This window comes from Shewanella canadensis, from assembly GCF_003966225.1.
Taxonomy (GTDB): Bacteria; Pseudomonadota; Gammaproteobacteria; order Enterobacterales; family Shewanellaceae; genus Shewanella; species Shewanella canadensis.
Genome location: NZ_RXNU01000003.1, coordinates 461,371 through 519,041 on the forward strand (window position 1 = coordinate 461,371; position 57,671 = coordinate 519,041).

Genomic DNA, 57,671 nt, shown 5'->3' on the forward strand with positions numbered 1-57,671 from the left:
GGCCTTTGGGCCCGCGGAGCTGAACGTGAACTCCCATGAACTCGGTGGTAGCCACAGTGGTAATCGAGTGATCGCTGGCCATAACGATACCCACTTTGCGATTTTAAATGGAGTAAATAAGGGGCGTTTAATTCAACTACAAGATGCAACCGGTAAGAAGGTTATCTACCGGGTGACGGGCAGGTCCATTGTTCATGAGTCAGATACCCGGGTACTTGCACCATCTGATGAAAGGCTACTCACCCTAATAACCTGTTACCCGTTTAACTCTGTTGAGGCGGGTGGAGAGCTGCGACTGGTTCTGAAAGCCGAGGCGGTTGCCGGATAGCTGGAAAATCAGCAGCCCTCATGTCTTAGAAGCCCCGGCTAGCAACGATTATAGAGCCGGGGTTAATTCGAGATGGGCATGACTCGATTTCGACCTAAACGTTTGGCTTCATAGAGGAGTTTATCTGCCTGTTCAATAAGCTGTGCATGAGTCATAGATGGCTGCCATTGAGCCACACCAAATGAGGCGGTGATATTATTTATTCTGGTATCTTTGCGCCTATCCTTAAGCGATACTTTTTCCAGACTTCGACGCATGGCTTCAGCGAGGTGTCTGGCGGTTCTAAGTTGATTGTTGGGTAGTAACACTGCAAATTCTTCACCGCCATAGCGATATATTTTTACACCGTCCCGACACGCTTCAGAGAGTCGTTTGGCCACGGCCTTGAGCACTTGATCTCCCAGCTGGTGTCCGTAATTGTCGTTAAATGCTTTGAAATGGTCGATATCTACCAATATTAAGCATGTTCCGTCAGGACTCTGATTGAGGATCCCTTTGAAGTCATCATCGAATGCCCGGCGATTGAGAATGCCGGTCAAGGCATCAAACAGTACATCTTTTTCGGATTGCTTAAGTTGTAACTTTAACGCTTCAATTTCTTGTTGAGCCTTGCTGAGCTGGCCTGTAAAAAACTCGGTGCTGGAACGGATATCATCAGATTCTTTAACCAGATTGCGGACAAGTCCAAGCACCTTCTCGAGACTCACGCCTTCCTCTTCGATTCGGTTTAGCTTGTCAAAGTTGCTGTCGATTCGGGTCTGAAATTGTGTGGCGTCGAGGTTAGTATCTTTCAATGATTGTGACAGTTCAGTTGCCATCGCCTCCAGGTTTTGGCGCATATCGATGACGTCGAGCTCCACCGGATCGGAAACAAACTCGCGGTAAAGCAGTTCAGAGTTTACTGGAGGGCAGGTTTGGTATTGTTCAACTATGATATCGAGCTGCTTGTTTAATGCGGGAGTTTGTTCACCAACATAGGCGTACCAGAGCGCGTAGTTTGTTGGAGTGGTCGGTATTTGATGTTTTAGCATCAATGGAACGGCTTTCTTTAGGTTCCGGGCCGCTTGCTGCATTAATTCTTTAGTCATATCGATACCTGAATTGAAAAAGCGAACCTTTTAATGGATTAGCTATTGGATCTATTTTAGAACATATACCTGCTGAGGACATATATCTAAACCTAAACCAGAACTGACGGTTCCGGTTTAGGTGTGGCACACGAAACTAAATCACGGAGCTGTCTGAATGGGGGCCCAAGATAACCATGCAGGGTTTAGTTTGTTATGCAAGGTAAATACAGCGTCAGCCGAAACTTGGTTGCCAGAGCTGGTTTGTGATTGTGTCGCAACACCGATGCCACCGGCCATGATGGTTTCCAGGGAGCCGGTTTCAACCTGAGCGCCGGAAAACCATCCGATATCGACTTTCACGCCAGAAAGATCCCAGAACTGACTGGTCTGATTTACCAAGTGGCGATACTTCTTCTCGATATGAGCCTGCATCCGGACACTATTGCCGGAATCTGATAGCTGGTAGCTATCCACTTCACCAATTTTGATCCCACGAAAGATGATGGGCGTGCCCGCCTTGACTGAGCCCAGGTTGATATCTTCTAAGGTAAATTGTAGCCAATCCTTCTTAGCTAGCACCGGAGCCGTCAGTTCTCCAAGAAACGTTTGACCTACTCGAGAACTCACTCCTGGCATCACACCGACATAGGGCCCTGTTAGCATCGTTTCCGGTGCCTTAATGCCCGATAGGGATATCTGAGCATCGACCAGATAATAAAGGGCATCCTCTTGGGTAAAATGTTTAGCGTAATCGCCATAAAGGTAAGCACTGGCTGTAACGCTGGTGAGATCTTTATTAAGTGAGACACTCTCAATCTCGCCGACTTGATGACCCTGGTAGCGAATAGGGGCCTTGGCGGATAATTTCACATCGGCCGGGAAGGTGAGGGTGATGGCTTTAGCCTGAGCTAAGGCCAATTTTCTGGATCCATAGAGATGGGTTTTACTACCCTTTGCATCGATATCGAGTAACCCTAAACTGATGCTGCCTTTCAATGCGCCTTGGATTGGAGCGACATCAATTTCGACCCCCGAAAGTGCAGCTTTTACCGACATGGCACTATTGCGCCAGAATACGCTGTTGGGCTTAATCAAGGTTTTAAATTGGTTCTGAATACTGACTCTGATAGAAAATTGTTCAGAACCAGAAAGCCAATCGATACTATCGACCCGACCGATCTGCATCTTCTTATAATAAACCGGAGAGCCTGGATTAAGGTCAGCCCCGTCCGGGCTCAGCAGGCTTAACTTAGTGAGGTTACGGTTGGCAAAGAATGCTGTCGCGTCTTGATTTGTGCCAAACAGGCGCAACTTGGCGTCGCTTTTAACTCGTTTCTTGCTGTTCCCCTGGACCAGACTAATAGCGCCCTTGGTCAGGGTGGTTAAATCCCGTGTTTGCACACTCACACCATCGAGTGATGCATCAATTGTCAGGGCAGACTCTGAGACAAAGTAACTGTTTGATGTGATCAGTTGTGAAAACTCCGGCCATATCTCAATCTGGTATTCAACACCTGTCAGCGCTTTATTAAGTTTGACGGCGTTAACTTTTCCGATAGGGATCTGCTTGTAGCGTACCTCAGCATCGGCACCTATACCCGGGTTCGTGTCAGCATTTAATGCCAAGGCAAGCTTGGTGAGCGCATCTTGATCCGGAGCCTGATCGAGCAGTGTGTATTGCTCGACGGCATCACCCGCACCCAGTGAAAACTTAATCACGCTACCGGTGATAAGCCTTTCAGGATGTTTGATACCCGATAGCGAAAGGTCAGCTCCCTCCAGCCAGAACTGAGATGAGGCAGAGAGAAGTTGTGCATACTCTTCATCCACTTTTGCCTTAAATCGAACACCAGTGTCGGTCAGATCCGATTGGGTTATACGTCCGACTTCTATGCCTCTGAAGACGATCTTAGAGCCTACACTGGCCGTTTCCGAATTATCTGCAATCAGTGTAAGTTCAACGCCTCCGAGGGCCAGCTCTTGATTATCATAGACTTGGAAACTTTGGCCATTAGTCGCTGCTTGTGCATCATCAGATGAACTGAAACTTAGCCCTCCGGCAAGAATTGCCGACAGGCTTTCAGACTTTACCTTAATACCTGAAAGAGAGGCGTCTATGCTGATTCCCGAGACATTCCAAAATTGCGAGTTAGTTTTAACCAAATGGGCATACTGTTTTTTGACAAACGCAGTCAATAATATGCGTTTAGAGCCTTCTAAGCGGTAACTGGTGATCTGACCGACTGGAATTTGGCGGTAAAAAAGCTGTGAACCAACATCCAACGAGCCTAAGTTGTCGCTGCTTAACTCAATGACCAGTCCGTCTGTGCCCGGTTGGACTGCAGGAGCGTTTATTTCAGCCTCAAAGAAGGATTGTGACTCTCCCTCACCGGGTTGAATAGCGATATAGTTTCCTGAAAAGAGTGCATCCAGTCCTTCAACACCCGTAATTGATGCTTTAGGGGCAACTAACCAGAACTTAGTACCATCGTTCAGAAACGGCCCTGCACGGTAATCCATCTTAAGGTCGACATTAACTCCCTTTAGATCATCATCAATACTGATATCGACAACTTTTCCGACGGTGAGACCTTGATAACGAACTAAGGTTTTTCCGATATCTATTCCGGTTGCGCTAGGGAAGTGTATCTGCACCTCAATTCCTGCTTCTTTTATGCTCTTGATACCCAGCCAGCCGCCGAGGGCTAGCGCAACCAGAGGTAAGAGCCAAATTGGCGAGAATAGCTTCTTTTTTACGACTTTAGGTGTTTCCATTTGCGTCATCTTTCGATTCCAATCGATCCCAGAGTAAACGAGTATCCAGCACTTTTGCTGCTAATTGGGTCAGTAATATGACCAAGGCAAAAGCAGTGGCTGCCGGTGCGGGTTTAGCATCTAACAACTGGCCCATATTAACCAGTGCGGCGGTTATTGATATAACGAAAAGGTCCAACATCGACCAACGTCCTATCCATTCAATGATATGAAATCCGATCATCAATTTCTGTTTAGATATTGGCAGTCGGAAACTGATAGCAATCAAATATGCAGTTAACCCGAAGATCTTTAGCATAGGGACCAGAATGCTGGCAGTAAATAGAATAACAGCGATAGGGAACATATCCGACTCGACCAAGTGGACGATCCCGGTAAAAATAGTATCGTGGCGGATCTGTCCTCTGTTGACCAACATAGTGATGGGGTATAGGTTGGCCGGAAACAATAAAATGGTCGCCGTGATCAGCAGGGCCCAACTTTTATGAAGACTCGAATGGTCTCTCATCACTAATGCTTCACCACACCGCTTACAGTGGATATCTGAATGAAGAGATAGTTTACCGCAAGAGGGACAGGGGGTTAGACCCATCGTTATGCCTTGCATCTTGTTATTGAGTTCACTCATCTAAAACACTCCACATATGTTCCAGATTGTACTCACGTTGAAGAAACAGAGTGACCAGAAATAACATTCCGAAGCAAAAAGTACCCATCCCTAAGAAAATATCTGCAAAATCTGAGAGTTGAAAGACCGAGACGAGAATACTGATCATATAAATTTCGAGCATGCTCAGTTGAGCCAACAGGCCTTGATAACTGAGTAGACGTTTCAGTATGGCACGAAAAAAGGGGGAGTTAAGACGATATTTGATGATTAAAATTTGACAGAGTACAGACAGAATAAGTAGTGCGGGAGCGATGACTGCTGACACTAAAACGGCGATACCTACAATCCAATAGCCTTGATTCGATACCGCCATAGCGCCTTCGATAATCGTCGTGGTTCTAATACTGCCTAAAAAGTGCAGCTCAAGCACTGGCAGCACATTGGCCGGAAGTAAAAAAAATAAAGCCGTTAAACACAAGGCTAACATACCGTCGACTGAACAGTATGGTGTGTCGTATAAGGTTGTATGACAGCGAGGACATAATGCACGGACGCCTGAAGGTAGTGCACGTTTTCTGATAACTAAGTCACAAGAGCGGCATAACACCACACTATTGTCAGCACATTCTTGTTCCATCGCCGATTTCAATCCGTTTTTTACACCCGTTATTGATACATGTCTTTTGCAGATGACTCACCGCTGTTGATTAAGCGTAGCACGCCTGAATCACATTCCATGGAAGATCTCTGTGTCGATAATCAGTCAGATACTATCAGATTTTCTAGAGTACTTGCATAAGAACTTGTTTTTATGAGACTCTGTAACTGTATATAAAAACAGTACGAGGGCAGTCATGGCAGTTATTACTAAATTTGTTGTGGTCAGAGAAGGGGTTGAGAAGATGACATTTACATCTAAAAAGGAGGCGGATGCCTACGATAAGATGCTTGATATCGCGGATCAACTCACTCCTTTCTTGACCGAGTCAGAGCTTGAGATAGATGAAAATACTTGTGAAAAGTTAAGTTTCTATCTGGCACAAAATAAAGAGCAACTAATGAATTTGTTGAAAGGTGTTGCGCCAAAAAAAGAATCTCCGCCTAAAAAAACGGCTAATAAAGCCGAATCGAAAAAATAAATTGTTAGGAAGTTTGTATGATAACGGAATTTTACTCATCACTGGATAGACAAGCCAAGGCACTACTCGATGGTGAAGATGACTTGATTGCTGCGATGGCAAACTTTTCGGCCTTGATAAATGACGCCTTAGATGATTTGAATTGGGTAGGATTTTACCTCTTAAAAAATAAACAGTTAGTATTAGGTCCATTTCAAGGTAAAGTGGCTTGCACGCGGATTCCACTAGGAAAAGGTGTGTGTGGAACGGCAGCTTCAGAAGGAACAACGAAGCGGATTGACGATGTGCATCAATTTGATGGGCATATTGCCTGCGATGCGGCCAGTAATTCAGAGATCGTGATCCCTATAATGCGTGATCACGAAGTGGTAGCCGTCCTTGATATTGACAGCCCAAGCCTGGCAAGATTCGTTGAAACTGACCAAGCGGGACTGGAAAAGTTGGTAAATAGCTTTGAAAAGGCGTTATTTGCTCAAACTACAACCAATTTATCATAATTGATGGTCGCAATCGTCAACGTCCCGTTTATAATAGGCGGTTCGAATGATAAGGGCGTCGAGATATTTCCATTCGTGGAATGAAAGCTTGGCGTTTGTTAATTGTAATTGCTAAGGTATGTTTGCTGTTTCAGTTCTGCGTATCGAGTTTCAGTATTGCTATTGGAGCTTGAACTTGGTCTAAGACAGACAAATATAAACGACTCTTGATGGCGTATCTTTTCGGTATGTTCAACTAGTGTCCCTTTTTTAACTGTGGAAGTAATGATGGAATCAACAGAGAAGTTGACCGACACCAACGCAATTCTTGCGTATTTATATGAAACATTTCCTTTGTGCTTTATCGCCGAGGGTGAAACTAAGCCATTAAAGATTGGATTGTTTCAGGATTTGGCTGAAAGGTTAGCTGATGATTCTAAAGTCAGTAAAACTCAATTGAGAATTGCCTTAAGACGCTATACTAGTAGTTGGCGTTACCTCAAGGGCGTTAAAGCCGGTGCACAACGTATCGACTTAGACGGAACCCCTTGTGGTGAGTTAGAGCAAGAGCACATAGACCATGCTCAGTCTACTCTCAAAGAGAGTCAAGAGAAGGCAAAAGCTAAGCGTGTAGCAAAAGCTGCCGCCGCTAAGAGCGAAGGTCAGGCTGCTAAGGCGAATAAAAAGCCAGCAAAGAAACCAGCTGCTAAACGTGCAAAACCTGCACCTAAGCCGGTTAAAGAGCAAGCTCCGGAAGTTATTTTAACACCTGCAGTGTTAAATGAGCTGAAACAAAATCAGCGTGTTAATGTCAAACTAGGTAAGACACCAGTTGCTGGCGTTATCTTAGACATTAAGAAAGAGGATGTTCAAGTACAGTTAGACTCAGGTTTAACCGTTAAAGTACGTATTGAACACATAATGCTGTAACTATCTCATAGTAAAGGAGTGACTTGTTGATGCGAAAAATTACCCTGGCTGCCTCAATCGCCAGTATTTTTGTAGGATTCTCGGCGTGGGCGTTAACCCCATCAATTCCATTCAGCGAGTTACCCGCACTATCGCAGGAACCGCAGCATAAAGTGGCCAGTAAGCGTGTTACTGGTCTCTTTACTCGTTCTCACTATCACAGGTTTGATCTTGATGATGTGTTTTCCGAGCAGGTATTCAAGCGTTACCTCAAGCAATTAGATTACCGTCGTAATGTATTGCTACAAACAGACCTTGATACTTTTGGTGTTTACTCCAAACAGTTTGATGACATGCTTAAAAGCGGTGATTTAACCCCTGCTTATAAGATGTTCGAACTTGTACAAAAGCGTCGTTATGACCGTTTCTCATATGCATTATCCCTCTTAGACAAAGAGATCGATTTTACTCTTGCTAATGATAAGTATCAGTTTGATCGTGCAGATGCCGCATGGCCGAAAGATGAAGCTGAGCTCAACGAGTTATGGCGTCAACGAGTCAAATATGATGCGTTAAACCTTAAATTAACCGGTAAAGAGTGGGATGAAATTGTTCCCGTTCTCGAGAAGCGCTATAACAATGCGATTAAGCGTCTTAGTCAGACTAAGAGTGAAGATGTTTTTCAGGGTGTGATGAATGCTTTTTCTCGCACCGTAGAACCTCACACCAGTTACCTCTCTCCCAGAAATGCTGAGCGTTTCCAGATGGAGATGAACTTAAGTCTTGAGGGGATTGGTGCCGTATTGCAGATGGATGATGATTATACTGTCATTAAGAGTCTGGTTGCTGGCGGACCCGCGGCAACGAGTGAAAAGTTATCACCCGAAGATAAGATTGTCGGTGTCGGTCAGGATGACAAAGAGGTTGTTGATGTCATTGGCTGGCGTCTCGATGATGTTGTCGAGCTGATTAAAGGCCCTAAGGGCAGTAAAGTCGTCCTACAGATTTTACCTAAAAAAGGTGGTTCTTCGGCTAAAACATTCGAAGTGACCATAGTAAGAGATAAGATAAGACTCGAAGATCGCGCTGCTACCTCAGAGGTGATAGAACCCGATGAAGGTCTCTATGCCAACCGTAAGGTTGGTGTCATCCAGATCCCAGGTTTTTATATGGATCTGTCTAAAGATGTATCTAAAGAGCTGATTAAGCTGAAAAAAGCCCAGGTCGAAGGTGTAATTATCGATCTGCGGGGCAACGGTGGTGGTGCATTAACAGAGGCTACACTCTTAACTGGCTTGTTTATCGAGCAAGGTCCGGTAGTACAAATAAGAGATGCCAATGGTAAGGTTTCGCAGAATCGTGATAATGACGGCCGTACCACTTATAGCGGACCATTAACTGTAATGGTTGATCGTTATAGTGCCTCTGCCTCTGAGATTTTCGCTGCAGCACTTCAGGATTATGACCGAGCACTGATTGTGGGTGAGTCGACTTTCGGTAAAGGTACGGTTCAGCAGCATAAGAGCCTCGGTCGTATCTATGATATGTATGAGAAGCCAATTGGTCACGTTCAGTACACTATAGCTAAGTTCTACCGTATCAATGGTGGCAGTACTCAGCTTAAAGGCGTTACACCGGATATTTCATTCCCGAGTGCTTTAGAGCCTGGTGAGTATGGTGAAGCTGAGGAAGAGAATGCATTGCCTTGGGATAAAGTGCCGGTTGCACAATATGGCACTCTGGGTGATGTTAGCCCTAACATGATCGGTAACTTGTCTGTTAAGCACGAGTCTCGTATTAAGCAAGATGTTGAGTTTAGCTATATTTACCAAGATATTGCCGAATTTAAGAAGCATCATGATGAAAAAACGGTCTCTCTTGTTGAGAGTGAACGTATTGCAGAGCGCGAAGCCAATGACAAGAAGCAGCTCGTTCGTCTTAATGAACGTCGTGTGAGCCAAGGCTTAGAGGTTGTTAAGTCGCTCGATTCAGAAGATACAGAAACTGAGTCGGATACAGACGAAGATGAACTGGTTACACCGGATGCTTTCCGTGATGAAACGGTTTATATCACTCTCGATATGGTCGATATCGAAAGAGTGGCGAAAAACGAATCAAAGTAAAACGAGTTAAATAATTAAAAACGCGCCTATGGCGCGTTTTTTCATATCTGTTACATCCGAAATTAGTTTATACCGATTGGTATTTTAATTTTATAAAAGGATCTAAGGCCTGTATATGACAACAATGAATGCGAAGTACCTGAAGGATTACCTGGCTCCCGCTTTTACCATCACCCATATCGATCTTGATTTCTATTTGGATGGGGCTGAGACATTTGTCACGGCGAAAAGTCAGGTTGTACGAAAAGATGACCAAGCGACGACCTTAGTATTAGACGGTGAAGGTATTGAGATTATTTCGCTAAAAGTGGCTGGTGTTGATACCGGCTATAGCCAGGAAGAGGCAAATCTCAGCATAGAGACACAGCTTGAAGAGTTTGAGTTAGAGATCGTGACAAAACTCGATCCTGAAGCAAATTCAAGCCTCGAGGGACTCTATATGTCTGATGGGGCTTACTGCACCCAGTGCGAGGCCGAAGGGTTCAGACGTATCACCTATTTCCTCGACAGACCCGACGTACTTGCTGTGTACAGCGTGAGAGTCGAGGCCGATGCCAAGGCATTTCCCTATCTTTTGAGCAACGGTAATCTACTTGAGCAGGGCGAGACTTCATCGGGACGTCATTTTGTTAAATGGCATGATCCGTTTCCAAAGCCTGCCTATCTGTTTGCCCTGGTCGCTGGTGATTTTGATCTGCTGGAAGATGAATTTGTTACATCAAGCCAACGGCCGATCAAATTACAGGTCTTTGTCGATAAAGGTAACCTTCATAAGGCTCACCATGCCATAGCATCGTTAAAGAAGTCGATGGCTTGGGATGAGTCCAGGTTCGATCTTGAATATGACCTGGATATTTACATGATTGTAGCTGTCGATTTCTTCAATATGGGCGCTATGGAGAACAAAGGGCTCAATGTTTTCAATACCAAATATGTGTTGGCCGATACGAGCTCGGCGACAGATGAGGACTATCATGGTATCGAGTCGGTGGTGGGGCATGAGTATTTCCACAACTGGACAGGAAACAGAGTGACCTGCAGAGATTGGTTTCAACTGAGCCTTAAAGAGGGGTTAACCGTGTTTAGAGATCAAGAGTTCAGCTCAGATCTCGGCTCTCGTGCTGTAAACCGTATACATGCCATTAAGGTGATAAAAAATCAGCAGTTCGCTGAAGATTCAGGACCCATGGCGCATCCAATACGCCCTGAGTCTGTGATCGAGATGAACAATTTCTATACGGTTACCGTCTATAACAAAGGTGCCGAAGTCATTCGTATGATGCATACCTTGCTGGGTGAAACGTTATTTCAAGCCGGTATGAAACTGTATTTTGAACGTCATGATGGACAGGCGGTTACCTGTGATGACTTTGCCGCGGCTATGACGGACGCCAGTGGCATAGATCTCTCACGATTTAAACGTTGGTATAGTCAATCCGGAACTCCGGTGGTCACTGTGACGGAGAACTATGATGCAGAAAAGGCAAGCTACTCTCTGGTTATTGAACAAGTCACTCAGCCAACGGCTGATCAAACCGAGAAGCTACCACTTCATATTCCGTTTGATCTGGAGCTTTTATCACCGAATGGCACCTCGATGTTGAGTCAGGTATTGAATGTTAAGGAGTCGCGTCAAGAGTTTATCTTTAATGATATTTCCGAGCAGCCAATATCTTCGCTACTACAAAACTTTTCGGCACCGGTTAAGCTTGATTTTTCCTATTCGGTCGAACAGTTGGTGCATCTGATGCGCTATGCCAGCAGTGAAGTGGCTCGTTGGGAAGCCTCTGTTGCACTTATCAGTCAATCTATTTGGGATAATGTTGCTAACTTGGGCCAGCAGCAATCGATGCACATCGATCCCCGAGTTACCGATGCCTACCGTGGTGTGCTTCTCAGTGAAGACCTCGATAATGCATTAGTGGCTGAAATTTTCACTCTGCCTTCGGTCTCTGCCTTAATAGAACAAACAGAGTCTGTCGATCTCGATGCGTTAGCGATTGCTAGGGCTTTTGTGGTTGAAGAGCTGGCAATGGCCTGTGAAGATGAACTACTTAGCCGTTACCGTGAACAGGCGAGTATCGATAATGCCGGTTCACGTGCGCTTAAAAATATTTGCTTGTTGTTACTGCAAAAAGTTTCTGAGGATCATCAGAGTTTTGCCAAAGTGCAGTATGACAAGGCAGAAAATATGACTGACAGTCTCGGTGCATTATTGGCGCTCAATGGTGAAGACTCCTCGCTACGCACCACCTTGATGTCTGATTATGAAACTAAGTGGAGTGAGACGCCATTGGTGATGGATAAGTGGCTCTCTTTACAGGCTACGTGTGCATCGGATACCTGTTTACAGCAGCTGAAAAGGTTAACAAAGCATCAATCATTTAGCTTCTCTAATCCTAACCGAGTGCGTTCGTTAATTGGCGCATTTGCGGCTGCAAACACGGTACAGTTCCATAAACTCGATGGCAGCGGTTATGAGTTTATAACCGACACTATCATCAAACTCAATACGTTAAACCCGCAAGTGGCGGCCAGGATAATTACGCCTCTTATTCAGTTTAAGAAGTTTGACCAAGCCAGACAGTTACTGATGAAAGCGTCGCTTAAACGGATATTAGGACTCGAAGACTTGTCAAAAGATCTGTTTGAGAAAGTGTCAAAAGCGCTCGATTGTAAGTAAAATACGCTTATCGATGATGACTCCCTGCAGTCCTAAGTGGGGAGTCATAATCTGTTGTGGTCTTCTGTGTTTTATTTAGTTAGTTTTGTTTCTCATTGTTTTAGTTTGAAAATATGACCTTTTATTTTTCTTTAAACGTAAGTTTTCACGAATTTCAACGCTATTATCAGGGGCATGTCGACAAAGTCGAAGTGCATGATAGCCATGGAAGGAAGCTTTGGATCAACGGCCGTCATTTTCGCCGGTTTTTAACTCGCTCCGGTGTTCATGGTAATTTTAAATTGGAGCTGACAGAAAAGGGAGAGCTGCTTTCTCTGCAAAAAATTTAGCTATAAGCATTAGAGTAATTACTTCAAACGAGTGATTAATTTCATATTGCCAATCACTCGTACTCCGCTTTACGTAATCCTTTGTTATCACACTACTTCTTCTTCCCTTTTTACTTGTAAGCCCATCTTCTTCCCTACTATTTAAATCAAGCGTTTAAATTATTGTTTTATTTTTAGCTAAGGTACTTAAATCTTTAGAAGATTTTCTCGAATTCCATCTTGCTCATCAGATGTAAATACTGTAACAATGGTGTTACCTGTAGGCTAACAAGATGTTGGTTGACATTCCTATAACAAGAATCCAGCAGGTTATGGAGAGAAGCTAAAATGAAAAAGGTTATAAACGGCTTTAACAAGTCGACGCTTACTTTGGGGATCGTAGCGGCACTCAGTATGGGAGTTACTTCCGGTGTCAACGCTGTATCATTTGATTGGGGAGAAGTTCAAGGAACATTCGATTCAACCTTCTCTGCCGGCGCGAGCTGGCGGGTAGAGGGACGTGACTGGGATAACAATATTGGTAAAGTGAATCATCCCAGGTTTGATTGGTCTAATTACTCTGCGTTCAATAATACTAAATATACCTCCGCCGAGATTTGGGCTCAACCTGGGTCATATTCCAGTAATGGCGACTTGGGTAATCTACTCTATTCCCAAGGCGATACAACGGCGGTTGTGTTCAAGGGTTTACACGAACTTTCACTGAAATACAAAAACTTCGGCATCTTCGCTCGTGGCATGTACTTCTATGATCAGAAAGCGAATAACGGCGACTATGGTTATAGCGATCCGTTAACGGGTAAAGAGTACGATCCTTGTATGGACTCGGAAGCATCGAAAGTACAATGTAAAGATGTGCGCTTGCTCGATGCTTTTGTTTACGGCGACTTCGATTTCAATGATGGGGCTAACCCGCTTACCATTCGTGTCGGTAACCAGGTGGTTTCTTGGGGTGAAAGTACCCTGATACCTCACGGCATCGGTGTGATTAACCCTGTCGATCTCAATATCCTTAATGCGCCGGGCGCCGAGCTTAAAGAAGCATTCAGACCTCAGGGAATGGTGTGGGCATCGTTTGGAATGACAGACGAGCTATCGGTCGAAGCCTTCTACCAATATGACTGGGAGCCTGTCTGGGTACCTACACCTGGTTCATACTTCTCGACCAATGATTTTGCCGGTTATGGTGGTTATGGCCAGAATGCTCAGTTAGGTTTTCAGGCGAACCCGGATATGAATCTGGAGTTCCTCGAAGCGGAATACAACAAACTTGCCCAGATGGTTATCTCAGGTGATTATGACTCGGCGACACTTGGCGCATTAGCCTTAGCCTATCCGATGAAGTCAACTCTGGTACAAGATCAAGCCAGTGCCAGTGATTCGGGTCAGTACGGTGTAAAACTGGGTTACTACTCTCCCGCTCTGGGTGAGACCGAGTTTGGCCTCTATTACATGAATTATCATAGCCGTAGACCTCTGATTAGCGGTACGACTGCCGACTTTGGTCAACAGGCGATCGCCAATGATCTAGGTACTCTCGGCGCGCTTGCGGCGACGGGCGGAACGGTTGACCGTGATGTGCTGCTTGGCTTAGAGACCTTCTCCAAGGCGCAGATCGAATATCCTGAAGATATTCAACTCTATGGCTTCAGTTTCAATACATTAATCGGTGATACTTCGGTTGCCGGTGAAATTGCTCACCGTCAGGATGAACCACTGCAGATTGATGATGTTGAACTGCTTTTCGCCGCTATGCCGCAGCAGCTGGCTAATGCGGGTATAGCCCCTGAGTTAGATGGTGTTTCACAATACACCTCTTATGTTAACGACGTGGGACCTGGTGAGTATGCAGAGGGCTTTATACGCCTGGATACCACTCAAGCCCAAGCGACCTTTACTCACCTGTTCGGTCCAACATTAGGCACGAGTAATTTGGTTATGTTAGCCGAGATTGGTGGCGTGTGGATCCATGATATGCCTGGTTTTGATGAGTTAAGACTCAATGGACCGGGGACTGCGCGTTCGGGTGGAAATCCGGATATGCCAGGCATCATCGAAGTTTTGCATAACGGTCCTGAGACCAACCCATTCCCAACTGATTTTGCCTGGGGTTATCGTTTAGTCGCTAAGGCTGATTACAACAACCTGTTTTCTGGTGTCAATATGTCTCCTCGTGTGATCTTCTCACATGATGTAGAGGGTATTACGCCCGATCCTATGTTTCTGTTCACCGAAGGAAAGAAATCAGTTTCTGTCGGCGTAAACTTCGATTATCAGAATCGTTGGGGTGCAGATTTCTCCTACAATAGCTTCTTTGGTGGCGTAGGAACGACTAACCAGATGTCAGACCGTGATTACGTATCATTTAACATCAAGTACTCAATCTAAATCACAAGGACAATAACAATGAATAAACTTGGGATATTGTCGGCGTCTGTGATGCTAGCACTCAGTGCGCCAGCCGCATTGGCTAAAGTTACAGATGCTGAAGCTGCAAAGCTTGGAACCGAATTAACGCCACTCGGTGGTGTTAAAGCCGGTAATGCCGATGGTTCGATTCCTGCCTGGGATGGTGGGATAACGTCCGCCATAGCAGGTTATGAGAAGGGGATGCATCATCCGGATCCTTTTCCTCAGGACAAGATTGAATTTACGATAACCAATGCCAATAAAGATAAATACAAGGCTCATCTGACCGATGGTCAGAGAAAGTTATTTGAACTTTATCCTGACACCTACAAGATGAATGTCTATCAGACCAGACGTACCGCTTCTGTGCCTCAGTTTGTCTATGATGCGACTAAAGCCAATGCGACCCGTGCTGAACTTGTATCTGAAGGTAACGGCGTTAAAGGTGCATCCATTGGTGTGCCATTCCCTATGCCTGAAAATGGTTTAGAGGTTATCTGGAACCATGTACTGCGTTTTCGTGGTGTGGATGTAGAAACTTCCCGTAGCCAAGCCGCGCCGACGGCGAGTGGTAGTTATACCTTAGTTGAAACCGCCGAGGAGATACGTTTTCAGTATTCTCGTCCGGAGATCACCTTAGATAAACTCAATGCTTCAAATACCTTGTTCTACTTTAAGCAGGTCGTGACACAACCGGCGCGTCTTGCGGGTACTGCACTACTGGTTAAAGAGACCATGGATCAAGAAGCATTACCTCGTCAGGCGTGGACCTATAACACAGGTCAACGCCGTGTCCGTAAGGCCCCTAATGTGGCCTTCGATACACCGGGTTCTGTATCTGACGGTCTTAGAACGACGGATGACTTTGACATGTTTAACGGCTCTCCTGTTCGTTATAACTGGGAGTTGATCGGTAAGCAGGAAGTCTACATTCCCTATAATGATTACAAGCTACATTCGGATAAACTCGAGTACGACCAGATTATTCATCCCGGTCATGTGAATCCTGAGCTTGTGCGTTGGGAAAAGCACCGTGTTTGGGTTGTCAAAGCTCAGCTTAAAGAGGGGATGCGTCATATTTATAAGACGCGTACTTTCTATATAGATGAGGATTCCTGGCAGGTATCGCTAGCCGATATCTATGATAATCGTGATGAGTTATATCGTGTTGCCTTTGCGCATGCTATTAACTATTACGAAGTACCGACACATTGGACTACGCTTGAGGTCTTCCATGATCTTCAATCCCGTCGTTATATCGCAATGGGACTCGATAATGAAGGCCGTATGTATAACTTTGATGCCAAGCTGAGTGAAGCTAACTTCACCCCTGCGGCGTTAAGACGTGCCGGTATTCGTTAATCCTCCGATACAAAAGGGGCATCGATAGGGTGCCCCTATATCTCTTAAGGAAGTCTGTATGTTGTTTAGCATGCTTCGATTTGTTTTTGTTTGTTTAATCGCTACCCTTTTTCTGTCACCTGTAGCTCAGGCGAGTGATGCAAACAGTTCAAGTAGTCAAATTCAGCCATTAGCCATCGAGTCGATCATCCTCGATATCGCGACTAAGGGCGCCACTACAGTTGCCGTCGGTGAACGCGGACACGTTTTCATTCTTAATGGTGAAAAAGAGGGGTTGTGGACGCAAGTTTTAACGCCGACGCAGGCCCACCTCACGAAAGTATTGTTTATCACTCCTGAACTTGGTTGGGCGGTTGGTCATGATGCGACCATTATTCATACCATCGATGCCGGCCTGACCTGGCAGTTACAGATGAGCTCGCCAGAGATCGAAAAACCTTTGATGGATATTCTCTTCTTTGATGAACTAAATGGTGTGGCTATAGGTGCTTATGGCTTGTTCTATAGAACGTCTGATGGCGGTCAAACATGGTTAGGCGAATACCATGAAGAGCTACTGTTTGAGGAAGATGTCAGCTATCTTGCCGAGTTAAAGGCAGAAGATGAGGCGCTCTATCTAAGTGAACGCAGTGCTTTGCTTCCGCACTTTAACCGCTTAAACGTGCTGTCTAACGGTCAACTCATTATGGTCGGAGAGCTTGGCTTAGTTGCCGTGTCAGACAATCAAGGCAAACAGTGGACCAAAGTTGACTTCATCTATGAAGGCTCCCTGTTCAATACCATTCAACTCAACAACACTATTTTCGTCATGGGGCTGCGAGGTCATATTTTCCAAACTGATCTCGATATGGGCAGCTGGAAAGAGGTGAAATTACCTGTCGAGTCTACGATTAACGGCGCTTTGCCGAACAATGATGGCGGGTTGGTTTTAGTGGGTAATGCCGGTGTGATAATTGATGTACCCGCTCAGGGAGAGAGTAAGATTATTCATCAGCGACAGGGAGAGAATCTCGTTGCTATTAATCAAGATCCACAGGGACATATTTGGGTGGCAGGAACAAAAGGCCTCTTCGAATTAAAATAATAATAGGATCCTTAAGATGTTAGATAAAATGGTTAATGGACTTGAATCCTATCTATTCAGGCATAGAGCATTTGTTATTCTTGTTTTTTTAGTCACGACAGTGTTCTTAGGCTTACAGGCAAGCAACCTTAAAATGGATGCTGCCTTTATTAAGAACATTCCGCTCAACCATACTTATATGCAGACCTACCTCAAGCATCAAAAACAGTTTGGTGGGGCTAATAGTATTATGGTTGCGGTTGAAGACAGGAGTGGTGATATCTTCAACGAGCGTTTCTTCGATGCGTTAAAGAATGTTCACGATCAGTTGTTCTTCATTCCTGGTGTCGACAGGGCACAGGTTAAGTCTCTGTTTTCGCCATCGACGCGTTTTACTGAGGTGGTCGAAGATGGCTTTGCGGGCGGCCCGGTTATACCGGCAGACTTCTCGACAACAACCGCCGGACTCTCCGTTGTAAGAAATAATATTGAAAAAGCCGGTATTGTAGGCAGACTCATTGCTGAAGATTATTCGGCGGCCATGGTGTCAGCTCAACTGATGGATTTTGACCCTCAAACGGGTGAGCCATTAGACACACTTGCATTTGCATCTCAGCTTGAAGAGGAGCTGCGAACTCAATACGAAAATGACGACATAAAAATTCACATTATCGGTTTTGCCAAGATGGCGGGTGATGTTGCCGATGGTGCCAAGGGAGTCGTGCTGTTTTTCCTGATAGCGATCATCGTGACCGCTATCATGGTCTATCTGTTTTCAAAATCGCTGATACTGACTTTTTTGCCACTCGCTTGTAGTTTAATCGCCGTGATCTGGCAATTGGGATTACTGACCGTGGTTGGGTTTGGTTTAGACCCGATGTCAATTTTGATCCCTTTCCTTGTCTTTGCCATTGGCGTGAGTCACAGCGTACAGATGATCAACGCGGTCAGGCGCAGGGTGGCCGATGGCAAGTCGACTAAATCAGCAGCAGCCTCGGCGTTCAGAAGTTTGTTGATCCCCGGTGGAATCGCGCTCTTGTCTGACACTGTGGGTTTTCTAACTTTGCTGGCGATTGATATCGGTATTATTCGGGAGTTGGCGATATCGGCTTCTTTAGGCGTTGGTGTCATCATTCTCACCAACTTGATTTTATTGCCCTTGGTTATCTCATACACCCAGGTTACTCCACCGAAAAGGTCTCACGATCCTTCCAATGATGGAATAAACCATATCTGGAAGAAGCTGTCTGCGTTTGCCACGACTAAATATGCCATCTGGGTGTTACTCATCACTACCGGGCTTTACGCTCTTGGCGCTCAGCAAGCTAGCCTGATGAAAGTGGGTGACCTGCAAGGCGGCGCGCCTGCACTTCATTTTGATTCTCGCTACAATCAGGATACTTTTTATATCACTGATAAGTTTTCAATTACTACCGATGTTATGACCGTGATTGTAGAAGCCTTTCCTGAAGCCTGTACTTATCATTCAGTTTTAACAGAAATTGATGAGTTTGAATGGCTGGTCCGTAACACGCCTGGTGTAGAGGCGACTGCAAGCCTAGCGTCTGTGGCTAAGCGCGTTAATGCCGGTTTCAACGAGGGAAATCCTAAGTGGCAAGTGTTACCACGTACTACGGCAAGCCTGGTACAAGCCGTTGGTCGAGTCCCGACCACATCGGGTTTGCTCAATGGTGATTGTTCTGTCATGCCTGTTTATCTGTTCCTAAAAGATCATAAGGCCGAAACCATTGAATTGGTGATCGATAAAGTTAAGACTCTGGCAGCTGAAATGGATTCGGAAAAGCTGAAGTTTAAGTTGGCTTCAGGTCCTGTCGGTGTCATGGCGGCAACGAATGAGGCGGTGGCAGAAGCGCAGTTACCTATGATGCTGTACGTGTATGGTGCGGTCTTTATTCTCTGTTTAATCAGCTTTAGATCGCTACGGGCTACCGTAGCTGTCGTACTACCACTTTACGTTGTATCAACATTAGCTCAGGCACTGATGACGCAGCTCGATATCGGTCTGGCTGTTAGTACTCTGCCTGTTATCGCATTAGGGGTGGGTATCGGCGTCGATTATGGCATCTATATTCTTTCTACTATGGCTGTGAGGCTTAGAGATGGGATGCCTGTTCAGGAAGCCTACTATGAGGCGTTGGTTGAAAGGGGAAGTGCGGTTATATTCACCGGCCTTACACTAGCGATTGGTGTGAGCACCTGGTTCTTCTCTGCACTTAAGTTTCAAATGGATATGGGGATTCTTCTAACATTTATGTTTTTAGTTAATATGTTAGGAGCCATAATTATTTTGCCGGCAATCGGCGCCTTCTTTTGGCGAAAACCCAGAGTAGAATAGGGATAGAGGGAGCTTCGGCTCCCTTTTTTATTACCCTGTTTTTTGCATAGTTACGCTCAAATGCCGATTGATTTTTCATCTTTAGCACAAAAATACCACTATTACTGGTTTCGCAGAGGATCTACCACTAAAATAACACTCGAAAAATGGCAAGTTTAGTAATAGACTTCGCGCATGACCTAGGTCACATTCTCCAGACCGGTCATTTGTACAAGCATCCCAAAAATTATAAAAGCGCTGCCATAGACCCTAAGGAAACAGCAACATGGCCTTGAAAGATGCAATGCCTTCAGTACTACTCGAAAATGTAGTTAACCTAATTCACTCTAAAGTTCCTCATGCACAATCAAAACAAGTAGAGCAGCTTGCTTCTTGTCTTTATGCCCATATGTCGAAAGACGATCTTAATGCCCGTAATGATAGTGACCTTTATGGTGCGGTATTAAGTTTATGGAATTCGGCAAATGTCACCCCTAAGGGGGAGTCCCATATTCGGGTATTTAACCCTAGCCAGTCTAAGCATGGTTGGCAGTCGACTCACTCGATCATCGAAGTTATTCAACCCGATATGCCATTCCTGGTTGATTCTGTCGGTATGGCACTCAATCGAATTGGTATCACGGCCCACGCTATTCTGCATACTCCTCTCTCAATAAAAAGAACTAAAGGGATGATTACGCAGGTTCACTACGGGGATGAGGGTAGCGAGAAACTTGAAAAGGTCGCTGTGTTCCTGATTGAGATTGATAGGCAAAGCAGTGATAAGGATATCAAGCAATTAGAGAAAGAAATTGAGTCAGTATTGGGTGATGTTGCAGCGTCTGTAGGCGACTGGGACATTATGTCTGCCAAATTGACAGAGACAATAAAAGAGCTCGATACTCGTCCTTACCCGGGTCATAAGAGTGAGCGTGAAGAAGCAATTAATTTCCTAAAGTATCTTAATGATCACCATTTTACCCTATTAGGCTATCGCAGATACGACCTGCACAAGGTAGAAGGTGATTTAGAGCTCATTCCTGATACTTCAACGAGCCTGGGATTAATGAATATTCCCGGCAAGCCAAAGCCTGAAACCGGGTTACTCCTCTCCCAGTTATCGGAAAGTGCTCGTAAAGAAGCCTTGGATAATAGCTTGTTGGTCTTGACCAAAAGTAGCGAAAAGAGTCGTGTTCACCGTCCAGCCTACGTCGATTACGTTGGCGTTAAACGTTTCGATGAAAAAGGGAATGTTATTGGCGAAGATAGATTCTTAGGACTCTATGCTTCTAATCTCTATAATCGTAGCCCTCGTGAAATTCCAATGTTAGCCGAAAAAGTACAGCGAGTGCTGGACCGCTCCGGTTTGACGCCGAGTTCTCACGATTATAAAGCCTTGATGCATATCCTAGAGACACTGCCCCGCGATGAACTTATTCAGGGGAATGTCGAAGAGTTAGCCCATGTCGCCCATGGTGTTCTGGAGATGCAAGATAGAGATAAATTGAAACTATTTGTACGTAAAGATGGCTTCGGTCGCTTCCTGTCCTGTTTGGTATACGTCTCTAAAGATAGATATAACACTAAATTACGTGAAGACACTCAGCGAATTCTGGGCCAGCACTTCAAGAGTGATTCACAAGTTGAATTTACCACTTACTTTTCAGAATCAACGCTCGCGCGAACTCATTACATAGTGAAAGTCGATAATAATAATATGGATGTGGATGTGGCTGCTATCGAAAACAATTTAATTGAAGCTGCTCGCTCTTGGGAAGATAAACTCAATGATGCATTGAGTAGTGCTCAGGGTGAAGAGTTAGGTAAGAGTCTTAGCAAGCGTTATATCAATGCCTTTCCTCGCAGTTATAAAGAGGATGTATTGCCAAGCTCTGCCGTTGTCGATATTCAGCACCTTGAATCTTTAAATGATGATCTGCAACTGGGAATGCTTTTCTATCAGCCACAAGAGACTGCACTTAATAACAGTAAAGTTCGTCTGAAGTTGTTCCATAAAGATGAGCCCATTCATCTGTCAGATGTTTTACCTATGCTGGAAAACTTCGGTCTAAGAGTGATCAACGAACGTCCTTATGAACTTAAGACGGCGGATGGCGCAACCTATTGGATCCTTGATTTCTTGATGACAGTGCAGGGCACGTCAACACAGAGCATCGCTGATAGTCAACTTCGTTTCCAAACCGCTCTATCTGAAGTGTGGAGAAAGAAACTTGAAGATGATGGCTTTAACCGATTAGTGTTAGCGACAGGTCTTGGTGGAAGAGAAGTCTCGATTCTACGTGCCTATGCGAAATATATGCGCCAGATCGATGCAACCTTCAGCCAAGCTTACATCGAAGAGACATTCACTCGCTATCCTCAGATCGCAGATTTTCTGGTTAAGATGTTTATGCGTAAGTTTAACCCGAAACTTAAGACTCGCACGCTGAGTAAGTTTGTTGAACAGATCGATCTGCGTTTGGAAGATGTGTCCAGCCTGGATGATGACAGAATTATTCGTCGTTACTTAGATCTTATCAATGCCACGCTGAGAACGAACTTCTATCAAGTTAGCGAAACTGGTGAAGTGAAAGCTTATCTTTCATTCAAATTTGCACCGGAAGAGATCCCTGAGATGCCTCGTCCTTTGCCTAAATTTGAAATCTTTGTCTATTCACCAAGAGTCGAAGGTGTGCACCTTCGTGGTGGCAAAGTGGCGCGTGGTGGACTGCGTTGGTCTGACCGTCGTGAGGATTTCCGTACTGAAGTATTGGGTCTCGTTAAAGCGCAGCAAGTTAAAAATACCGTAATCGTACCGGTTGGTGCTAAAGGTGGTTTTGTTTGTAAGCAACTGCCGACAGAGGGGGGGCGCGAAGCGTTCTTTACCGAAGGTCAAGAGTGCTATCGCCTGTTTATTCGCGGTCTGTTGGATATCTCTGACAATATTATCAATGGGGAAGTCGTTCCGCCTGCGAATGTCGTTCGTCATGACGAAGATGACCCTTATTTAGTCGTCGCAGCCGATAAAGGCACCGCAACCTTCTCTGATATCGCTAATGCTATCTCCGCGGAGTATAACTTCTGGTTAGGTGATGCTTTTGCTTCTGGTGGTAGTAATGGTTATGACCACAAGAAGATGGGGATCACGGCCCGAGGTGCTTGGGAGTCTGTTAAACGTCATTTCCGTGAGATAGGTATCGATTGCCAGACAACAGATTTTACCTGCTTGGCAGTCGGTGATATGGCCGGAGATGTATTCGGCAACGGTATGTTGTTATCTGAACATATTCGTTTGGTCACAGCTTTTAACCATATGCATATATTTATCGACCCTAACCCTGATGCAGCATCAAGTTATAAAGAGCGTGCGAGACTATTTGAACTCCCTCGTTCAAGTTGGGAAGACTATAACAAGGAGCTTATCTCTAAAGGGGGGGGCATATTCCTTCGTTCTGCTAAGAAGATCTCTTTGACCCCAGAAATGAAGAAGATGCTGGAAACTAAGAAAGTATCGATGACACCAACGGAGTTGTTGAAAGAGCTTCTTAAGATGAAGGTCGATCTTATCTGGAATGGTGGTATCGGCACTTATGTTAAGGCATCGAACGAAACTCATGCCGAAGTTGGTGACCGCGCCAATGATGCACTTCGTGTCAATGGTAATGAAGTTCAGGCCAGAATTATCGGTGAAGGCGGTAACTTAGGCTGTACTCAGCTTGGTCGTATCGAATATGCCAGTAACGGCGGACGCATGAACACGGATTTCGTGGACAACGTCGGTGGTGTTGACTGTTCTGATAATGAAGTCAACATTAAAATCTTACTGAACGCATTAGTTACAGATGGTGAAATGACGTTGAAGCAGCGTAATCGCCTCTTAATAGAGATGACTGATGAAGTCGGACGTATTGTCTTACAAGACTGTAAAGATCAAACCAGAACCATTTCGGTTACTCAGGTTCGAGGTGCTGAACAGCTTAAAGAGCAGATCCGTTTTATTCACTATCTTGAAAAAGACGGTAAGCTGGACAGAGGTCTGGAGTTCATTCCGTCAGATGATGAACTTGCGGAGCGACTCGCTAATGGTAAGGCGCTAACTCGTCCAGAGCTTTCTGTACTGGTTGCCTATGCGAAGATGGTGTTAAAAGAGCAATTGATAACGCCTGAAATTACCGATGATCCTTTCCTGAGTCAGCTGCTCATCGCTTATTTCCCTCAACAGTTACAAGAGAAGTACAGCGACCGTATGGTAGCTCACCCACTGCGTGCAGAAATTATTGCCACCTCACTCGCGAATGAGCTTGTGAATGATTTAGGCCTTAATTTTGTTCAACGTATGCAAGATGAGACCGGTGCCTCAGTAGCTGAAGCTGCCATTTGTTACACTATGGCACGTGAAGTGTTTGGTTTATATGATTTAACCAAAGAGATCACTGCATTAAATGGAGTTATTCCTGCAGTTGTTCAAGGTGAAATGCTACATCAAATTCGCCGAAATATTCGTCGCGCTTGTCGCTGGTTCCTACGCCATCGCAATCGCAGCCATAGTATTGAGCAAACTGTAACGTTTTATGCTCCAGTATTCGCTGACTTAAAGGCGAATGTACACAATTATATGGTCGAAGAAGAGGTCAACGGCATACGTTCAGAAATTGCTGCTTTAGTTAAAGAGGGCGTTACTGAAGATGTTGCTACCCATGTTGTTAATATGAGTACCTTATTCTCTGCACTGGATATATCACAAATCGCTGAACTTGAAGATAAGCCTGTAGCCTTAGTTGCTCAGACGTACTTCAAGTTAGGTGCGCGTGTTGAGTTACACTGGTTCTTAGATCAGATTAGTGCTCAGCCGGTAGCGAACCATTGGCAAGCGCTCGCAAGAGCGGCCTTTAGAGAAGAGTTAGATTGGCAGCAACGTTCACTGAGCTCGGTCGTACTTCGTGCCTGTACAGATACGTGTGATGCAGAGACAATAATCACGCAGTGGATCGACTCCAATGAGGGCTTGTTGGAGAGATGGTTCCACATGCTTGCAGACTTTAAGACTTCGCAGATCCATGAGTTTGCGAAGTTCTCGGTCGCATTACGTGAACTAAACCTTTTGATTCTTCATTGTGAAGGTCAAAAGTAAACAATAATAATTAAATAGCCCTGGCAAATGCCGGGGCTTTTTTCGGTCTAGGAGAAAACATGTTTTACAAAATTGCTCAAAAAGTCATGTTTCAGATGGATCCTGAGAAGGCGCATCATCTTGCTATAGTAAGTCTTAAGGCGACGGCGAATACACCTTTAGATTGTTTTTATGCGCAGAAGTTTACTCAAGCCCCTGTTGAGTTTATGGGAGTGACTTTTCCTAACCCCGTTGGTTTAGCTGCAGGGATGGATAAAGATGGCGAGTGCATCGATGGCTTTCATGCGATGGGGTTTGGTCATATTGAAGTGGGGACAGTAACCCCCCGACCACAACCGGGTAATGATCTGCCACGTCTGTTTAGACTGAAGCCTGCGAAAGCGATTATCAATAGAATGGGATTTAACAACAAGGGGGTTGATAATCTGGTTGCAAATTTAAAAGCGGCTAAGTCAGGTGCCTTGGTTGGCGTCAATATTGGTAAGAACAAAGATACGCCGGTAGAGCAGGGTAAAGATGATTATCTTATCTGCATGGAGAAGGTTTATGAATATTCGGCATATATAGCCATCAATATCTCATCTCCTAATACTCCGGGACTCCGTAGTCTACAATATGGTGATTTGCTTGATGATCTATTGGGATCATTAAAAGCCAAACAGAAAGATCTTGCTGAGAAGCATGGTAAGTATGTTCCGATCGCTCTTAAGATTGCACCGGATTTGTCAACAGAAGAGATTGAGAAAATTTCAGATTCACTGATCAGAAATCAATTTGACGGTGCTATTGCGACCAATACAACACTCAGTCGAGATGGTGTCAGTGGTTTGATGAACTCTAATGAAGCGGGTGGGTTAAGTGGTAAGCCATTAAATTCATTATCTACAGCGGTGATTAAACAGTTGGCTGATTGTTTAAAAGGTGAGATACCGATCATTGGTGTCGGTGGAATTAATACTGCTTCAGATGCTTTAGATAAACTCGATGCAGGCGCAAAAATGGTGCAAATATTCTCAGGGTTTATCTATCAGGGACCTAAATTAATTCAAGATATCGTTGAAGCTTATAGGGCTCGATAGTAAATAGATCTTTATTGGATCTACTTTTGATCGCGCGATCGCAATTGGATCGCGCATGATCAATATAACATATTGTTATTAAACTCATATTTTGAAAATATATTTTGATATTGGATAAATTATCATCTATTATCGAGCTGTACTTTATATTATGGGTAAACGTTATGTTATTAATGCCAAAAAGGGATTGGCAATGGATATATAACGATGCGTATGGTTTTTTAAGCGTTTCGTTAGGCTCAGATATGGAATTTCTGACCCCTTATAAATCTAAATCTTTAATCCCTGATGCCCAATCGGAATTAGAGTTCAGTGTCGAACACGCTAAATTTTATATTGAGTTTGTTGAGAGGCTCTCTAAGTCGATGAGTTTATCTGATGCGGCTAAGGTGCAATTGGCTCTTAATGCGACTGCTGCACATTTCTTATTAAAGCCTCAGATGCCTAAATCCTGGTTTTTCGATACAAGCACTATGTGTGTCTATAGCGAATTAGCTAAAGTTTTTCAACTAAGGTGTCAAGGGGTGAACGCTCAGGTCCTGGTGGTTGAAGCAAATATTCAAGCATCACTCGTTATGCTCTTATCAAATGAACTTTCGCTAAATGGCACTAAGTCATTAATGCAATTTGAGTGTATCAAGGTCATGAATGACAGATTGTACCCATTAAATATCAAGCGACATATTGTTGCGGCTTAACTAATTCCCAGCTGAGTTACCCACTACTTATTTTATCTCTGGTTACCTCTGGTTATCTTTGCGATGGCCAGGGTCTGACTTAATGTTTCCATCCTCTCCGAAATAATCAACCTTATTAAATCGCCATAAAAAGATGAGAGTCGATCTTTAATTTATCGTACGTTCACAGAACACAGAACACAGAACACAGAAAAATTAATGAAAAGTTTGAATCAATAGTTATGAATCTGATGAATTTATAATTAGCTGAATGGTGAATAAATAAAGGTACGGATCAAGAAAATGGCTAGGGAAGCGGATTTATTTTAAAGCAGGGTATCGACTTTGGTTTTAGATAAAAATTGGTTGCGGGAGCTGGATTTGAACCAACGACCTTCGGGTTATGAGCCCGACGAGCTACCATACTGCTCCATCCCGCGACTGTTTTTTATTAAAGTCTAATAGATGTTTTTATTCTTCTACTAAAGAATTGGTTGCGGGGGCTGGATTACTTTTTATTAAAGCAGGGCAACGACCTTCGCCTTGTTTTCATAAAGAGTTGAGCTCGAGTAGCTTTTATACTGCTCCATCCCGCGTCCGATAAACGCTGTAAATTGTTTTGATTCTATTTACTAAAGAATTGGTTGCGGGAGCTGGATTTGAACCAACGACCTTCGGGTTATGAGCCCGACGAGCTACCATACTGCTCCATCCCGCGTCCGGATGACCTATACACTAGATGAATGAATTTAAGTTTTGATTCTTTCAATCTAAGAATTGGTTGCGGGAGCTGGATTACTTTATATAAAAGCGGGGCAACGACCTTCGCCTTGCTTTCATAAATAGCTGAGTCCGAGTAGCTTTTATACTGCTCCATCCCGCGTCCGATAAACGCTGTAAATTGTTTTGATTCTATTTACTAAAGAATTGGTTGCGGGAGCTGGATTTGAACCAACGACCTTCGGGTTATGAGCCCGACGAGCTACCATACTGCTCCATCCCGCGTCCGGATGACCTATACACTAGATGAATGAATTGAAGTTTTGATTCTTTCAATCTAAGAATTGGTTGCGGGAGCTGGATTACTTTATATAAAAGCGGGGCAACGACCTTCGCCTTGCTTTCATAAATAGCTGAGTCCGAGTAGCTTTTATACTGCTCCATCCCGCGTCCTAGTTTCACTTTTAAGGATTTGCTAGATTTGACAATCTCAAACCCGCTCCCTCTCAAAGCGGGGCGAACTATAGCGATAAGATTTTCCCATTGCAAGCCACATTTACGATAACTCGATTGAACGTTCATTAATGAAGCTAAACGCATCGTGAACGTACAAACCTGCATAACCTAAGTGGATTTTTGAGCCACTTATCCAATAACTTTTTATCATTTGTCTCGTCTTCGGGTATAATGTCTGATTAATTTTTAATGTGTATCAATTTATCGATGTTAAATTTCTTTGCTGCGGCTCCTAGGGGCTACGAATATGCGTTATCACTTGAGCTTGCAGAACTCGGTGCTTCTGAAATAAAAGAGAGTGTTGCAGGTGTTTATTTTTCGGCTTCGCTGGAATTAGGATACCGGATAACGCTATGGTCGCGGATAGCTAGCCGTATTATTCTTGTTATCCACAAAGGCCCGTGTGAATCCCCCGAGCAGCTATATAATGCGGCTTATGGTATCGATTGGCAGATGGAGTTTAATCACCGTAGTACATTCAGCATCGATTTTCATGGTATGGGTGGCTTTATTAATAACACCATGTTTGGTGCGCTTAAGATTAAAGATGCCATCGTTGACCGTTTCCGTGACGATGACTGCCCAAGACCTGATGTGGCTCGTGTGGATGCAGATTTTCGAATCGATGCTCACTATCGCCGCGGACAGATCACTATCGGTTTGAATTTTTCTGGTCCGGCGCTCCATAAGCGTGGCTACCGTTCAACAACGGGTGAGGCACCATTAAAAGAGAACCTGGCTGCGAACATGTTGGTTCGTAGTGGTTGGCAAAAGACTCCGGTCACCCTAATGGATCCGTTCTGTGGTAGTGGTACTATATTGATTGAAGCCGCAATGATGGCTTGCGATATGGCGCCCGGACTACATCGTGAGCGTTTTGGTTTTGAACATTGGCACAGACATAGTGACAAAGTATGGCAAGGTTTGTTAGACGAAGCCAAAGCCAGAGCGTCAATAGGCAAAACACGTTGTACGACTAAGTTTTATGGCTCAGACATAGACTCACGGCTCGTTGCTCTGGCAAAACGTAATGCCGAAAATGCGGGCGTATTGGATCTGATAGAGTTTGACGTCTCAAATGCACTGAATGTTAAAGTGCCTGCTGAATCAGGTTACCTTATCAGTAACCCGCCTTATGGTGAGCGATTAGGCACAGTGACAGCGCTTTTACAGCTGTATTATCAATTAGGTGATAAGTTTAAGGCTGAATTTGGTGGTTGGAATCTCGCTATTCTAAACAGTGATGTTGAACTTTTATCCGCATTGAAGCTGAAAGCTGACAAGCAGATGAAGATGAATAACGGTGCGCTGGAATGTGCATTTAATCTTTATACTGTTCATGCAGAAAATACACGCCGTGTCGACCCAACCAAAATCAATCGAGACGGCGATGTCAGTGACATTGCGGTGCCTTTTGCTAACCGGGTCAAAAAGAATTTTAAGCAATTGCAGAAGTGGGCTAAAAAAGAGGGCGTCGATAGCTATCGTATCTACGATGCCGATCTACCTGACTATAAAGTTGCCATCGATAAATATCTCGATTACGTTGTGATCCAAGAATATACCGCACCAGTAGATATTCCAGAGTCTGTAACTAAACGTCGTCTTACTGACGTTTTGATCACCTTGCCTAGTGCTATTGGTATCGATCCCGAGCATATTATTTTAAAAACTCGTGAGCGTCAGAAGGGCACTAATCAATATGAGAAGATCCAAGCAAATAAACTTGAGCTAATTACCACTGAGTACGGGGCTAAATTTAAGCTAAACCTCAAAGAGTATTTAGATACGGGGCTTTTCCTCGATCATCGCCTCACGCGTAAGCTCGTTGGGCAAAAATCTAAAGACAAAGATGTACTGAATTTATTTGCTTACACCGGAACGGCTTCTGTGCATGCGGCATTGGGTGGGGCTAAATCGGTTAAAACGGTCGATATGTCAAATACCTATACCAACTGGGCTAAAGAGAATTTTGCCTTAAATGGGTTGAATGATGATAAATATCAGTTTGTTCAAGCCAACTGCATGCAGTGGATCAAAACCACTCATGATAAATTTGACCTTATTTTTATCGATCCTCCAACGTTTTCCAATTCAAAGCGCATGGAAGATTCTTTCGATGTTCTACGTGACCATGTTGCCTTGTTATCGAGTTTAATTAAGCTATTGAATCCTAACGGCGAGATTATTTTCTCTAACAATAAGCGTAAGTTTAAAATGGAGATCGAAGCATTAGAAGCATTGAATTTTACCGTTAAAAATATCGATAATCAGACGTTACCTTTGGATTTCAAACGTAATCCACAAATCCATAATACTTGGCTGTTGACCCATGCCGAGTAATCCATTTCAGTATATCTTGTTTCACACAGATGCCTGTCATCTGTGTGAACTTGCTGCACAGTTACTCGATCAAATTCAGCTTGAATATGAGAAGCAAGATATTTGCGATGACGATTTCCTTGCCGAGCAATATGGTATACGCATTCCCGTATTAAAACAGATTGATACCAATAAAGAGCTAAATTGGCCTTTTGATATTGATAATGTGAAAGAATTTTTAGGAGCATAACTTGAGTTTAGTTCGTATTAATAGTGGTTCGTTAGCGTATGGCTATACACCATTATTGCAAAAAGCCGATTTTACCATCGAACCCGGCGAGCGAGTGTGTATCGTTGGTCGAAATGGTGCTGGCAAATCGAGCTTAATGAAGGTATTGAGTGGTGATGTATTACTCGACGAGGGCGAATTTAACATAGCTACAGATGTTAAAGTGAGTCGTTTACAGCAAGATCCCCCTAAGGCTGATAAGGGGTCTGTCTATTCCTATATTTCTGCAGGTCTGCAAGAAGTAGGGGAGAAGTTGGAGCGTTATCATCAGTTGGCCCATGATCTTGGCAGTGCAGATCCTGAGCAGATGGAGCGTATGCTCAAGCAGATGGAGCGTTTGCAAGAGGATATTGATCACCTCAATGGTTGGCAGCTTGATAGCCGAATCAACCAGAACTGTGAATTATTAGGTTTAGACCCTGACAGTGCTCTATCTGAATTGTCGGGTGGCTGGCAACGTAAAGTAGCACTCGCCCGAGCGCTGGTTAGCGAACCTGATCTACTTCTTTTAGATGAACCGACTAACCATCTTGATATCGATACGATCGAATGGCTTGAGCAGTTCTTAATGAGCTATAAAGGTGCAATTGTTTTTGTGAGTCACGATAGGGGGTTTATTTCAAGAATGGCGACCCGAATCGTGGATCTTGATCGTGGCGTTGTGACCTCTTGGCCTGGAAATTATCAAGCATATTTAGATGGTAAAGTTGAATGGTTGAGAGTTGAAGCAGAGCAAAATGCACACTTCGATAAAAAACTAGCCGATGAAGAGACGTGGATCCGTCAAGGTGTGAAAGCGAGACGAACCCGAAATGAGGGTAGGGTACGCGCGCTTAAAGCACTGCGAGTAGAGCGTATGGCACGCCTTAATCGTCAAGGCTCCGCTAAGATGGCGGTTGCGGATACCGATCGCTCCGGTAAGTTAGTATTCGATATTGAAGATCTAAATTACAATCTTCCAGATAAGAATCTGGTTAAAAATTTCACGACTTCAGTCATGCGCGGTGACCGAATTGCGCTTATTGGACCTAATGGCTGTGGTAAATCGACATTAGTAAAATTACTTATTGGTCAGCTAGAAGCTCAGTCGGGGAGTGTTAAAGTCGGTACCAAACTCGAAATTGCCTATTTCGATCAGTACCGCGAAGCACTCGATCCTGAGAAGACAGTGGAAGAAAATGTCGGCGAAGGTAAGAAGACCATTACTATTAATGGTCAAGACCGTCATATTCTGAGTTATTTGCAGGATTTCTTGTTTTCACCGATGAGAGCAAGAACACCGGTTAAAGCACTCTCAGGCGGTGAAAAGAATAGACTACTGTTAGCACGTCTACTGCTAAGACCCGCTAATTTAATTATTCTTGATGAGCCGACGAACGACCTTGATATTGAGACCTTAGAGTTGTTAGAGTCACTACTTGCTGATTATCCTGGCACCTTACTTATCGTCAGCCATGATCGAGCCTTTATCGATAATACTGTGACTAGTAGTTGGTGGTTCACGGGTAACGGTGGTTGGGCTGAATATGTTGGCGGTTATCAAGATGCCGTGTCTCAAGGAGCAAAGTTTTATTCTGAGGAACCTCAAGAGACAAAGAGTGTCCAACCTGTCGAGGTTGAGGCCAAAGAGGTTAAAACCCCAGTAAAAGCTAAAGTTGAAAAGAAGCTATCGTATAAGTTACAGCGCGAGCTCGAATCGTTGCCAGCCACCATGGAGCAGTTAGAGCAAGAGGTTGAAGCTTTACAGGAAAAGATTAGTGCGCCAGAGTTTTATGCTCAGGATCAAGATAAAATTAACCTTCAACTCGAGCTGCTAGCCAATAAAGAGCAGGAGTTGGAAGTTTGCTTTGAGCGATGGGAAGAACTTGAGTCGCTCAAGTAAGACTAAAATAATAATGGGAATAGCGTTAATGAAGTTTAAACTGGATAAAGCCCTTTCATTAGTTGCCGTAGGCGTAATTGGTGTTCTTCAGGGCGCTCATGCCGCGCCAGTCTATGAAATTAAAAACATCGAAGATTTCGATCTTAACGGCACGCTGGAAAGCACTCGTAATGGATATGGTATGGCAGTCAATGCCGATAACAAATCTGTCGGAGTTTCAAAAGGTAAGAAGAAGCTCGATACTTCTGAAGAAGATGATAATGGTGTGATTGATATCGAAGATGGTATCGCCGATGCTGAGAAGATCACCTATTCTATCGATGAGCCGATTAAAGCAAACAACTTCACTTTTACCTCCGATGAGAATGGCGCATCGGGTGCCTGGATACCCACGTTTGATAGCGTGAACGACACTACGCCGCCAAAAGATACCGTTCCTGATGTTCCTGAGTCAATCAATTCTGTCGATGTTAATTACTACGACATAAATGACGCCGGAGTCAAAATTGGTTCCATGACCTCCCCGGAGCAGAAAGTCGAATACACAGGTGATACCGCCGATCAAGATTACTGGTATTACCGGGAGTTTGAAGAGCGAGGTTTTGCTAAGACTGCCAGTGGTAGCGAGATAGAACTATTACCCCCATTAACTGAATATGTAAAAGACAGCGACACGGTTAATGTCGGTGGGTATTCGGTGGCTACGGCCATTAATGCAACAAACCTTATCACAGGTTATGCTGGTACCGAGCTGTCAAAAACGGCAAAAGAGAAGCTAGACAGCTGTATATCTGGTGATACGTACCCGGTAGATGTGTGTATTCAAGATGAGCAATATCCCGATAACAATGGTTATAGCAGCATTCAGTATGATGTGCGTGCCTATGTGTGGCAATTGGGCGCCGATGATGCAGTGACTGAAACTAAAGAGCTACCATTAGGTCTGACTTCAACATCTGACACTGTGTTCAGAGCGCAGGGATTGGGCGTGAATGCCGAAGGAGTGGTGGTTGGTCGCTCTCACGTCTATCGCAACGATGATAAAGATAAACTCGCATATGATTCTGCATACTGGACAAAGAACGGTGACGGTAACTATGAGTATCACTGGATCTCAATGATAGACGATAGATTTAGTTCTATCGCCTATGACATCAATGACAGTGGCATACTGGTAGGTAGTTATCAGCAGTATCTGGAAGGTTATGTTCGTGATAAGTTTTTCTATTTCGACACCAATAATCCAGATAGTGAAATCGTCACACCTAACGACTTTTATAACACGACTTCAGATCTAAGCAGTAAAGCTAAAGACATCAACAATAAAGGTCAGGTCGTCGGATTTATCGAGACGACGCATGATAAAGAGAAGCCGCGTCCGAAAGAGGGATTTCTGTTCGACAAGTCGACCAGCGAGTTTAGCAACTTAAATAAGTTGCTAACCTGTGAGTCGAAAGGGTTTGTTAAAAACTCAGACGGTGACTGGGTGCGTAATAAGATAGAAGTTAAAGACGGCACCGGAGTGACACTGACCTATAGCAGTGACATCAAGGTCGTTGAAGCTAACAGCATCAATGAAGATGGCACCATTGTCGGCACGGCCTTTATTCGTAAGCCGCTGTATAAATACGATGTCGATGGCAATCTGGTTATCGGTGAAAATGGTGAAGCGGTATTTGAAGTTAATGGCTATGGCGACCCATTAACTTCTTATCTGCCTCGCATGGTGGTCCTGCAGCCCAATGGCGCTGAGGCTGATGAATCATTCGTCAATGCGAATAACTGTGTCGATGATAACGGTGATCCAGAGGATTATAAGCGTAAAGGGGCTGCCAGTTTTGCGTGGTTGTTCGCCTTACCACTACTTTGGTTCCGCCGCAGGTTTAAGTAGAACATAAATCTTAAAAAGTCGAGGCAAATGCCTCGATTTTTTTTGTTCAAAAAACTCAACAGCTTAAATAATAACCGTTAAAAATCGTTAAATATTGATTGATTTTGAGTTCAAAAAACTCTATTTATATTAAGTGAAGCTATTGCTTCTTTGTATGTAGAACAGAGGATGCTTGCATGAAGAGACAAAAAAGAGATCGTTTAGATAGAGCTTTTTCGAAAGGATTTCAGGCTGGAGTTGGCGGCCGCTCAAAGGAGAATTGTCCTTATTCGACACTTGACTCGAAGTCACAATGGTTAGGGGGTTGGCGTGAAGGAGTAGATGGCCGGCTAACTGGCTTATTCAATAAATAACGCAGCATTTTTGCCCTCCGGCCTCATCATATATAGCTATAAGTGAGTTAAGAGGGCATTTTTATGGACGAAAGAAAGTCCTTAGAAAGAAGATGTATCTGTGAATATACCCACTTTGAGATCTTTTGCACTGTAGATCTCACGTCCGTCAACTTCCATCGTTGCATCGGCAATACCCATTACCAACTTTCGATATACTTTACGTTTAATCGTCAGCTTATAAGTCACTTTTTTAGCATCTGGTAGTACCTGGCCTGTGAACTTAACCTCACCTACGCCCAATGCGCGTCCTTTGCCTTCAGCACCTTCCCAGCCCAGGAAGAAACCGACCAGTTGCCATAATGCATCTAAACCCAGACAACCAGGCATGACAGGATCGCCCGAAAAGTGACAGCCGAAAAACCACAGGTCAGGGTTAATATCTAGCTCTGCTACAATTTCGCCCTTACCGAATTCACCGCCATCTGCATTAATTTTGGTGATCCTATCCATCATCAACATGTTGTCTATAGGTAGACGTGGAGAGCTTTTACCAAATAACTCTCCATGTCCGCAGGCTATTAGGTCTTTTTTATTGAAACTGTTCGCTTTACTCATCGATATACTTCACTTCAGCAATTTTTAGAACTCAAGATTAGCGAACACGTGTAAGCTAAACAACTCCGATCAGCTGGAAAAGCTTAATTTTTCGACTAGCTTCGCAAAAAAACTTTTTTCTTCATCCTGATAACCGGCTAATCCAGCGAGACGGCCCTGAACTAATCCATATAGCGAATCTTCCGGGAAGTTATTATCTTTATCGGCAATCCCCGCGTTGATATTCATTAGTCGTTCAACTGCTTCATCGATATGTTCAATTTCATACAGGTGAAACTCACCCGCTGTAACGGCTTCTATCAGTTGTGGACTGAGGTTAAGTTGTTGAGTATTCGATTTCGGGATGATGACACCTTGGGTACCGGTTAAGCCACGACGTGAACATAGATTAAAAAAGCCCTCAATTTTCTCGTTAACTCCACCTATGGCTTGCACGTTTCCAAATTGATCGAGTGCTCCGGTTACTGCAATACCTTGATCGATGGGCTTTTCTGTAATAGCCGATATCAGGCAGCAATACTCGGCAAGCGAAGCACTGTCGCCATCGATCTCTTGATATGATTGCTCAAAGACGATGTTTGCATTCAAATGAAGAGGTGCATCTTTACCGAAGATCCTGTAAAGACAAGACGAGAGGATCATCATTCCCTTCGCATGAATGTTGCCACCGAGTTCAGATTTTCTTTCGATATCGGCAACCTCACCATCACCATAATGGACTGAAGCTGTGATCCTGGCCGGCTCACCATAACTGTACTCGACAGTTTCCAGCACAGTGAGCCCGTTTATTTGGCCGACCATAAACTTATCTGTGGGTAAGTTAATAAATTTGTCGTCAAAATTTTGAGCCGACAACATTTCAGAAGCATTATGCCTGCTCTGATGTTTTTTCAATGCATGAATAATGGATTCACCAGTGATCTCCTCTTGCCCAGAATAAGCCTTAGCCTGAGCTAACAGGTGTCCAATTTGCGACGATAGTAGTGAAAGTCTTTGTTGATGGTCGGCTATTCGGGCACTGTATGAGAAGAGCGGAACAAGGGCAGATTGAGACAGGGTGGTATCTACACTGGCTGTAACGGCTAATAACCAGCATGCATAATCATCTTCAGAATGATGGCCTAAATCGAGTTCGTTGACCATCTCTCCGAGTAACGGGAAATGTAATGAAAACTGTGGTTCTTCAACCCAGCAGAGACTAAATTGTGTACTGGATCCGACAAGTACGATTTTACAATTGAGAGGAAGAGCCGGGAGAGTGGAATGAACATGGTACTGTCTATGGGTCAGTATTTCTAAAAGGAGGTCCCATAACCCTTCACGTTTCCAGAGTGATTCGGCGCAAATAAATAGATAGTGACATTGTGCGAGCGCCCCGGGAATATATTGAGTCTTACTATTGCCCGTTTCATTACTGCTTTGAGCGAGTCTTCCGACGAGATCTGCGCGTTTAATGTTACCGGAAAGGTATTGATAGGGTTGATTTTTGGTTGAGAATATATCCCCAAGTGCGGCTGAGTCGTCGTTTTTCCAATCAAAGGTTAATTGCTTGTTGCTTATTGCTTTATGTAAATATTGATCTTCTTGAACACCCAAGTTAAGTGTGAGTGACTTGATGAATTCGCACCTGTCTATTCCCGGTAAATCAGCAAGGTACATATGCTGATTTGATGTTCTTGTCAGTAGCTCAAATGCATCGATGACTCTTTCCTGACCTAATAATAAACCTTGTTTATTATTTTTAATTTCAGAGAGAGTTGGAATTTTATGATGGGGTGACAATGCTGAAACTGGGATGACGTTTGGATTCATATAGCAAGTGCTACTTAATAATAAACAGATTAACAATATACAGATTTTAGCACATCTTGATCCTAGCCTATATCCTATTTGTTTTTTTAGTGGTTTATACCACAGGTATTTCTTCTGTTTTACGTCAATAATTAACCAATCTGGATAGAAGCTGGTCGCTTGAAGCCTTAAATAGAAATAATGGTTTACATCAAACTGGGATACTTATAATATTCGTTTCGTTCGGAGAGATGGCAGAGTGGTCGAATGCACCGGTCTTGAAAACCGGCACGGGTTTATAGCCCGTCTAGGGTTCAAATCCCTATCTCTCCGCCACATTCAGATGAAGCCCCTGCAGAAATGCTGGGGCTTTTTCGTTTAAAAAATATGAAATTGAACCCCAGGGTTCCTATTGTTTAAAGATAGCTATCTCTTCGCCATATTCAAGACGAAAGGCTCATCAGAAATGATGAGCCTTTTTTCGTATTAGAATGAGTTAGAGAAGGAGTTGAACCCTAGGGTTCCTATTGTTTAAAGATCGCTATCTCTCCGCCCCGATCGTTCATCGAGTGTAAGACGAAGGGCTCATCAGAAATGATGAGCCCTTTTTCGCTTTATAAATTAATGAATCGAAAGCCAGAGTGTTAACTGTTACCGGTAACGGGTTTGCCCAATAGCCCGCTGGATTTGGCCATATCGATAAACAGGCGCATACGCTGATTATCATAGGGGGTCCTGGGATAGATAGCCCATAGAGTACCGGGTGTAGCAAATTTGCCATCAAACAGCCTTACCAGCTGCTGAGATGCAAGATACTTTTCACAGACAAAATCCGGAAACCAGCAGATGCCGTGACCAAGCAACGTCATCTGTAAGGCTGCCTCGGCTTCGTCTAGTTTTAGATGGCTCTGTAACGCTAGCGAGCGAACGGTGTTGCCATCCTGCCATAACCATTGCCCGTTTTCGAGGTCTGTATAGTTAAGAATAACCAGTTCAAATTCGTTTAGCTCCAACGGAGTCTCAGGAATTTTTATGCTCGCCAAATAGTCGGGACTGGCGTAGAAATCTCTGTTCGTGATGGTCAAAGGTTCACTTATAAAACTCTTGTCATCCAGAGGTTTAGTATTGAACATCAGATCGAAATCAAACTTAGAGGCATCCGGTGCTGACCAGGTCGAGGTTAACTCGAGCTCGATCTTGGGGTATTGACGCACAAACTGAGACAATATGGGGCCTGCAATGGTGCGATTGAACAGTCCCAGAGCGCTTACTCTAAGTTTGCCGCTGGGTTCACTGCCGGTTGTTTTCATCCGCTCGGTGGCTTGCAGCCACTCCATTTCAATAGTCTGACAGTGTTGCAGGAATACCTCACCTTCCGGGGTCAGAGACAATCGACGGGTTGATCGCTGAAACAGAATGACGCCCAGATAGCTTTCAAGTTGTTTTATTCTTCTGGTAACGCTGGGGCGGGGAAGGTCATTCGCGTCCGCCGCCCGGGCAAAGCTACCGACTTTAGCAATCAGGTTGACCAGACGGATGTCGTCGAGTGATATTTGGTGCATACACGGCCTGTGGTTGAGGAGTTCGATCTGCATTGATAGAGATGATAGTAGCAACGAATCCCTTGAGTACAAAATTGAGAAAGCACAGTCTATCGCTGTACTTGGTTTATCTCGGCCTTATCGGCCAAAGTAGCGGTCGTCAATGGCCGATACTCTGGCCGAGTAAGGTACATACGTGCAAAAAGTGTTTAGAACTTCTTGTTAATGCCCAGACTGACAATGTGCACGTGGGCCTCACTCTCCCCAATAACCTGCTGACTGAATGGCATACTGGCTACAGGATCGAAGCCGTCTATGGCCTGATTCACCTCTATGTCACCGAAATCAAGGTATTGATAGCCGATGTTGAATTCGGTGCTGTCATTCAGTGCCCAGTCAACCCCTGCTGAGTAGGCGATAGTTCGATCTAAGGGGGGATCTATCTTATGGTTGCTCTTAGAGACCGCCGACTCGTCGTAGTTGACTCCCATCTTAAGGACCAGTGTCGGTGAAACCTTGTAGGCAAGGCCTACAGCGCCGCCCCAGGCATCCTTCCAATCGCGCGGAACTATGACTGTCGGGCCGTCCCGATGAACGATTCGGCTCTCCTTCATCTCAGACCAGTTGGCCCATTCGATATCGGCCAGCAGGGTTAGATTTGGGGTCAGTTGCTGATCCAGACTCAGGGTGACCAGATCCGCGAGGTTGAACTCTTGTGAGGCCTGATACTCGGTGCTTCCCATCTTGGTTTCGATGACGGCCGGACCAGTGACCTCATGATCGACTCCGGCGACATAGCGCAGACCGATCCTTGTATCTGCGCCTGGTCGATACATGGCACCCAAAGTCCAGGCGAGCTTAGTGTCATCCAGGTCCAGGTTTTCTGAAGCCTGGGGGAAGGGGGCGAGATCTAGCTCCCAGCTCATGTAACTGACTCCGGCACTGGCACCCACCGACCATTGCGGGCTTATTTGGTAACCTACAGCTATCTGGGCTACCGCTATCAAGACTTCTATGGACTCGATGAAATTGGAGCCTACCCAGTTTTCACCTGCATCGGTGGCCCCTCCTGCCGGTGAGGTCAGTGCGAAGCCGATACCCCAGTCTTCAGCCAGTGGTTGACCGTAAAAGAATGACCCTCCGCCGGTGAGACCGACACCGTAGTCAGTATTTTTACGGCGGTTGTCGAAATCATCATTGCTTCCGCTGGAACCTTGGTCGTAAAAATGAAATGAATCCTCAATCAATAACAAATTACCCTGTATCTCTGGATGGGAGAGATAAGCCAGACCAGCGGGGTTGTTGAAGGCGGCTGATGCACCAATATCTGCTGTCTGGCCAGCTCCTGCAGTTGCCAGATAAGCGGTGGTGGTCTGCTCTCGCAGGATACCACTGGCCGATGCGGTGGTCGTAATTCCCGCTGCCGCAAGTGCTAGCAGAGACAAATAGTTGTAACGATCTATCATAGTATCAATCCTTGTAAATTATTTCGAAATACAGTGTGCTTTTATTGTTGGAAATATTTATTAGTGAAACTCTGGCAAATATATACTTATTTGTTTAAATACATGATTTGTTTTGTTTGCTTATTGTGACTCGTGGCTAATAAATATTTTTCTTTTGAACTGAACGTTTTTCTATATGAAATAAAGAATTTCAATTCTGATAATTAACGGCGGTAGAACACAAGGAGTGATTGCTTATTATTCTTTCCTGACATTTTTGCAGCATATTTTATCATTCTATTTGGTTTCTAGTCCGTTTGACCTTGAGTGAGAGGTGGTTGAGACTCAGGGAAGACTGCGTGAGGGCACGTATTGACGAGAACTGCTACCTGGCCTGCAAAGCGGTGATCTGACTTGGCTTTTTATCGCAATCTAAGCGGACTGGGAAAACCAGCAATAGCAAGTGATAGGGGCCTTTTTAATTGTTTAATTATCAAAAGTGAAATTGTGAGTTGTTATTTATTGTCTATTTGAGATTTTCTGGTTGATATATTATTGGCTTCGAGTTTTCGATGATTTTGGTAATTGCATCTAATTACATATTGAATGGTTACTTATTGAATAGTTACCTGATTTTTAGTGTCTATTATATTTTTTTGGTGCTTGGGATGTGACAATAAAAATATTGTCTTGAGTGCTTTGATTGTGAGGTGATAATTTATGACGAATAGTAAAATAGTGGCTGATGATAATGCCAATGTGCATTCAGAAGGGCTACTGGATAATCCTGAGCGGCGAAAACTTTTTAAACGTGCAGCAATAGGCGGCGGTGTGGTACTTGCCTCAGGTTTGGGGGCATTCGGTGTTGGTAGGGCATCTATCGAGGGAAAGATCGACAAAAGCTGGCCGGATCTTGCCGATGATTTCAAACCATTTCCTCAACGTGACACTATGTGGTCCTATGCCGGTAGTCCACATTTGATGATGCGCCACCCTGAGCGAAATGAGCAGTTTGGTCGACTAGTTAAAAACGACTCGCGTTACAATTTTCAGCTTCAGGTACCCAGATATGAACATAAGGGCTGGGATAACTCCCGCCCCGGCTTCACCCAGCTGGATACAGCGCTGCAGCATGCCGGATGGTGTCCGCCTCACAAGTGGGATCTTCGCCTCGGTGCCATGGGAATACCGGATACCCAGTGGTTCTCATGGGACCAATCCGGCGTCGACCACGAGCAGTACCAGTTTGGAACCAAGCTGGAGGCATCAAACGCAATTCGCAGTGCCGCTCGCCTGTTTGGCGCAGTGCGCTGTGGCATAGCCAAGCGTGACAAACGCTGGGACTACGACCCTATCTACAATGCCGGTGCGACTGTGGAGATGATGGAAGGTGCGGAGCGGATGGGCGTCAGCAAAATCACCGATCCTCAGGAGATGGCCAAGGCGATGCAGGGGATGATGGAGCATTTCAAGCCAGAGGATCGTGAACTGAGCTGGGAGAAGGACTTTCCCTTCGAGCCCAAGACTGTGATCGTGATGGCGGTCCCCATGGACTACGACAATATGGCTACGGCACCGTCCCGCACCTGCGCAGGAACCGTAGGTGATGGCTACACCAAGATGGCCACGCTGGCATCCCAGATGGCCCAATTCATTCAAGGTCTCGGCTACCATGCCGTTGCCAGTGGCAACGATTTGGGTAATTCCGTTGCCTATGGCATCGCAGCCGGCTTGGGGGAAGGTGCCCGAAATGCTCAGCTGATCGTACCCGGATATGGCCCTCGTATTCGTCTGTGTAAGGTCTACACAGATTTTGATTTTGTCGAGCATGACAAGGCCCGTAGTTGGGGGATCACCGAGTTCTGTAAGACCTGTAAGAAGTGTGCAGATGCCTGTCCGAGTAAGGCGTTGGATACCCGTGAGGATACCAATTACACCTTCGGTGGTGAACATGCCGAACAGCCTGGTTATACCTGGAATAACCACGAGGGGATCAAGAAGTTCCACAGTGATTCGAAACGATGTTTCGATTACTGGCTTGAGAGTGATACCGACTGCGGTGCCTGTATTGCATCTTGTACCTTTAATGAACCTGATTATTGGCATCATTGGATGATTGTCGCTGCTAACCCATTCGTGCCCAGTGCTTTGCATGGTGCCATGTCAGAGATGCACCCGGCATTTGGTTATGGTTCGACTGAAAACCCTGCCAAGGTCGCTAAGTTCTGGAATACCGGTGAGGGGATGCGCGTTAACCCAACTAACCGTAATGTATTTGGCGCCGTAGGCCGTTCATAAGGAGTAGGAAATGGAATTATTAGAATTTTTTATCATGGGTATTTTGTTCACCCTCGGGGTGCAGGCGTTTGCCTATCTCTCTATTAAGGTCAAGATGCCCTGGTACGCTTGGGCGGGTCTCATTACCGGTGGACTGACTCTTCTGTTTGGCATCGGCTGGGCCGGAAGTTCATTTATCGAGAACGTGCCTCAGTCCGGCTCTCTCGGTTTGACCGTATTTTGTCTGCCAGGCTTGTTATTGATGGCATTCATAATCCGTAAGTATCTGCCAAAGGGCACTCGTCTGTGAACACCTAAACCCTGAATGTTTGGCTTGTGTCGACATCTCTGTCGGCGCTGGCCTGTAGGCGAGGTCGTAATGGCCAATGGTGTTTGAAGGGGGGAGTCGAGTCGATGACTTATTATTCCACTCAGTATTAAAGTGCTGGAGTTTTACCTATATGAAATACGGAACAGAGATTTACAAAGAGTGTAACCATTGTGGTGGTAGCCTCACTCTCCGGCCATTACTCGAAGTAAATGCGCGATGTGCAACACTGTGGAGTGATGGTTATGTCGATAGCCCTATGGTGCCGGAGCAGCCATTGCTCGTTAAGTGTGGACACTGCAAAGCCGAAGTCTGGTTACCCGAGTTGAAAGTATCTGCGTTTGAGTATGCTGACAATGCGCTTGAATACCTGACTTTGGATGAAGATGGACTGTGGATCCTGCTCGAGGAGTATAGGAAGCAACCCTCTGAGCATCAGTTGTATATTCGGCTGAAATTGTGGCAGCTGGCTAACCATAAGTATCGCCGTGAAAAGACTATTCCGGTTCAGTGGAGCAGTCGGGAACGAAGTAATATGAAAGACCTGCTATTGATACTGGATATGAATTCTGTGCAGGAACGATTATTGGCTGCGGAGTTGTTAAGGCAGCTTGGTGACTTCGAGGGTGCTGAGGGGCCACTGCAGGCACCACTTGAAGGGAATGCTTTTGAGGTGTCAAAGCAGCTTTTACAGCGCATTAAGCATAAACAGCAACAGGTGTTCAAGTGCTATCAGCAAGCATCGACTAATGAGCTAAAAACAAGTTACTGCGGTTAAGCTGCTGTTATCTGTGGGCAGGGATGCAAATGTTATTGAGACAAATTTACGAGGGTATAACTCATGAGTCAGGTTCCGTTATCCGCTACGCTGAGATCCTTATTGCAACAAGGATGTAAAGATCTTCAGGTAGAGGATATCTGCTATTGCTATGATATTCAGACGCCCTCAGATTGGGGGCGGAGAATGGACAGCCACAGACATCTGATCCGCAACTTCACTAAACGTCGAAAGTTATTTGCAAGCTCGGCGAAGGGGCTAAGCTTGTGGCGGCAAAAGGTATTGTTTTTAAAGAATATGGAGGAGGTCGTTGGCCAGCTCTACTGCCATGCAGTTTGTGTGTGGTCCAATAGGACACTGCCTCGTGGAATGAAGCGATATCTGGATAGCCAACAGATAGAAGGCATAGTGACAGTTTCAATTTCATGTCCCGTCTCACCTCAGCTGACAGGTCGGTTTAACCTCATAATGCGGCAAACAGAACAGGTTAACGATCTGCTGGACAGGATTGACGAGGTAGAAGTCTACTTGACTCGTCTGCAAACCAAAATTGCACTTCATCATGGAACTGAGATCAACCCCTTAGTTGATTACAACATTATCAGCCCAATTTCAGCATTAATCCTGACCCATCTTGCCAATGGAGCAGATAGGGAAGAGATATCATCACAGCTAAATCTGACTCTGCGGGGAATTGATTATCACCTCTCAGTGCTCAAGCAGACCCTGAATGCGCGTAATATTGCTCAACTGGTTCATGAAGCCGGTAAGCTTAGCTTAATATGAGCATTCGGTGAATGTGACCACTGAAGGATTACCGTATTGGCTATAGTTCAACGAAGAAAGCGCTCTAGCAACGGCTGAGCTGACTGCGGGTTTGTCGCGAGCATGCTGGACAACTTTCCGGCGACTTCACAAGTATCTTTAAATTGAGTCTCCTTAGGCTACACTTCAAAGCACTTATCAATAATCTTACGCTATATATAGGATGACATTATGAGTGCGAAACCAAGTTTTCAAGGTCGCTGTTTTTGTGGAGCGGTTCAATTTACAGTTACGGGTACACCAAATGGGATGGGCTATTGTCACTGTGAATCTTGCCGAAAATGGTCAGCAGGACCTGTAAATGCATTTACCTTGTGGGATCCAGAGGCCATTAACATTACAGCCGGTGCCGATAAAATTTCCAGCTTTAATAAGACTCCCGGTAGTACACGTAAATGGTGTCGTGAATGTGGCGGTCACATTATGACTGAACACCCGACAATGAATTTAATTGATGTATTTGCGGCAAGTATTCCATCACTTAAGTTTGAGCCGGGTATTCATGTTCATTATCAAGAAAGTGTTTTACCTATTAAAGATGGTTTACCGAAAATGAAAGATATGCCGAGTGAAGCCGGTGGTTCAGGCGAAACAATGCCTGAATGATTACCACTCTAGTGTTGGAGGTTATGTTATGAAGGACAATAACAATCCAAACTGTGTCTCTTCGGACAAGAGTGCACCAACTTGATGATCAAATGAGCATTCAATTGGAGGGTGGCAAGATAGGTATTTACACATAAGGGGCTGGGCGCTATTATATCGCTCGTTCGGAGAGATGGCAGAGTGGTCGAATGCACCGGTCTTGAAAACCGGCACGGGTTTATAGCCCGTCTAGGGTTCAAATCCCTATCTCTCCGCCACATTTAGAAAAAAGGCTACTCGAAAGAGTAGCCTTTTTTCGTTTAAAAGAATGAAGGAATTGAACCCCAAGGTTCCTATTGTTTAAAGATAGCTATCCCTTCGCCCCGCTCTTTCATCGAGAGTCAGATGAAGCCCTAGCAGAAATGCTGGGGCTTTTCGTTTTTAAAGGATATAGATGAGGAGTTGACCCCCCAGGGTTCCTATTGTTTAAAGATCGCTATCTTTGTGCCTCGATTTCTGAACGAGAGTCAGGCTAAGGGCTACACTTCCTTATTATAAATTTGAACTAGTCAATTAGTATAAGTCTGGTTGGGCATGATTAAGTCTTGAGCTATGATTTAGCTAGATAATTCAGAATATGATAGGTAGGTGGAAAATCATACACTCCAACAGGATAAGGATTAGTTGCTATGGTCCTTCTTCTTTGACTGTTATCTGTCAATAGTTTTTTTCAATAGTTTTCTTAAAATTCATTATGTTACATTCTCATAAATACCGCTTTCCTATTGGTCTCGAATGGGCTAGATTACGAGTAAATAAGATTGTGAATCTAGATTGGTTCATCGCTCTACTTTCTAAGGTAAATATCAGTTGATTTCAGTATATTTGGTCGATGATCATGAATTAGTTCGAACGGGGATCCGTCGTATCCTTGAAGATGAACGTGGAATAAAAGTGATTGGTGAAGCTGGTGATGGTGAAACCGCTGTCCAGTGGAGCCGAAGTAACGAAGCCGATGTTATTTTGATGGACATGAATATGCCCGGTATTGGCGGTCTGGAAGCCACTCGCAAAATACTTCGTTATCAACCTCATGCTAAAATTATTGTGTTGACTATCTATACTGAAGATCCGTTTCCGACAAAAGTGATGCAAGCTGGAGCATCTGGCTACCTTACAAAGGGGGCGACGCCTCCGGAAGTGCTTCAAGCTATCCGACAAGTCGCTCATGGGCAAAGGTATCTTTCGCCTGAGATTGCGCAACAGATGGCGTTAAGCCAGTTTAATCAATCGGAAGAGAACCCATTTAAAACACTTTCGGAGCGAGAGTTGCAGATCATGATGATGATCACTAACGGCGAGAAGGTCAATGATATCTCCGAGCAGCTTAACTTAAGTCCAAAAACAGTGAATAGCTACCGATATAGGTTGTTTGCAAAACTTGGTATAAGTGGGGATGTAGAACTGACTAGACTGGCCATTCGTTATAAAATGTTGGATACAGGTCAGTTTTAACCGACACTCTATTTGAGTACCATGTTTAATACTCTGTTTGAATACTATGCCCTCTACATTTGATTCAAAGTTGTTTCTAAAAACCGTCTCCTCATCGCCGGGTGTTTACCGAATGTATGATGAAGAGGGGACCGTTATCTATGTCGGTAAGGCTAAAGACTTAAAAAAACGGCTGACTTCCTATTTTCGCGTCAATCTGCCGAATGTAAAAACTCAGGCGTTGGTTTCACATATCGCCAATATTGATGTCACAGTCACCCACAGCGAAACCGATGCCCTTATTCTCGAAAATGATTATATCAAGCAGTATATGCCGAGATATAACGTTTTGCTTCGGGATGATAAATCCTACCCTTATATATTATTAAGCGATCACAAGCATCCAAGGTTAGCGTATCACCGTGGCCCGAAGAGGGATAAAGGCAGCTATTTTGGCCCGTACCCAAATGGCGGCGCGGTAAGGGAGAGCCTTCATTTGCTGCAGAAGATCTTCCCCATTCGTCAGTGTGATGACCTTTATTATAAATCTCGTTCGCGGCCCTGTTTGCAATATCAAATAGGTCGGTGCTGTGCGCCCTGTGTGAATAAAGTCAGCGATGAAGAGTATGCAGTGCAGGTCAAGTTGGCGAGTCTATTCCTGAAAGGAAAAGATCTGCAGGTGATGACTGAACTGGTTTCTAAGATGGAGACCTCTGCGCTGGCTCTGGAGTATGAACAAGCGGCGAGTTACAGAGACCAAATAGCTGCCTTAAGGAGAGTGGCTGAACAGCAAGAGGTGTCAAACACCTCCGGCGATATGGATGTTATTGGTGCTTACTATGCCTCTGGTGTTGCTTGCTTTCATCTTTTGTTTATTCGAGAGGGTAAAATATTTGGTAGTAGAAGCTATTATCCAAGTGTCCCAGCAGAAACGGAGTTAGATGAAGTTCTCAGCGCATTTATGATCCAATTCTATCTCAACTCAGATAGTCAGCGGACCGTGCCTAAAGAGATACTATTAAGCCATGGGTTTGATGACCTTCCGGAGTTGGAGCGGGCAATACAGACGGCGCTCGAGAAGAAGGTAGAGATTAAAACTAATGTTCGCAGTGAAAGAGCAAACTTTCTACGACTCGCGGTGACGAATGCAACAAATGCGGTGAACACTCGTTTGTCCCATAAAAATACGGTTGAGCAACGTTTCTTGTTACTTGAAGAAGCTTTGGAAGTGTCGACACTGATCCAACGGATGGAATGTTTCGACATCAGTCATACAATGGGAGAGAGTACCGTAGCGTCTTGTGTCGTATTTGATCGAGAAGGGCCCAATAAAGCGGATTATCGACGTTACAATATCAATGGGATCACGCCGGGTGATGACTACGCCGCTATGAAGCAGGCGATAACGAGACGATTTGATAAAATTGATAAAAATGGCAAAATCCCCGATCTGTTATTCATCGATGGTGGAACGGGTCAGCTTCGTATCGCACAAAAAATTGTAGATGAAAAGTTTGTCGATATCGACAAAACACCAATGCTCATTGGTGTTGCAAAAGGTGAGGGGAGAAAACCTGGCTTAGAGACGCTGATATATGGTGAAAATGAGCAATCATTCACTATCCCTGCTGACTCAGGAGCATTACACCTTATTCAGCATATTCGCGATGAATCACATCGATTTGCCATTACTGGCCACAGAAATAAACGTCAGAAAACAAGAAATACCTCCACCTTAGAGTCTATTGCGGGAGTCGGGCCTAAACGCCGTAAAGCACTTTTGCAATATTTAGGTGGTATACAGGAAGTTAAGGGCGCAAGTGTGGCTGAACTGGCTAAAGTACCCGGTATTAGTTTAGAAATGGCACAAACGATACATGATTCATTGCGAGGGTAGTAAAATTAAGGCAAGATTGTCGCTGCTTTTAAACTATTGGTTTTCTCATGCCGTTTAACATACCTATAGCGTTAACTCTTTTCAGGTTATTTTTATTGCCTGTTTTTGTGGTTATTTTTTATCTCCCATACTCTTGGTCGCCTTTTGTTGCCGCCTTTGTATTCTGGCTGGCAGCGGTTACAGATGCACTCGATGGTTATGCCGCCAGGAAGCTAAAGCAATCGACACGCTTTGGTGCCTTCTTAGACCCGGTTGCCGATAAGATCATGGTAACAACAGCACTCGTATTACTTGTGGCCGAGTATAATAGTGTATGGTTGACACTACCGGCGCTCTTTATGATTGGTAGAGAAATTGTTATTTCGGCATTGAGAGAATGGATGGCTGAAATAGGTAAGCGGGGCGCTGTTGCCGTCTCATGGATTGGAAAATACAAGACCGCAGCCCAGATGATTGCAATCATTGGTTTGATTTGGAAACCGAATGACTTCCTAACTTATGCCGCCTACGGTTTGTTCTACGTCGCAACCGTGCTAACTTTCTGGTCTATGATGAGTTACATTCTTGCCGCCTGGGGCGATCTCACTGCTGAATCGGATAATTAAAATGCAATGAGACTATTTAGTGTGCAAGCAGTCATTTATCATCAAATATGCGATTGACTCTTGTGCCTAAATCGGTAGAATGCCATTTCGCAGTCAGGGGAAAGCAGCAATGCAAAACCTACTGAAGATAAAAAAGTTTAAAGCGACATTAGCTCAGTTGGTAGAGCGATACCTTGCCAAGGTATAGGTCATCGGTTCGAACCCGATATGTCGCTCCAAATTCTCTCTTGAGAATTGCAAGAAAATATGGCGCGATGGCAGAATGGCTATGCTGCGGATTGCAAATCCGTCGATCTCGGTTCGACTCCGGGTCGCGCCTCCATATTAGATTGTGGTGAGTTTGTTTTTGAATAAGAGCAAACAGTATTAACTATCGATAATACGTATCATCAGAATCAACGAGTTTGCCCGAGTGGTGGAATCGGTAGACACAAGGGATTTAAAATCCCTCGCTGAATAAGCGTGCCGGTTCAAGTCCGGCCTCGGGTACCATCATTCTCTTAGAGATTGAGCATGAAAGCCTCAACGAAAGTTGGGGCTTTTTTGTATTCCAAATTCAGTATGTAAGAAGCAAATAATAAAATCCCTCGCGCCGTTGATATACACGTACCGGTGCTGGTCCGGCCTCGGGTACCATCATTCAAGCCCTGACTTATTGTCAGGGCTTTTTTGTATCTGCAGAATGATGTAGGTAATTATATGGATTTAGAATCCCTCGCGCCGTTGAAATACACGTGCCAGTTCACTCTCTATTACAAGAAGGGCTTCGGGTACCATCATTCTCTTTGATATGAACAGTAGCCCTGACTTGCGTCAGTTTTTTGTACCTGCAGAATGATGAAGGTGAAGATATGGATTTAAAATCCTTCGCACTCTCAATAATGCAGGGCCAATTCACTCTCCATGACAACCATAGTTTACAAGAGCGGTGAGCCATGTGCGAAAGTCCCAACACCTCATCGCTATGTAACTTTTGTTTCGCTGTTGTTACATTTTGCAGGCTTTCATGTTGAAGTATTCATGCACGGTAGCGATTAATTTGTGTTGATGGCTTTTAAGGAGGATTATCCCTCTGTTTCTCGTGACGCTGGAAACTCAATAGCGGTATAATGTATATCTTATTGGCTGTTAACGTGATTAAAGGTAATAGTGGTAATGAAGTACACCATTTCTAAGGGCTTTACTCTGATAGAGCTTGTTGTCGTGATCATTATTTTGGGAATTTTGTCTGTCGTGGCGCTCCCTAAGTTTATGAGTTTGGGGCAAGATGCACATGACTCGGCGGCTAAAGGTGCTTTTGGCGCATTTCGTTCGGGTGTGAGTCTGTACCACAGCTGTTGGGCCGCTTCGGGAGCCAGTAATCGTGTGGAAGATTTGGCTTGTTATGGCGATGGGACATTGGATTCGAGTAAGACGGGTTACCCGTTGAGTACGAAAAACGGTGGCGATGGCACTGTATTAACCGGAGATAATTGCAGGCAAATCTGGACAGGTTTGATGGAAGGGGATGAGTACGTGCTTAGAAACCTGGGGGCTGCCGATGATTTTGGTCCTGAAACCGACATAGTCTATTGGTATGCTGGTGGTCAATTATATAAAGGTGATGGTACGCCAAATGAGTCTACTTATTGTTTCTATGATTATATCTCCGATAATCGCTCTAAAGTAGAGCATTGGCAGCTTAGGTATGTACCAAGCACAGGTAAGACCTTGATCACCAGGGCTACTCAAAGTTCAAAGGCTCCTTGATTTAATTGTTATCTTTCGTGGCCGATGAATATAGAGCAAAGTTTTTTTGTTCATCGGCCCATCATTTTTTTGATTTATTCCGTTTCAAATCTCTTCTGTGTATTTTCCTCGCATGCCTTAAATTTTGCCATACTTGTATCAACTGCATCAGGAAAGTATGACGATTACTCACCCTGTGCTTGATATTAGAGAGGGGAATTATGGCGCTAAGAAATCTTGTTTGGTTGATATGCACCGGCTTTCTATTGGTTCTGTATGTAACTCCAGTTGCAGCAATGGACAGAAGCGATGCCGGGCTGAACTCTCTACGCTATCAGCTACAGCTAGTAAACTTAGTCAGACCAAGTAAGCAGTCTGAAGATTCCTATCGAATATTACGAAGCGGTACAGTGCAGGAGAAACTCGACAGAGTCGGCGGTATTCAAGCTGACTTGAAATATTTTTGGCAAAATAAAAATATTCCTAATGATGCCAATAGGCTAGATGACACAGAGGATCTTTACCAACGTGCCATCTCTTTAGAACCCACTTCGAGTGATTACCTTCCCGTTAGCAATAGACTGCGTTACTTGCTATGGCTAAGCGAGCATTATCCCTGGAAACCACTTGTTATTGGTGGCTGGCTTAAAGAGGGCGATTATCATAAATCGATACCTGAGATAAGTTTTCGGCTCAACATGCTAGGCGATTTAGATAGCTATGACAGAAACAACAAGCAACTGAACCGAACACTTGCAACTAGTTTACTGCGTTTCCAGCGACGACATGGTTTAAAGCAAGATGCGATAATAGGGCCTGAGACCTTGAGATGGTTGAATGCTTCGCCTAAGAATCGAGCGCGTTTATTAGCAAACAACTTCTTAAAAAAATCCAGTTACTTAGCCTCATTGGATAGTCGATTTTTACTGATTAATATCCCGGCATTTGAGATGGTACTCGTTGACCATGATGAGATACAGCTAAAATCCAGGGTCATTGTCGGTAAACCCTATCGTCAAACTCCCATGTTGAGTAGTCAAATATCTAATGTTGTTCTCAACCCCAGTTGGCGGGTACCCAGACGCCTGCTTTGGCGAGATCTATTACCTAAGGTGAGAGAGAATGGTAGCTATATTACTCAACGAAATTTTGATGTGTTCGATGCTAAAGGCGTGATCATTGAGAAAAGCCCTGATGAGTGGCAAGAGTTAGCCCAAGGCCGCTTTCCGTATCGATTGGTACAGAGACCCGGTGAAGAGAATACATTAGGGCGGTACAAATTTTACTTTGCAAATGACTACAATGTTTACCTTCATGATACCGTCGACAAATCTCTGTTTGAAGAGTCTAACAGAGCGTTGTCATCTGGCTGTATTCGGGTCGAAAATGTGGAGAGCCTGGCAAATTGGATGGCATCGAATTTAGTCAGGGATAAGCAAACCTGGGTAGATATGCAAGTTGAGAGGCAAAAAACACAATGGTTTTCTCTCGATGACTCCTTAGCCGTACATTTAGTATACTGGACCGCATGGATAGATAGTGAAGGGGACTCGCAATTTAGAAATGATATTTATAACCAAAATTCAACAGGTAACCTTGCTTTAATCGAAAATCGATAGTTCAAAGCAAATCCTCACGTCGTTATCGCTTGTCTCGTTAACTTGATTTCACCGCCAATAACGTTTAGTTTATTGGCATTCGTGATTAAAAAGTAGGCAGTGGTGGTAGTGTGTCAATAGTATGTCCAGCCCGTAGGCAGTTGTTGTTAGGCCTTGGTGGCGTTGCAATGTTTTCAATGATCCCCTCAAAAGTACAGGCAAGTCGATCGACTACAGGAGTGCGAAGCTTAGGTTTTCGTAACTTACATACCGGGGAGCGTGGGCAAGGAAGCTATTGGATAGATGGAAATTATCAAAGTGGTATCCTATCGGATTTCAGTCATATTTTAAGGGATCATAGGCGCAATGAGTCGGCCCCTATGGATAAACGATTATATGACCTCCTGTTTAAGTTAAAAGAATCGCTAAATGTGGATCAAGACTTTAATGTTATCTCAGGATATCGGTCGCCTAAAACCAATGCCATGTTAGCTTCAAAAAGTAATGGTGTTGCGAAGAAGAGCTACCATATGAAGGGAATGGCGATGGATATTGTGATCCCTGATGTAAAGTTGAGCCATCTGCGTGAAGCTGCCATAGAGTTAAAGTTAGGTGGAGTGGGCTATTATCCTCAGTCAGGGTTTGTCCATGTCGATACTGGCCCCGTTCGTACTTGGTAGGATGTTGAACTTAATTTTTTTGGTATTAAACAGTTTGTTAGTTGATTAATGCTGTGTTAGTATATTGCCGCTTCAAAAATCAGTCTTCGTTGGTCGAAAATGGGGACTACCTGAAATTTATTTTATTTAAGTGAGTAAACTATGTCTTATACTATCGCAGCTGAAATCCGCACTGAAATCGGGAAAGGTTCGAGCCGCCGCCTACGTCATGCGAACAAAGTTCCTGCTGTTATCTATGGTGCTGGTAAAGAGCCTATCTCTATCAAGTTCGACCATAAAGATATCATCAATATCCAAGAAAATGCTGATTTCTACTCAAGCGACCTAACTATCACTGTTGATGGTAACGACGTTAAAGTACGTGTGCAGGCAATGCAGCGTCATGCATTCAAAGGCCTTATTGAGCACATCGATTTCAAATTCGCATAAGTTGCGACATTGAAATTTAAAAGCGCCTATTGGCGCTTTTTTTATATCTGTAAACTAATACCTGATTCAGAAAGTCAGCGTTTTATTCCTCGGCTTGTTTATCCGGGCAAGAGGCTATGATAGTTAGCCCTCCCTCTTCGCTAGACTCTTCGAGTCTTACATCAAATCCCCAGAGTCTATGTAGGTGCTTCACGACTTCATGGCGACTTTTGGCCAGTGGTATTCTGTTAGTCGGTATATACCTTAATGTTAATGAGCGGTCTCCGGTAATATCCACTTTTTGAACTTGAATGTTAGGCTCTATGTTGGAGAGGTTATATTGTTGCGACAACATCTGACGGATATCTTTATACCCTTGCTCATCATGGATGGCAGAGACTGACAAGTAGTTTTTTTTATCATCGTCAAGAATGCTAAAAAGCTTGAATTGCCTGATTATATTAGGTGAAAGATATTGGCTGATGAAGCTCTCGTCTTTAAAGTTCTGCATTGCAAAATGTAATGTTTCTAACCAATCGCTGCCGGCAATATCAGGAAACCAAAGCTTATCTTCTTCGGTAGGAGACTCACAAATTCTCCTTATATCCACGAACATATTAAACCCTAAGGCGTATGGGTTAATCCCACTATAGTAGGGACTGTTGTAGCTAGGCTGTACAATGACATTGGTATGATTTTGAAGAAACTCCATCATAAATCTATCGGTAACTACGCCATCGTCATAGAGATGGTTGAGAATCGTATAATGCCAAAAAGTGGCCCAGCCCTCATTCATTACCTGAGTTTGTTTCTGAGGGTAAAAATACTGGCCCATTTTTCTTACTATCCGAACTATCTCTCTTTGCCAGGGTTCTAACAAAGGTGCATTCTTCTCAATAAAATAGAGAATGTTTTCCTGGGGCTCATCAGGAAAGTTGAAGGCTTCTTTTTCGATATCATCATGAGGCGTTAAGGGGATGGTTCGCCATAGGTCATTGACTTGGCTCTGCAGGTATTCTTCTCTCTCTTTTTGTCTTAGCTGCTCCTCTTTGAAAGAAATTTCACTCGGACGCTTATAGCGATCGACGCCATAGTTCATTAACGCATGGCAGGAGTCGACGATAAGCTCAACTTGGTTTGTTCCGTGGGTTTCCTCGCATTGACTGATGTAGTTTTTCGCAAAAACCAGATAGTCAATAATCGAACTGGCATCAGTCCAGGTTTTAAAGAGATAATTATTCTTGAAGAAGCTATTGTGGCCGAAACTTGCATGTGCCATCACAAGGGCTTGCATTGTGATGGTATTCTCCTCCATAAGGTAGGCGATGCAGGGATCTGAGTTAATCACTATCTCATAGGCCAGGCCCATCTGTCCTCGTTTATAGCTTTGCTCCGTTTCGATAAACTTTTTCCCAAAGGACCAGTGGGTATAACCTATTGGCATGCCAATGCCGGCATAAGCATCCATCATCTGCTCGGCTGTTATGACCTCTATCTGGTTTGGATAAGATTCAAGCTTATAATGTGCAGCCACTCTTTCGATTTCAGTTAAATAAGACTGAAGTAGCTCGAAGTTCCAATCGGGCCCGTCATCGAGTGGAGTTCTCTTTTTTTTAGCATCCATAGCGCCCCCTTAAACTGCTTGCTTCTTAAATAGTTCTCTAAATACCGGGTATATATCTTCCGCCTGTTTAATATGCTGGACGGCGATGTTATCAAACGACTTTTGGAGGTTTTCATACTCCCGCCAGAGTGTTTGATGGGCGCGGTTAGTGATCTCTATGTAACTAAAATATCTCACCACCGGAAGGAGGTTTTTTTCAAGGATCTGTTTACATCCGGGGGAGTCATCAGCCCAATTGTCACCATCAGATGCCTGTGCTGCATAGATATTCCATTCGCTTTCTGGATAACGCTCTTTTTGTATTTTATGCATGAGTTTTAATGCACTCGATACAATAGTGCCACCTGTTTCCTGTGAATAGAAAAACTCGTGTTCATCAACCTCTTTAGCTTGGGTGTGGTGGCGTATATAGACAACGTCAAGATTCTTATAGGTTCGGGTTAGAAAAAGGTAGAGCAGAATATAAAAGCGCTTGGCCATATCCTTAGTTGCCTGATCCATCGAACCGGACACATCCATCAGACAGAACATGACAGCCTGACTCGAAGGTATCTCGCGTTTGGCGAAGTTGTTGTACCTGAGATCAAACGTATCTATAAAGGGAACCCTGTCTATCTTCTGCTTTAGCTCTTCTATCTGCTCCTTGATGAGTAGAATTCTTTCCGCTTCTGCTCCTGGTGTATTTTCCAGCTCTTCAAGCTCTTTCTCTAGTAGGCTAAGTTGGGCCTTCTTCGAGGAGGTCATTGCAATTCTGCGGGCTAATGATGAGCGCAGTGAGCGTACAATATTGATATTTGCTGGCACACCATCATTGGTAAAGCCGGCACGATAGGTTTGGTATTCAACCAATTTGTTTAGACGATTATTTTGTAAGTTGGGTAACTCGAGATCTTCAAATAATAACTCAAGGTACTCATCCTTAGATATCTGGAAAACAAAATCATCTTCCCCTTCACCAGAATCGGACGCATCTCCCTGTCCGGAACCTTGCCCTGTGCCAGAAGGTGGTCGCTCAATTTTATCTCCTCTGGTAAATTGATCATTACCCGGGTGTACCCGCTCCTTAACACCTCCTTGTCCTTGATGAAAGAAAGGTTCACTAATGTCTTTCGTCGGGATCCCGATTTTTTCGCCCTTATCAACATCGGTAACACTGCGTCGAGTGACGGCATCACTCACCGCTTTTTTTATTTGCTGCTTGTATCTGTTGATAAATCGTTGACGATTAACCGTGCTTTTTCCCTTAGCATTGAGTCGTCTATCTATGAAATTCGCCATGCGCACCTCCCAAGTCATTGCAGGGAGCGGTTTATGCTCCCTGCATGTCTATTTTAAGAAGACTTTCTTACTCTCAGATACCACTCTGAAAGCAATCTGACTTGCTTTTCGGTGTAGCCTTTTTCCATCATACGATGCACAAAATCATCGTGTTTACGTTGATCATCGGTTGATGTTTTGGCATTAAATGAGATGACGGGCAGAAGATCCTCTGTGTTGGAGAACATCTTCTTCTCGATGACAGTACGCAGCTTTTCATAACTCGTCCATAATGGATTCGAGCCCTCATTGTTGGCACGAGCCCTGAGCACAAAGTTAACAATCTCATTTCTGAAGTCTTTAGGGTTACTAATTCCTGCAGGTTTTTCAATTTTCTCCAGCTCTGCATTAAGCGCTGAGCGGTCGAACAATTGACCCGTTTCAGGATCTCGATACTCTTGATCTTGAATCCAGAAGTCTGCGTAGGTGACATAGCGGTCAAAAATATTTTGACCGTATTCTGAATAGGACTCCAAATAGGCCGTCTGTATCTCTTTACCTATAAACTCAACGTATTTTGGTATTAAGTAGCCTTTCAGAGATTCTAAGTAGCGTTCGGCAATTTCAGTTGGGAATTGCTCCTGTTCAATTTGCCGCTCCAATACATAGAAAAGGTGTACTGGATTTGCTGCAATTTCACTATGATCAAAGTTAAATACTTTAGATAAGATCTTAAAGGCGAATCGGGTCGATAGCCCATGCATTCCCTCATCAACCCCAGCGTAATCACGGTATTCCTGATAGGATTTTGCTTTAGGATCTGTGTCTTTTAAACTTTCACCATCATAGACACGCATTTTTGAAAAAATTGAGGAGTTTTCCGGTGCTATAACACGTGACAGCACACTGAATTGAGCGAGAGTCTCCAGCGTCCCTGGTGCACAAGGTGCTTGTGAAAGTTCTGAGTTTGCTAACAACTTATTATAGATCTGGATCTCTTCAGAAACTCTTAAGCAATATGGCACTTTTACGATATAAACCCTGTCCAGAAATGCTTCATTTGTTTTGTTATTTCTGAATGTCGTCCACTCAGACTCATTAGAGTGAGCGAGAATAATACCATTATAGGGGAGAGCCGACAGGCCTTCGGTGCCGTTATAGTTCCCTTCTTGAGTCGCTGTTAATAGTGGGTGAAGCACCTTGATCGGTGCTTTAAACATCTCAACGAACTCCATCAAGCCCTGATTTGCGCGGCATAACGCGCCGGAGTATGAATAAGCATCTGCATCATTTTGAGCGAAATGTTCCAGTTGTCTGATATCAACCTTACCAACTAAGGCTGAGATATCCTGATTATTTTCATCTCCAGGCTCTGTTTTCGCAATGGCCATCTGATCCAAAATTGAGGGAAACACTTTGACTACTTTAAATTGTGATATGTCTCCGCCGTAATCGTGAAGACGCTTCACGGCCCATGGAGACATGATAGATTTGAGGTAGCGAGATGGAATGTTATATTCACTCTTTAATAATCCACTGTCCTCTTCAGGGTTGAATAGGCAAAATGGGTGATCATTTACCGGGCTTCTATCACCATTGGCACTTAACACATAGATAGGGATTTTTTGCATCAGGGCTTTTAATTTCTCGGCGAGAGAGGACTTACCACCACCCACCGGACCCAGCAAGTAGAGGATCTGTTTCGATTCTTCCAGCCCTTGAGCCGAGTGTTTCAGGTAGGC

At 44.3% G+C, this 57,671-nt stretch carries 42 protein-coding genes and 8 tRNA genes (2 of these 50 only partly in view); 36 read left to right on the forward strand and 14 right to left on the reverse strand.

The features are described from left to right. Positions 1-328, forward strand: the 3' portion of a protein-coding gene (locus tag EKG38_RS08175; protein WP_126519772.1) for a class GN sortase. It extends 293 nt beyond the left edge of the window; only the last 328 of its 621 coding nucleotides appear in the window; the start codon falls outside the window, past its left edge; the stop codon is at positions 326-328. 62 nt (positions 329-390) lie between these two features. On the opposite strand, the gene EKG38_RS08180 is transcribed toward EKG38_RS08175, so the two are convergent. From EKG38_RS08180 to EKG38_RS08195, 4 genes are all read right to left on the reverse strand, one after another. After that, positions 391-1,416 carry a GGDEF domain-containing protein gene (locus EKG38_RS08180; RefSeq protein WP_126519773.1) on the reverse strand — a complete coding sequence of 342 codons (1,026 nt, stop codon included), beginning with the start codon at positions 1,414-1,416 and terminating at the stop codon, positions 391-393. A gap of 141 nt (positions 1,417-1,557) precedes the next feature. Beyond that, a complete protein-coding gene (locus tag EKG38_RS08185) occupies positions 1,558-4,182 on the reverse strand; it encodes an MlaD family protein (RefSeq protein WP_126519774.1) in 2,625 nt (874 codons plus the stop codon). Further along, on the reverse strand, positions 4,160-4,801 hold the full coding sequence (locus EKG38_RS08190) for a paraquat-inducible protein A (RefSeq protein WP_126519775.1): 642 nt from the start codon (positions 4,799-4,801) through the stop codon (positions 4,160-4,162). Before EKG38_RS08190 ends, EKG38_RS08185 begins: the two co-directional genes overlap by 23 nt. Then, positions 4,794-5,420, reverse strand: coding sequence for a paraquat-inducible protein A (locus tag EKG38_RS08195; protein WP_126519776.1), 627 nt, complete (start codon positions 5,418-5,420; stop codon positions 4,794-4,796). The genes EKG38_RS08190 and EKG38_RS08195 overlap by 8 nt, the downstream gene beginning before the upstream one ends. A gap of 217 nt (positions 5,421-5,637) precedes the next feature. Between EKG38_RS08195 and EKG38_RS08200 the strand changes: the two genes are divergently transcribed. The 13 genes from EKG38_RS08200 to EKG38_RS08260 all read left to right on the forward strand — a co-directional run bounded on the left by EKG38_RS08200 (position 5,638) and on the right by EKG38_RS08260 (position 26,519). Then, positions 5,638-5,922, forward strand: coding sequence for a YebG family protein (locus EKG38_RS08200; RefSeq protein WP_126519777.1), 285 nt, complete (start codon positions 5,638-5,640; stop codon positions 5,920-5,922). Positions 5,923-5,939: 17 nt separating this feature from the next. Then, entirely contained in the window at positions 5,940-6,419 is a 480-nt protein-coding gene (locus tag EKG38_RS08205) for a free L-methionine (R)-S-oxide reductase MsrC (RefSeq protein WP_126519778.1), read from the forward strand. Positions 6,420-6,686: 267 nt separating this feature from the next. Further along, entirely contained in the window at positions 6,687-7,328 is a 642-nt protein-coding gene (gene proQ / locus EKG38_RS08210; protein WP_041421684.1) for an RNA chaperone ProQ, read from the forward strand. Between the two features lie 29 nt (positions 7,329-7,357). After that, positions 7,358-9,430, forward strand: a complete 2,073-nt coding sequence (gene prc / locus EKG38_RS08215; RefSeq protein WP_126519779.1) for a carboxy terminal-processing peptidase — start codon at positions 7,358-7,360, stop codon at positions 9,428-9,430. A gap of 115 nt (positions 9,431-9,545) precedes the next feature. Then, positions 9,546-12,113, forward strand: coding sequence for an aminopeptidase N (gene pepN / locus EKG38_RS08220; RefSeq protein ID WP_126519780.1), 2,568 nt, complete (start codon positions 9,546-9,548; stop codon positions 12,111-12,113). Between the two features lie 113 nt (positions 12,114-12,226). Then, the gene (locus tag EKG38_RS08225; RefSeq protein WP_126519781.1) at positions 12,227-12,442 is read left to right on the forward strand and encodes a DUF2835 domain-containing protein; all 216 of its coding nucleotides are present in this window, start codon (positions 12,227-12,229) and stop codon (positions 12,440-12,442) included. A 327-nt stretch (positions 12,443-12,769) separates the two neighbouring features. Further along, positions 12,770-14,830: a DUF1302 domain-containing protein gene (locus EKG38_RS08230; protein ID WP_126519782.1), complete on the forward strand. Its 2,061-nt coding sequence runs from the start codon at positions 12,770-12,772 to the stop codon at positions 14,828-14,830. A gap of 18 nt (positions 14,831-14,848) precedes the next feature. After that, complete coding sequence (locus EKG38_RS08235) at positions 14,849-16,213, forward strand: DUF1329 domain-containing protein (protein ID WP_126519783.1); 1,365 nt, start codon at positions 14,849-14,851, stop codon at positions 16,211-16,213. Between the two features lie 58 nt (positions 16,214-16,271). Further along, on the forward strand, positions 16,272-17,297 hold the full coding sequence (locus EKG38_RS08240; RefSeq protein ID WP_126519784.1) for a WD40/YVTN/BNR-like repeat-containing protein: 1,026 nt from the start codon (positions 16,272-16,274) through the stop codon (positions 17,295-17,297). Positions 17,298-17,313: 16 nt separating this feature from the next. Further along, positions 17,314-19,632, forward strand: coding sequence for an efflux RND transporter permease subunit (locus tag EKG38_RS08245; RefSeq protein WP_126519785.1), 2,319 nt, complete (start codon positions 17,314-17,316; stop codon positions 19,630-19,632). Positions 19,633-19,897: 265 nt separating this feature from the next. Further along, on the forward strand, positions 19,898-24,742 hold the full coding sequence (locus tag EKG38_RS08250; RefSeq protein WP_126519786.1) for an NAD-glutamate dehydrogenase: 4,845 nt from the start codon (positions 19,898-19,900) through the stop codon (positions 24,740-24,742). A 59-nt stretch (positions 24,743-24,801) separates the two neighbouring features. Then, positions 24,802-25,821 (forward strand): quinone-dependent dihydroorotate dehydrogenase, encoded by a 1,020-nt coding sequence (gene pyrD / locus EKG38_RS08255; protein WP_126519787.1) that lies wholly within the window; start codon positions 24,802-24,804, stop codon positions 25,819-25,821. A gap of 164 nt (positions 25,822-25,985) precedes the next feature. Then, a complete protein-coding gene (locus tag EKG38_RS08260) occupies positions 25,986-26,519 on the forward strand; it encodes a cell division protein ZapC (RefSeq protein WP_126519788.1) in 534 nt (177 codons plus the stop codon). A 342-nt stretch (positions 26,520-26,861) separates the two neighbouring features. Here the strand turns inward: EKG38_RS08260 and EKG38_RS08265 are convergent. From EKG38_RS08265 to EKG38_RS08275, 3 genes are all read right to left on the reverse strand, one after another. Further along, positions 26,862-26,938: transfer RNA gene (locus EKG38_RS08265), tRNA-Met, on the reverse strand. 201 nt (positions 26,939-27,139) lie between these two features. After that, positions 27,140-27,216, reverse strand: a tRNA-Met gene (locus EKG38_RS08270). A gap of 210 nt (positions 27,217-27,426) precedes the next feature. Continuing rightward, a tRNA-Met gene (locus EKG38_RS08275) sits at positions 27,427-27,503 on the reverse strand. Between the two features lie 438 nt (positions 27,504-27,941). Here EKG38_RS08275 and rlmKL point away from each other — a divergent pair. From rlmKL to rmf, 5 genes are all read left to right on the forward strand, one after another. Further along, positions 27,942-30,077: a bifunctional 23S rRNA (guanine(2069)-N(7))-methyltransferase RlmK/23S rRNA (guanine(2445)-N(2))-methyltransferase RlmL gene (gene rlmKL, locus EKG38_RS08280; protein WP_126519789.1), complete on the forward strand. Its 2,136-nt coding sequence runs from the start codon at positions 27,942-27,944 to the stop codon at positions 30,075-30,077. Then, on the forward strand, positions 30,067-30,306 hold the full coding sequence (locus tag EKG38_RS08285) for a glutaredoxin family protein (protein ID WP_126519790.1): 240 nt from the start codon (positions 30,067-30,069) through the stop codon (positions 30,304-30,306). Before rlmKL ends, EKG38_RS08285 begins: the two co-directional genes overlap by 11 nt. Position 30,307: 1 nt before the next feature. After that, entirely contained in the window at positions 30,308-32,227 is a 1,920-nt protein-coding gene (locus EKG38_RS08290) for an ABC transporter ATP-binding protein (protein WP_126519791.1), read from the forward strand. Positions 32,228-32,255: 28 nt separating this feature from the next. After that, on the forward strand, positions 32,256-34,118 hold the full coding sequence (locus EKG38_RS08295) for a DUF3466 family protein (protein ID WP_126519792.1): 1,863 nt from the start codon (positions 32,256-32,258) through the stop codon (positions 34,116-34,118). Between the two features lie 176 nt (positions 34,119-34,294). Next, entirely contained in the window at positions 34,295-34,471 is a 177-nt protein-coding gene (rmf, locus tag EKG38_RS08300) for a ribosome modulation factor (protein WP_012142811.1), read from the forward strand. A gap of 81 nt (positions 34,472-34,552) precedes the next feature. Here the strand turns inward: rmf and fabA are convergent, their stop codons facing one another. Then, complete coding sequence (gene fabA / locus EKG38_RS08305) at positions 34,553-35,068, reverse strand: bifunctional 3-hydroxydecanoyl-ACP dehydratase/trans-2-decenoyl-ACP isomerase (protein ID WP_126519793.1); 516 nt, start codon at positions 35,066-35,068, stop codon at positions 34,553-34,555. A gap of 69 nt (positions 35,069-35,137) precedes the next feature. After that, the gene (locus EKG38_RS08310) at positions 35,138-36,880 is read right to left on the reverse strand and encodes a S16 family serine protease (RefSeq protein WP_126519794.1); all 1,743 of its coding nucleotides are present in this window, start codon (positions 36,878-36,880) and stop codon (positions 35,138-35,140) included. Positions 36,881-37,104: 224 nt separating this feature from the next. Between EKG38_RS08310 and EKG38_RS08315 the strand changes: the two genes are divergently transcribed. Beyond that, positions 37,105-37,195, forward strand: a tRNA-Ser gene (locus EKG38_RS08315). A 308-nt stretch (positions 37,196-37,503) separates the two neighbouring features. Here EKG38_RS08315 and EKG38_RS08320 read toward each other — a convergent pair. Together EKG38_RS08320 and EKG38_RS08325 are read right to left on the reverse strand one after the other, a co-directional pair. Further along, positions 37,504-38,421, reverse strand: a complete 918-nt coding sequence (locus EKG38_RS08320; protein ID WP_185826811.1) for a LysR family transcriptional regulator — start codon at positions 38,419-38,421, stop codon at positions 37,504-37,506. Between the two features lie 188 nt (positions 38,422-38,609). Further along, positions 38,610-39,866 carry an OmpP1/FadL family transporter gene (locus tag EKG38_RS08325; RefSeq protein ID WP_126519796.1) on the reverse strand — a complete coding sequence of 419 codons (1,257 nt, stop codon included), beginning with the start codon at positions 39,864-39,866 and terminating at the stop codon, positions 38,610-38,612. Between the two features lie 699 nt (positions 39,867-40,565). Between EKG38_RS08325 and EKG38_RS08330 the strand changes: the two genes are divergently transcribed. From EKG38_RS08330 to rplY, 16 genes are all read left to right on the forward strand, one after another. Further along, positions 40,566-42,143 (forward strand): reductive dehalogenase, encoded by a 1,578-nt coding sequence (locus EKG38_RS08330; protein WP_126519797.1) that lies wholly within the window; start codon positions 40,566-40,568, stop codon positions 42,141-42,143. 10 nt (positions 42,144-42,153) lie between these two features. Beyond that, entirely contained in the window at positions 42,154-42,432 is a 279-nt protein-coding gene (locus EKG38_RS08335; protein WP_126519798.1) for a VcrB family reductive dehalogenase putative membrane anchor, read from the forward strand. Between the two features lie 151 nt (positions 42,433-42,583). After that, on the forward strand, positions 42,584-43,228 hold the full coding sequence (locus EKG38_RS08340; RefSeq protein ID WP_126519799.1) for a hypothetical protein: 645 nt from the start codon (positions 42,584-42,586) through the stop codon (positions 43,226-43,228). Positions 43,229-43,291: 63 nt separating this feature from the next. Beyond that, positions 43,292-44,014: a helix-turn-helix transcriptional regulator gene (locus EKG38_RS08345; RefSeq protein WP_126519800.1), complete on the forward strand. Its 723-nt coding sequence runs from the start codon at positions 43,292-43,294 to the stop codon at positions 44,012-44,014. 210 nt (positions 44,015-44,224) lie between these two features. Beyond that, positions 44,225-44,659 carry a GFA family protein gene (locus EKG38_RS08350; RefSeq protein WP_126519801.1) on the forward strand — a complete coding sequence of 145 codons (435 nt, stop codon included), beginning with the start codon at positions 44,225-44,227 and terminating at the stop codon, positions 44,657-44,659. A gap of 166 nt (positions 44,660-44,825) precedes the next feature. Beyond that, positions 44,826-44,916, forward strand: a tRNA-Ser gene (locus tag EKG38_RS08355). 592 nt (positions 44,917-45,508) lie between these two features. Continuing rightward, a complete protein-coding gene (uvrY, locus tag EKG38_RS08360; RefSeq protein ID WP_126519802.1) occupies positions 45,509-46,153 on the forward strand; it encodes a UvrY/SirA/GacA family response regulator transcription factor in 645 nt (214 codons plus the stop codon). 46 nt (positions 46,154-46,199) lie between these two features. After that, positions 46,200-48,029: an excinuclease ABC subunit UvrC gene (gene uvrC, locus EKG38_RS08365; protein ID WP_126519803.1), complete on the forward strand. Its 1,830-nt coding sequence runs from the start codon at positions 46,200-46,202 to the stop codon at positions 48,027-48,029. Positions 48,030-48,076: 47 nt separating this feature from the next. After that, positions 48,077-48,634 (forward strand): CDP-diacylglycerol--glycerol-3-phosphate 3-phosphatidyltransferase, encoded by a 558-nt coding sequence (gene pgsA / locus EKG38_RS08370; RefSeq protein WP_126519804.1) that lies wholly within the window; start codon positions 48,077-48,079, stop codon positions 48,632-48,634. A 142-nt stretch (positions 48,635-48,776) separates the two neighbouring features. Further along, positions 48,777-48,852, forward strand: a tRNA-Gly gene (locus tag EKG38_RS08375). A gap of 30 nt (positions 48,853-48,882) precedes the next feature. Then, positions 48,883-48,956: transfer RNA gene (locus tag EKG38_RS08380), tRNA-Cys, on the forward strand. A gap of 84 nt (positions 48,957-49,040) precedes the next feature. Continuing rightward, a tRNA-Leu gene (locus EKG38_RS08385) sits at positions 49,041-49,126 on the forward strand. Between the two features lie 663 nt (positions 49,127-49,789). Then, on the forward strand, positions 49,790-50,383 hold the full coding sequence (locus tag EKG38_RS08390; protein ID WP_012142796.1) for a type II secretion system protein: 594 nt from the start codon (positions 49,790-49,792) through the stop codon (positions 50,381-50,383). A gap of 200 nt (positions 50,384-50,583) precedes the next feature. Then, positions 50,584-51,981, forward strand: a complete 1,398-nt coding sequence (locus EKG38_RS08395) for a L,D-transpeptidase family protein (RefSeq protein WP_012142795.1) — start codon at positions 50,584-50,586, stop codon at positions 51,979-51,981. Positions 51,982-52,091: 110 nt separating this feature from the next. Next, entirely contained in the window at positions 52,092-52,640 is a 549-nt protein-coding gene (mepK, locus tag EKG38_RS08400) for a peptidoglycan L,D-endopeptidase MepK (protein WP_126519805.1), read from the forward strand. Positions 52,641-52,781: 141 nt separating this feature from the next. Further along, the gene (gene rplY / locus EKG38_RS08405; RefSeq protein ID WP_126519806.1) at positions 52,782-53,069 is read left to right on the forward strand and encodes a 50S ribosomal protein L25; all 288 of its coding nucleotides are present in this window, start codon (positions 52,782-52,784) and stop codon (positions 53,067-53,069) included. Positions 53,070-53,151: 82 nt separating this feature from the next. Here the strand turns inward: rplY and EKG38_RS08410 are convergent, their stop codons facing one another. The 3 genes in view from EKG38_RS08410 to EKG38_RS08420 are tightly spaced (at most 53 nt apart) and all read right to left on the reverse strand, a layout consistent with a single transcriptional unit that may run on beyond the window. Beyond that, positions 53,152-54,672: a SpoVR family protein gene (locus EKG38_RS08410; protein ID WP_126519807.1), complete on the reverse strand. Its 1,521-nt coding sequence runs from the start codon at positions 54,670-54,672 to the stop codon at positions 53,152-53,154. Between the two features lie 9 nt (positions 54,673-54,681). Beyond that, complete coding sequence (locus EKG38_RS08415; RefSeq protein WP_126519808.1) at positions 54,682-55,950, reverse strand: YeaH/YhbH family protein; 1,269 nt, start codon at positions 55,948-55,950, stop codon at positions 54,682-54,684. A gap of 53 nt (positions 55,951-56,003) precedes the next feature. Continuing rightward, positions 56,004-57,671 carry the 3' portion of a PrkA family serine protein kinase gene (locus tag EKG38_RS08420; RefSeq protein ID WP_126519809.1) on the reverse strand. Its footprint extends 267 nt past the window's final position, so only the last 1,668 of its 1,935 coding nucleotides appear in the window; its start codon lies beyond the right edge, outside the window; it ends in the stop codon at positions 56,004-56,006.

Coding starts and splice junctions, on each gene's coding strand:
- EKG38_RS08180 (WP_126519773.1), bottom strand. CDS start 1,416: ATGACTAAAGAATTAATGCAGCAAGCGGCCCGGAACCTAAAGAAAGCC.
- EKG38_RS08185 (WP_126519774.1), bottom strand. CDS start 4,182: ATGACGCAAATGGAAACACCTAAAGTCGTAAAAAAGAAGCTATTCTCG.
- EKG38_RS08190 (WP_126519775.1), bottom strand. CDS start 4,801: ATGAGTGAACTCAATAACAAGATGCAAGGCATAACGATGGGTCTAACC.
- EKG38_RS08195 (WP_126519776.1), bottom strand. CDS start 5,420: ATGGAACAAGAATGTGCTGACAATAGTGTGGTGTTATGCCGCTCTTGT.
- EKG38_RS08200 (WP_126519777.1), top strand. CDS start 5,638: ATGGCAGTTATTACTAAATTTGTTGTGGTCAGAGAAGGGGTTGAGAAG.
- EKG38_RS08205 (WP_126519778.1), top strand. CDS start 5,940: ATGATAACGGAATTTTACTCATCACTGGATAGACAAGCCAAGGCACTA.
- proQ (WP_041421684.1), top strand. CDS start 6,687: ATGGAATCAACAGAGAAGTTGACCGACACCAACGCAATTCTTGCGTAT.
- prc (WP_126519779.1), top strand. CDS start 7,358: ATGCGAAAAATTACCCTGGCTGCCTCAATCGCCAGTATTTTTGTAGGA.
- pepN (WP_126519780.1), top strand. CDS start 9,546: ATGACAACAATGAATGCGAAGTACCTGAAGGATTACCTGGCTCCCGCT.
- EKG38_RS08225 (WP_126519781.1), top strand. CDS start 12,227: ATGACCTTTTATTTTTCTTTAAACGTAAGTTTTCACGAATTTCAACGC.
- EKG38_RS08230 (WP_126519782.1), top strand. CDS start 12,770: ATGAAAAAGGTTATAAACGGCTTTAACAAGTCGACGCTTACTTTGGGG.
- EKG38_RS08235 (WP_126519783.1), top strand. CDS start 14,849: ATGAATAAACTTGGGATATTGTCGGCGTCTGTGATGCTAGCACTCAGT.
- EKG38_RS08240 (WP_126519784.1), top strand. CDS start 16,272: ATGTTGTTTAGCATGCTTCGATTTGTTTTTGTTTGTTTAATCGCTACC.
- EKG38_RS08245 (WP_126519785.1), top strand. CDS start 17,314: ATGTTAGATAAAATGGTTAATGGACTTGAATCCTATCTATTCAGGCAT.
- EKG38_RS08250 (WP_126519786.1), top strand. CDS start 19,898: ATGGCCTTGAAAGATGCAATGCCTTCAGTACTACTCGAAAATGTAGTT.
- pyrD (WP_126519787.1), top strand. CDS start 24,802: ATGTTTTACAAAATTGCTCAAAAAGTCATGTTTCAGATGGATCCTGAG.
- EKG38_RS08260 (WP_126519788.1), top strand. CDS start 25,986: ATGTTATTAATGCCAAAAAGGGATTGGCAATGGATATATAACGATGCG.
- rlmKL (WP_126519789.1), top strand. CDS start 27,942: ATGTTAAATTTCTTTGCTGCGGCTCCTAGGGGCTACGAATATGCGTTA.
- EKG38_RS08285 (WP_126519790.1), top strand. CDS start 30,067: ATGCCGAGTAATCCATTTCAGTATATCTTGTTTCACACAGATGCCTGT.
- EKG38_RS08295 (WP_126519792.1), top strand. CDS start 32,256: ATGAAGTTTAAACTGGATAAAGCCCTTTCATTAGTTGCCGTAGGCGTA.
- rmf (WP_012142811.1), top strand. CDS start 34,295: ATGAAGAGACAAAAAAGAGATCGTTTAGATAGAGCTTTTTCGAAAGGA.
- fabA (WP_126519793.1), bottom strand. CDS start 35,068: ATGAGTAAAGCGAACAGTTTCAATAAAAAAGACCTAATAGCCTGCGGA.
- EKG38_RS08310 (WP_126519794.1), bottom strand. CDS start 36,880: ATGAATCCAAACGTCATCCCAGTTTCAGCATTGTCACCCCATCATAAA.
- EKG38_RS08320 (WP_185826811.1), bottom strand. CDS start 38,421: ATGCACCAAATATCACTCGACGACATCCGTCTGGTCAACCTGATTGCT.
- EKG38_RS08325 (WP_126519796.1), bottom strand. CDS start 39,866: ATGATAGATCGTTACAACTATTTGTCTCTGCTAGCACTTGCGGCAGCG.
- EKG38_RS08330 (WP_126519797.1), top strand. CDS start 40,566: ATGACGAATAGTAAAATAGTGGCTGATGATAATGCCAATGTGCATTCA.
- EKG38_RS08335 (WP_126519798.1), top strand. CDS start 42,154: ATGGAATTATTAGAATTTTTTATCATGGGTATTTTGTTCACCCTCGGG.
- EKG38_RS08340 (WP_126519799.1), top strand. CDS start 42,584: ATGAAATACGGAACAGAGATTTACAAAGAGTGTAACCATTGTGGTGGT.
- EKG38_RS08345 (WP_126519800.1), top strand. CDS start 43,292: ATGAGTCAGGTTCCGTTATCCGCTACGCTGAGATCCTTATTGCAACAA.
- EKG38_RS08350 (WP_126519801.1), top strand. CDS start 44,225: ATGAGTGCGAAACCAAGTTTTCAAGGTCGCTGTTTTTGTGGAGCGGTT.
- uvrC (WP_126519803.1), top strand. CDS start 46,200: ATGCCCTCTACATTTGATTCAAAGTTGTTTCTAAAAACCGTCTCCTCA.
- pgsA (WP_126519804.1), top strand. CDS start 48,077: ATGCCGTTTAACATACCTATAGCGTTAACTCTTTTCAGGTTATTTTTA.
- EKG38_RS08390 (WP_012142796.1), top strand. CDS start 49,790: ATGAAGTACACCATTTCTAAGGGCTTTACTCTGATAGAGCTTGTTGTC.
- EKG38_RS08395 (WP_012142795.1), top strand. CDS start 50,584: ATGGCGCTAAGAAATCTTGTTTGGTTGATATGCACCGGCTTTCTATTG.
- rplY (WP_126519806.1), top strand. CDS start 52,782: ATGTCTTATACTATCGCAGCTGAAATCCGCACTGAAATCGGGAAAGGT.
- EKG38_RS08410 (WP_126519807.1), bottom strand. CDS start 54,672: ATGGATGCTAAAAAAAAGAGAACTCCACTCGATGACGGGCCCGATTGG.
- EKG38_RS08415 (WP_126519808.1), bottom strand. CDS start 55,950: ATGGCGAATTTCATAGATAGACGACTCAATGCTAAGGGAAAAAGCACG.